Annotated in this window: 60 protein-coding genes and 3 tRNA genes (1 of these 63 running past the window's edge); 35 read left to right on the plus strand and 28 right to left on the minus strand. The window is 51.5% G+C overall.

From position 1 onward, the window contains the following. From BMY01_RS08910 to BMY01_RS08935, 6 genes are all read right to left on the minus strand, one after another. A protein-coding gene (locus BMY01_RS08910) for a hypothetical protein (RefSeq protein WP_074746361.1) crosses the window boundary here: on the minus strand, positions 1-637 show its 5' portion. It extends 74 nt beyond the left edge of the window; the window shows 637 of its 711 coding nt (coding positions 1-637); the start codon lies at positions 635-637; its stop codon lies off the left edge, out of view. Beyond that, the gene (locus BMY01_RS08915; protein ID WP_074746363.1) at positions 624-1,541 is read right to left on the minus strand and encodes a helix-turn-helix domain-containing protein; all 918 of its coding nucleotides are present in this window, start codon (positions 1,539-1,541) and stop codon (positions 624-626) included. Before BMY01_RS08915 ends, BMY01_RS08910 begins: the two co-directional genes overlap by 14 nt. After that, positions 1,538-4,249, minus strand: coding sequence for a DNA methyltransferase (locus BMY01_RS08920; RefSeq protein WP_074746365.1), 2,712 nt, complete (start codon positions 4,247-4,249; stop codon positions 1,538-1,540). Before BMY01_RS08920 ends, BMY01_RS08915 begins: the two co-directional genes overlap by 4 nt. 2 nt (positions 4,250-4,251) lie before the next feature. Then, positions 4,252-4,563, minus strand: a complete 312-nt coding sequence (locus tag BMY01_RS08925) for a hypothetical protein (protein WP_074746367.1) — start codon at positions 4,561-4,563, stop codon at positions 4,252-4,254. Continuing rightward, entirely contained in the window at positions 4,560-5,000 is a 441-nt protein-coding gene (locus BMY01_RS08930) for a phage regulatory CII family protein (RefSeq protein WP_074746369.1), read from the minus strand. The genes BMY01_RS08925 and BMY01_RS08930 overlap by 4 nt, the downstream gene beginning before the upstream one ends. Positions 5,001-5,172: 172 nt before the next feature. Beyond that, entirely contained in the window at positions 5,173-5,418 is a 246-nt protein-coding gene (locus BMY01_RS08935) for a transcriptional regulator (RefSeq protein WP_074746371.1), read from the minus strand. Between the two features lie 71 nt (positions 5,419-5,489). Here BMY01_RS08935 and BMY01_RS08940 point away from each other — a divergent pair, with 71 nt between their 5' ends. The 4 genes from BMY01_RS08940 (at position 5,490) to BMY01_RS17385 (ending at position 7,334) form a co-directional block, all read left to right on the plus strand. Next, positions 5,490-5,954: a hypothetical protein gene (locus BMY01_RS08940; RefSeq protein WP_074746373.1), complete on the plus strand. Its 465-nt coding sequence runs from the start codon at positions 5,490-5,492 to the stop codon at positions 5,952-5,954. A 1-nt stretch (position 5,955) separates the two neighbouring features. After that, a complete protein-coding gene (locus BMY01_RS08945; RefSeq protein ID WP_074746375.1) occupies positions 5,956-6,192 on the plus strand; it encodes a hypothetical protein in 237 nt (78 codons plus the stop codon). Between the two features lie 138 nt (positions 6,193-6,330). After that, complete coding sequence (locus BMY01_RS08950; protein WP_074746377.1) at positions 6,331-6,798, plus strand: hypothetical protein; 468 nt, start codon at positions 6,331-6,333, stop codon at positions 6,796-6,798. A 281-nt stretch (positions 6,799-7,079) separates the two neighbouring features. Further along, positions 7,080-7,334, plus strand: coding sequence for a hypothetical protein (locus tag BMY01_RS17385; RefSeq protein ID WP_139176830.1), 255 nt, complete (start codon positions 7,080-7,082; stop codon positions 7,332-7,334). 255 nt (positions 7,335-7,589) lie between these two features. Here the strand turns inward: BMY01_RS17385 and BMY01_RS08965 are convergent, their stop codons facing one another. Continuing rightward, positions 7,590-7,892, minus strand: coding sequence for a hypothetical protein (locus BMY01_RS08965; protein WP_074746383.1), 303 nt, complete (start codon positions 7,890-7,892; stop codon positions 7,590-7,592). Positions 7,893-8,250: 358 nt separating this feature from the next. Here BMY01_RS08965 and BMY01_RS18615 point away from each other — a divergent pair, with 358 nt between their 5' ends. The 23 genes from BMY01_RS18615 (at position 8,251) to BMY01_RS18780 (ending at position 18,143) form a co-directional block, all read left to right on the plus strand. Further along, positions 8,251-8,373: a hypothetical protein gene (locus tag BMY01_RS18615; RefSeq protein ID WP_302848425.1), complete on the plus strand. Its 123-nt coding sequence runs from the start codon at positions 8,251-8,253 to the stop codon at positions 8,371-8,373. Further along, positions 8,373-8,585 carry a hypothetical protein gene (locus BMY01_RS08970; RefSeq protein WP_074746385.1) on the plus strand — a complete coding sequence of 71 codons (213 nt, stop codon included), beginning with the start codon at positions 8,373-8,375 and terminating at the stop codon, positions 8,583-8,585. The genes BMY01_RS18615 and BMY01_RS08970 overlap by 1 nt, the downstream gene beginning before the upstream one ends. Positions 8,586-9,144: 559 nt before the next feature. After that, on the plus strand, positions 9,145-9,399 hold the full coding sequence (locus BMY01_RS08975; protein ID WP_074746387.1) for a hypothetical protein: 255 nt from the start codon (positions 9,145-9,147) through the stop codon (positions 9,397-9,399). 16 nt (positions 9,400-9,415) lie between these two features. Then, entirely contained in the window at positions 9,416-9,691 is a 276-nt protein-coding gene (locus BMY01_RS08980) for a hypothetical protein (protein WP_074746389.1), read from the plus strand. Then, the gene (locus BMY01_RS08985) at positions 9,688-10,020 is read left to right on the plus strand and encodes a hypothetical protein (RefSeq protein ID WP_074746391.1); all 333 of its coding nucleotides are present in this window, start codon (positions 9,688-9,690) and stop codon (positions 10,018-10,020) included. Before BMY01_RS08980 ends, BMY01_RS08985 begins: the two co-directional genes overlap by 4 nt. A 130-nt stretch (positions 10,021-10,150) precedes the next feature. Continuing rightward, the gene (locus BMY01_RS08990) at positions 10,151-10,801 is read left to right on the plus strand and encodes an AAA family ATPase (RefSeq protein ID WP_074746393.1); all 651 of its coding nucleotides are present in this window, start codon (positions 10,151-10,153) and stop codon (positions 10,799-10,801) included. A gap of 2 nt (positions 10,802-10,803) precedes the next feature. Then, complete coding sequence (locus BMY01_RS08995; protein ID WP_074746395.1) at positions 10,804-11,418, plus strand: hypothetical protein; 615 nt, start codon at positions 10,804-10,806, stop codon at positions 11,416-11,418. Positions 11,419-11,420: 2 nt separating this feature from the next. Then, a complete protein-coding gene (locus BMY01_RS09000) occupies positions 11,421-12,194 on the plus strand; it encodes a type II secretion system protein (RefSeq protein ID WP_074746397.1) in 774 nt (257 codons plus the stop codon). Between the two features lie 150 nt (positions 12,195-12,344). Then, positions 12,345-12,587, plus strand: coding sequence for a hypothetical protein (locus BMY01_RS09005; protein ID WP_175463237.1), 243 nt, complete (start codon positions 12,345-12,347; stop codon positions 12,585-12,587). Beyond that, entirely contained in the window at positions 12,584-12,913 is a 330-nt protein-coding gene (locus BMY01_RS09010; RefSeq protein WP_074746401.1) for a hypothetical protein, read from the plus strand. Before BMY01_RS09005 ends, BMY01_RS09010 begins: the two co-directional genes overlap by 4 nt. Then, the gene (locus tag BMY01_RS09015) at positions 12,910-13,302 is read left to right on the plus strand and encodes a hypothetical protein (protein WP_074746404.1); all 393 of its coding nucleotides are present in this window, start codon (positions 12,910-12,912) and stop codon (positions 13,300-13,302) included. The genes BMY01_RS09010 and BMY01_RS09015 overlap by 4 nt, the downstream gene beginning before the upstream one ends. Then, on the plus strand, positions 13,299-13,610 hold the full coding sequence (locus BMY01_RS09020) for a hypothetical protein (protein WP_074746406.1): 312 nt from the start codon (positions 13,299-13,301) through the stop codon (positions 13,608-13,610). Before BMY01_RS09015 ends, BMY01_RS09020 begins: the two co-directional genes overlap by 4 nt. Next, positions 13,607-13,846 (plus strand): hypothetical protein, encoded by a 240-nt coding sequence (locus tag BMY01_RS09025; protein WP_074746408.1) that lies wholly within the window; start codon positions 13,607-13,609, stop codon positions 13,844-13,846. The genes BMY01_RS09020 and BMY01_RS09025 overlap by 4 nt, the downstream gene beginning before the upstream one ends. Beyond that, positions 13,843-14,046 carry a hypothetical protein gene (locus tag BMY01_RS09030; protein ID WP_074746410.1) on the plus strand — a complete coding sequence of 68 codons (204 nt, stop codon included), beginning with the start codon at positions 13,843-13,845 and terminating at the stop codon, positions 14,044-14,046. The genes BMY01_RS09025 and BMY01_RS09030 overlap by 4 nt, the downstream gene beginning before the upstream one ends. Beyond that, positions 14,043-14,225, plus strand: coding sequence for a hypothetical protein (locus tag BMY01_RS09035; protein WP_074746412.1), 183 nt, complete (start codon positions 14,043-14,045; stop codon positions 14,223-14,225). Before BMY01_RS09030 ends, BMY01_RS09035 begins: the two co-directional genes overlap by 4 nt. A gap of 1 nt (position 14,226) precedes the next feature. Beyond that, positions 14,227-14,673, plus strand: coding sequence for a DUF2591 domain-containing protein (locus BMY01_RS09040; RefSeq protein ID WP_254772678.1), 447 nt, complete (start codon positions 14,227-14,229; stop codon positions 14,671-14,673). Between the two features lie 106 nt (positions 14,674-14,779). Then, complete coding sequence (locus tag BMY01_RS09045) at positions 14,780-15,430, plus strand: AAA family ATPase (protein WP_074746414.1); 651 nt, start codon at positions 14,780-14,782, stop codon at positions 15,428-15,430. 10 nt (positions 15,431-15,440) lie between these two features. Continuing rightward, positions 15,441-15,800: a hypothetical protein gene (locus BMY01_RS09050; protein ID WP_074746416.1), complete on the plus strand. Its 360-nt coding sequence runs from the start codon at positions 15,441-15,443 to the stop codon at positions 15,798-15,800. Beyond that, positions 15,797-15,988, plus strand: a complete 192-nt coding sequence (locus BMY01_RS09055) for a hypothetical protein (RefSeq protein WP_074746418.1) — start codon at positions 15,797-15,799, stop codon at positions 15,986-15,988. Before BMY01_RS09050 ends, BMY01_RS09055 begins: the two co-directional genes overlap by 4 nt. Continuing rightward, the gene (locus BMY01_RS09060; protein WP_074746421.1) at positions 15,985-16,170 is read left to right on the plus strand and encodes a FlaG family protein; all 186 of its coding nucleotides are present in this window, start codon (positions 15,985-15,987) and stop codon (positions 16,168-16,170) included. The genes BMY01_RS09055 and BMY01_RS09060 overlap by 4 nt, the downstream gene beginning before the upstream one ends. A 40-nt stretch (positions 16,171-16,210) precedes the next feature. Beyond that, positions 16,211-16,498: a type II toxin-antitoxin system HicB family antitoxin gene (locus BMY01_RS09065; protein ID WP_074746423.1), complete on the plus strand. Its 288-nt coding sequence runs from the start codon at positions 16,211-16,213 to the stop codon at positions 16,496-16,498. A 39-nt stretch (positions 16,499-16,537) separates the two neighbouring features. Beyond that, on the plus strand, positions 16,538-16,762 hold the full coding sequence (locus BMY01_RS18305; RefSeq protein WP_074746425.1) for a hypothetical protein: 225 nt from the start codon (positions 16,538-16,540) through the stop codon (positions 16,760-16,762). Next, the gene (locus BMY01_RS18780) at positions 16,698-18,143 is read left to right on the plus strand and encodes a recombinase family protein (RefSeq protein WP_368086235.1); all 1,446 of its coding nucleotides are present in this window, start codon (positions 16,698-16,700) and stop codon (positions 18,141-18,143) included. Before BMY01_RS18305 ends, BMY01_RS18780 begins: the two co-directional genes overlap by 65 nt. Here the strand turns inward: BMY01_RS18780 and BMY01_RS09080 are convergent. From BMY01_RS09080 to gltX, 3 genes are all read right to left on the minus strand, one after another. Next, positions 18,103-18,178, minus strand: a tRNA-Glu gene (locus BMY01_RS09080). The genes BMY01_RS18780 and BMY01_RS09080 overlap by 41 nt on opposite strands. Before the next feature lie 59 nt (positions 18,179-18,237). Continuing rightward, positions 18,238-18,313: transfer RNA gene (locus BMY01_RS09085), tRNA-Ala, on the minus strand. A gap of 286 nt (positions 18,314-18,599) precedes the next feature. Next, the gene (gltX, locus tag BMY01_RS09090) at positions 18,600-19,997 is read right to left on the minus strand and encodes a glutamate--tRNA ligase (RefSeq protein ID WP_074746486.1); all 1,398 of its coding nucleotides are present in this window, start codon (positions 19,995-19,997) and stop codon (positions 18,600-18,602) included. 198 nt (positions 19,998-20,195) lie between these two features. Here gltX and BMY01_RS09095 point away from each other — a divergent pair. From BMY01_RS09095 to BMY01_RS09105, 3 genes are all read left to right on the plus strand, one after another. Further along, positions 20,196-20,270 (plus strand) — tRNA-Val (locus BMY01_RS09095). 163 nt (positions 20,271-20,433) lie between these two features. Further along, the gene (locus BMY01_RS09100; RefSeq protein ID WP_074746427.1) at positions 20,434-21,666 is read left to right on the plus strand and encodes a tyrosine-type recombinase/integrase; all 1,233 of its coding nucleotides are present in this window, start codon (positions 20,434-20,436) and stop codon (positions 21,664-21,666) included. A gap of 347 nt (positions 21,667-22,013) precedes the next feature. Then, positions 22,014-23,033, plus strand: coding sequence for a DNA cytosine methyltransferase (locus tag BMY01_RS09105; protein ID WP_074746429.1), 1,020 nt, complete (start codon positions 22,014-22,016; stop codon positions 23,031-23,033). 120 nt (positions 23,034-23,153) lie between these two features. On the opposite strand, the gene BMY01_RS09110 is transcribed toward BMY01_RS09105, so the two are convergent. The 7 genes from BMY01_RS09110 to rpoD form a co-directional block, all read right to left on the minus strand. After that, positions 23,154-24,434 carry a restriction endonuclease gene (locus BMY01_RS09110; protein WP_074746431.1) on the minus strand — a complete coding sequence of 427 codons (1,281 nt, stop codon included), beginning with the start codon at positions 24,432-24,434 and terminating at the stop codon, positions 23,154-23,156. Beyond that, entirely contained in the window at positions 24,434-24,868 is a 435-nt protein-coding gene (locus BMY01_RS09115) for a very short patch repair endonuclease (RefSeq protein ID WP_074746433.1), read from the minus strand. The genes BMY01_RS09110 and BMY01_RS09115 overlap by 1 nt, the downstream gene beginning before the upstream one ends. Before the next feature lie 66 nt (positions 24,869-24,934). Continuing rightward, positions 24,935-26,728 (minus strand): AIPR family protein, encoded by a 1,794-nt coding sequence (locus tag BMY01_RS09120; protein ID WP_074746435.1) that lies wholly within the window; start codon positions 26,726-26,728, stop codon positions 24,935-24,937. After that, the gene (locus BMY01_RS09125) at positions 26,719-27,750 is read right to left on the minus strand and encodes a PD-(D/E)XK motif protein (RefSeq protein ID WP_074746437.1); all 1,032 of its coding nucleotides are present in this window, start codon (positions 27,748-27,750) and stop codon (positions 26,719-26,721) included. The genes BMY01_RS09120 and BMY01_RS09125 overlap by 10 nt, the downstream gene beginning before the upstream one ends. Next, complete coding sequence (locus tag BMY01_RS09130) at positions 27,734-30,649, minus strand: Z1 domain-containing protein (RefSeq protein WP_217638642.1); 2,916 nt, start codon at positions 30,647-30,649, stop codon at positions 27,734-27,736. The genes BMY01_RS09125 and BMY01_RS09130 overlap by 17 nt, the downstream gene beginning before the upstream one ends. A gap of 8 nt (positions 30,650-30,657) precedes the next feature. Then, a complete protein-coding gene (locus BMY01_RS09135) occupies positions 30,658-32,166 on the minus strand; it encodes an ATP-binding protein (RefSeq protein WP_217638643.1) in 1,509 nt (502 codons plus the stop codon). Next, entirely contained in the window at positions 32,156-34,525 is a 2,370-nt protein-coding gene (gene rpoD, locus BMY01_RS09140) for an RNA polymerase sigma factor RpoD (protein WP_081353854.1), read from the minus strand. Before rpoD ends, BMY01_RS09135 begins: the two co-directional genes overlap by 11 nt. A gap of 763 nt (positions 34,526-35,288) precedes the next feature. On the opposite strand from rpoD, the gene BMY01_RS09150 reads away from it, so the two are divergent. The 4 genes from BMY01_RS09150 (at position 35,289) to BMY01_RS09165 (ending at position 37,166) form a co-directional block, all read left to right on the plus strand. Continuing rightward, a complete protein-coding gene (locus tag BMY01_RS09150) occupies positions 35,289-35,618 on the plus strand; it encodes a hypothetical protein (protein ID WP_254772680.1) in 330 nt (109 codons plus the stop codon). 57 nt (positions 35,619-35,675) lie between these two features. After that, the gene (locus BMY01_RS09155; RefSeq protein WP_074746439.1) at positions 35,676-35,969 is read left to right on the plus strand and encodes a hypothetical protein; all 294 of its coding nucleotides are present in this window, start codon (positions 35,676-35,678) and stop codon (positions 35,967-35,969) included. 11 nt (positions 35,970-35,980) lie between these two features. After that, positions 35,981-36,454 (plus strand): thermonuclease family protein, encoded by a 474-nt coding sequence (locus BMY01_RS09160; protein ID WP_074746441.1) that lies wholly within the window; start codon positions 35,981-35,983, stop codon positions 36,452-36,454. A gap of 85 nt (positions 36,455-36,539) precedes the next feature. Next, positions 36,540-37,166 carry a BRCT domain-containing protein gene (locus tag BMY01_RS09165; RefSeq protein ID WP_074746443.1) on the plus strand — a complete coding sequence of 209 codons (627 nt, stop codon included), beginning with the start codon at positions 36,540-36,542 and terminating at the stop codon, positions 37,164-37,166. A gap of 531 nt (positions 37,167-37,697) precedes the next feature. On the opposite strand, the gene BMY01_RS09170 is transcribed toward BMY01_RS09165, so the two are convergent. Then, on the minus strand, positions 37,698-38,204 hold the full coding sequence (locus BMY01_RS09170; RefSeq protein WP_368086236.1) for a MuF-C-terminal domain-containing protein: 507 nt from the start codon (positions 38,202-38,204) through the stop codon (positions 37,698-37,700). Positions 38,205-38,556: 352 nt separating this feature from the next. Continuing rightward, positions 38,557-38,829, minus strand: coding sequence for a hypothetical protein (locus tag BMY01_RS09175; RefSeq protein ID WP_139176832.1), 273 nt, complete (start codon positions 38,827-38,829; stop codon positions 38,557-38,559). A 109-nt stretch (positions 38,830-38,938) separates the two neighbouring features. On the opposite strand from BMY01_RS09175, the gene BMY01_RS09180 reads away from it, so the two are divergent. After that, a complete protein-coding gene (locus tag BMY01_RS09180; RefSeq protein WP_074746449.1) occupies positions 38,939-39,748 on the plus strand; it encodes an OST-HTH/LOTUS domain-containing protein in 810 nt (269 codons plus the stop codon). Positions 39,749-39,827: 79 nt separating this feature from the next. Here BMY01_RS09180 and BMY01_RS09185 read toward each other — a convergent pair whose 3' ends face one another. From BMY01_RS09185 to BMY01_RS09220, 9 genes are all read right to left on the minus strand, one after another. After that, the gene (locus BMY01_RS09185; protein ID WP_081353855.1) at positions 39,828-42,269 is read right to left on the minus strand and encodes a S8 family serine peptidase; all 2,442 of its coding nucleotides are present in this window, start codon (positions 42,267-42,269) and stop codon (positions 39,828-39,830) included. A 462-nt stretch (positions 42,270-42,731) separates the two neighbouring features. Further along, the gene (locus BMY01_RS09190) at positions 42,732-43,301 is read right to left on the minus strand and encodes a terminase small subunit (protein WP_074746453.1); all 570 of its coding nucleotides are present in this window, start codon (positions 43,299-43,301) and stop codon (positions 42,732-42,734) included. Position 43,302: 1 nt separating this feature from the next. Then, positions 43,303-43,821, minus strand: a complete 519-nt coding sequence (locus BMY01_RS09195) for a hypothetical protein (RefSeq protein ID WP_074746455.1) — start codon at positions 43,819-43,821, stop codon at positions 43,303-43,305. Continuing rightward, complete coding sequence (locus tag BMY01_RS09200; protein ID WP_081353856.1) at positions 43,818-46,379, minus strand: DNA-primase RepB domain-containing protein; 2,562 nt, start codon at positions 46,377-46,379, stop codon at positions 43,818-43,820. The genes BMY01_RS09195 and BMY01_RS09200 overlap by 4 nt, the downstream gene beginning before the upstream one ends. A gap of 11 nt (positions 46,380-46,390) precedes the next feature. Further along, positions 46,391-46,633, minus strand: coding sequence for a helix-turn-helix transcriptional regulator (locus tag BMY01_RS09205; protein WP_074746459.1), 243 nt, complete (start codon positions 46,631-46,633; stop codon positions 46,391-46,393). Between the two features lie 239 nt (positions 46,634-46,872). Continuing rightward, positions 46,873-47,466 (minus strand): hypothetical protein, encoded by a 594-nt coding sequence (locus tag BMY01_RS09210; RefSeq protein WP_139176834.1) that lies wholly within the window; start codon positions 47,464-47,466, stop codon positions 46,873-46,875. A gap of 208 nt (positions 47,467-47,674) precedes the next feature. Then, positions 47,675-48,373: a hypothetical protein gene (locus BMY01_RS17025; protein WP_081353857.1), complete on the minus strand. Its 699-nt coding sequence runs from the start codon at positions 48,371-48,373 to the stop codon at positions 47,675-47,677. Between the two features lie 94 nt (positions 48,374-48,467). Further along, positions 48,468-48,839, minus strand: coding sequence for a hypothetical protein (locus BMY01_RS17030; protein WP_081353858.1), 372 nt, complete (start codon positions 48,837-48,839; stop codon positions 48,468-48,470). Between the two features lie 818 nt (positions 48,840-49,657). Next, positions 49,658-49,950, minus strand: a 293-nt coding sequence (locus BMY01_RS09220; RefSeq protein WP_139176836.1) for an EAL domain-containing protein, incomplete at its 5' end; no start/stop codon positions are given.

Raw genomic sequence — 49,950 nt, forward strand, 5'->3', positions numbered from 1 at the left:
CTTTTGCAGCATCCAACGGCTGTTGCTCTTCCAGTTGCGCCTGTTTGTGTTCCAGCAGGAAGGGATGATTGACGTTTCCGGTCAGTTGCAGCACTTGAGCTTTGTTGTCTGGAGAAAGCAATCCAAGCGAGTGCTCAAGGCTCAGTTTCCCTGTGCGCACCGCTTCCGCTATCGGCTCTGCCCTACCCTCCTTGTCATGCCCGAGAGAAACAAACCATTTCGGCTTGATTCGCTTTTCTCTGGCATCAGCAACGATTCGGGTATAGGCATCCTTGAATGCCATCCTGGCGCCGATCTTTTCTCCGTCTGCAAGCAGAGGCCTTGCTGACTGCATCGCCTCACCCATCTGTTCCGTCATTACTACCGTGTCGCCTTCAGGACGGCTCATGATTGCCCATGCTTCATCGGGTCCTGGCATTCCGTCCGCAGCTTGAACACGCTCAACAATGGCCGCCAATGTGAGACGACCAGATATTTCCTGCCTGCACCGCTTGAGCGCCGCCAGAACAGAGTCAAATGGATAGTCTGCCAAGTCATCCGTCATGAGCATGATGGATGCAGGTTTTAGTTCCGTCCCCATGACTTCAGCAGTTGCGGTAAGCGCATTAATCAGGGCTTCCATTTCAGACTGATGCATGTCCGTTCCTCCTCCTGAGCATTGCGATTGCCTCTTGCGCCGCGTTCGCATTGGTGGCCGTGCCGTCCAGTTGCGCGGCTCTGGTTGAAGTCATTGCCTGGCCTGTTGCCCATTGCGTGCGAAGCCCTTCCGCGTCTTTCAGCAAAAGGAAAACAGGGTGGGTTTTTTGAACGTAAAACTTGTCGTTATGGGAAACGAAGAAGGCTGCTACGTAGGGCGCTTCGTTGTAAGGCAGCTTCTGAACAAAGCTCTTGATCGAGGTATTCACCGCAGCGTTGCGGACCGGCTCTACTCCATACCGATTGAAGTAAGCATCGGAGTAGCTTTTCCATGTTGCTCTGCAGACCGCTTGTAATTCTGTGTCAGCAGAAGGAACTTTCTCGCCGGCGGATGCCGGCAGAGATACTGGATTACTCTCTGTATTACTCAATGTATTATTAGAATCTGTATTACTCTCTTTCGCCTTTTCCGAAGAGGGGTCATCGCCTTTTCCGAAGGGGGTCACCGTGTTTTCCGAAGAGGGTCTACGCCTTTTCCGAAGAGGGGTATGCGTATTTTCCGAAGAGGTAGTCGCCTTTTCCGAAGGGGTCACACCTCCGGCTAACAAACGTCCGGTTTCCGTCATCCAGATTTGACGGCCTACAATCTGCTTTCCCTCCCGTATCAGATCCACGCGCACCAAATCCTTGGCAGCAAGGCCGCTGATGAGTTCTGATACTCTCGATTTTGATAGGCCGAAGAACTCGGAAAAATGATCGTTACTTGCGTAACAGCCCCTATCTGAAGATTCAAGGCTGTTGATTTCCACGAGCATCACCTTTTCGGTGATTGATAAACTTCTATCCAGCCAGATAGCTGCCGGTATCCAAACCCCTTGGAAGTTTCTTTTTGTGTCTGTACTCACGCGCAAACCTCCTCTTGCTCGAAAGCGAACAGATCAGGCATAGCCATTTGGCGAGCCATCGCTTCGCAGTAAGCCGCGCCGTCAAGGAAATAGCGCGAGTTCAGTTCAATCCCGATCGCTTTTCTTTTCAACTTGATTGCACGGTACGGGACCGTCATCAGGCCGCCGAAAGGATCCATTACTGTTTCTCCGGGCATGGAAAGCTGCTCTATTGCCCGGTCAACAATGTCGAATTGAAGTGGACAGAGATGCCCCTCTTTCCCGGCCGCGGACTGAGCCCCGTTCAAGGTCAGCATCCTGGTAATGTCCGTCCATACATCGGGATGCCATGATTGAGGCTGTAGAAGCATAAAATCGGATGGAAGCGTGCCTTTTGCTTCCATTGCCTCTCCGATCTTTACGTGATGCTCAAAGTCGTAGACGTTATGCAGGGAGTAGTCGCGGAACATCTTGAAGATTCGCTCATGAGGCAGCCCTTCAAGCTCTTCCGGAGTCAGCAACCGATTGCCAGATGAGCGGGTGAAGCCGTGGGCGTCAATCTGCCACCGCGCACGGCTGTATCCTGTTCCTGGCACAATGGGGCGCCTGTCTCTCGGCTCGAACGGCACACGAGTCCCATCTTCCGCGACGACGAGAGGCTTGCTCTTCTTAACTTTCTCATCTGCGTAACTGTCACTGGTATCAGTGGGAGGTTTGCGGAAAAGGAGCAGGTATTCAGGAACACCGCACCCCATCTTGGTCGCGTCCTTGCACTGCTCAGTCCAGCCAAGGCGGTATGTCTGGTTGTTCTCCCGCACAACATCGGTAACGATGGTTTTCATTCCCATGTGGCCGAATCCGTGCTTCTCAAAGCAATCAGCGGTTTTGGAATGGAAGCGGTACAAGGTCTGGAAACCGAGGCCTGTGAGTCCGCCAGGCACAATCCGGTCTTTGACGTGGATTGCAGCTATGCGTCCAGGCTTAAGCACCCGGAATAGCTCCGGCACCAGATAATCCATCTGCCGGAAGAAGTGATCGTTGTTATCGGAATGCCCAAAATCGGCATAATTCGGGCTGTATTCGTATTGAGTTGAAAACGGTATCGAGGTGACAATCAGATCGACGCTGTTTTCTTTCATGTTGCGCGTCTCGATCACGCAATCGTTGTTGATGAGGGTGTAGCCGTCACCCTTCACCTCCACTCTCTCAACACCCAATGTTCGAGTCAGAGACTCGGCCATGGCTGCATTTGAGAGTCCGTACTTCCGGATAATCTCTCCCATGATTCGCACCTGTTCGTTATGTTGTTTCCACTTGCGTTCGAGCTGCCGGCGAACCTCGCGCTCTGCTTCTGTGTAGATCAGGTCTATGCGTACTCGATGCTTCTGCAAAAAGCGCTGTAGCCTGTGTATGCTTTGGATCAGGTCATTGAACTTGAACCCGATACCAAGGTAGATTGCCCAGTGGCAATGACGCTGCAGATTGCAGCCGCTGCCGAGCATTGAAGGTTTTCCGGCCAGTTCCGGCAGGAAACCGTTTGAGAAATTGAATACGGCTTGCTCTCGGGAATCGAGGTCTTGCGAACCGTAAACAGAGACAATGCCGGGGATAGATTTTTCGATCGCGTGACGCTCTGCCTCGAGGTCGTGCCAGATGATTCGATGAGCAAGAGGATCTTCTTTGCGCAGATCAAGCATTTTCGTGATGCGCGCATTCAGACTCTCCCGCTTTTCCCTCGAGGCCTCGACCACGCCTATGGCGGCTTCCTTGAACATTCGGCCTTGGCCATCCATATCCACGCCAGCATTGGTGTGATCAGAAGGAATCACATGCCAGCGGATGTCCAATTCAGGAAGAACGTATCCTTCATCAGAGAAGCCAAGATCGCTTGGTCTGTTGACGAATAACCCCCAGGATGCAACCCACATCCAGAATTCCTGTTCCTTGTGGGGATGAATAGTGAGCTGATCGGCTTTCTCGCTGTTTCGCTTGAAATAGCGAGTCTTCGCCTGCGATACGTCCATAATCCCCAGGAATGCGGAGTACGCCAGCAGCTCTATGTAATCGTTTGGGCTAGGCGTGGCAGTGGCAACGTAGCGATACTTCACGCCGTCTGAACGAATGCGATCGTTCATGGTTTTGTAGTCACCAGCGAACAATCCCATGAACTCTCTGAATGTCTTGGTGCCACCAAACCCGCGCAGACAAGAGGCCTCGTCCAGGCTGGCTACAGAGAAGAGGCGGGGTTCGAGCTTTCCGTCCCGAACCGTTTCGTAGTTGGTGAGATAGATGCCGGCAGGATCAGCGGCTTCCTCGATTCGGCGAATGAAGCTGAGTTGAGGAATCCGGGAAGGATTGCCCGCTTGCCATTGCTTTAGCTCCGCACGCTGCGCATCGGTAATATCGGGATGATCGCCAGTGGCCAATACATGGGCGTCATTGATGAATTCCTGGCGGACATTTAGGGGCAAAGTAATAAGTCCCATACCCCCGGCTTTCTCCTGGGTGATTCGCACCACCTCGATCTGGATCATGCTTTTGCCAAGGCCGAAGGCTGCAAAACAAGCGCGCCGGCCACCACGAACCATCCATTTCACAATGGCTTTCTGGTGCGGCTTAAGGAGAGGGTTTATCTCGCTATCGTCTATCTCGAATCCGGATGATTCGGCGAGCTGCACTTTCTGCCGGAGAAAACCCAGGTAATCCTCGTTATCCGGCAAATCCCGCATGTTCACTGCAGCTTCTCCACGGGCTTCAAAGGGTGAATATTCACCCCGGTTACCGAGCATTTACGCGTCCCTTCCAACCTCTCCAGCCTCTTTGCCGCTACAAGCCCATTCACTCGGGCAGATACGGTGCTGAGCTCGATGTCGCCGTAATTCCGTCTGTGTATGCTCTGTATTTCCTTCAAGCTGATATTTCCGCCTAGCCATCCGTGATAGCGTTCAACGATCTCGCAGATGCGGTCTGATTGAGTCTTGAGTGTCTTGACCGGGAGGCCGTGATAAGCGGCAATGGAAGTGTCTTGCATAGCGGTCTTCATCTCACCATCCCCTCTATCCGGCTGACCAGTTCAGCGATTGCCGCCATGTGTTCGTGTGCCTTATTGCGAATCACGGCCATTTCCTTTTCGCACACACCGCCATCTGCCAGCGCGCGCTGCATTTCGCTGAGGAATCCGGACTCAGCCGTGTTCATCTGAATTACGAGATCGAGGATTTCCGTGTCTGAAGCCCCTTCATGCCGAACAACGGGGATGCAGATCATGCCTCTCTGTGCCGCGAGGTACTTGGCAATCTCATCGGTATTGGTGAATGTCTGGATTTGCTCCAACTCCTCAGCGGTCGTGTGATGCGTGCCGAGATTGGGATTGATCTTGCTTTGTAGCGTATTGGGGTTTTTCCCCATACGTGCCGCGAGTGCTGCGACACCTCCCGGATATGCGTGTACTGCCCTGTAAAGTACGTCTTTGATGCTCATCTGACGAAACCCTCTTTAAATCGTCGTTTTTTTCTTTTGTTGTCTGACTGAAAATGCAACTGTCAAAAAAAGAACTAAAAAATGATCTTTAACAACCTTTGTTACCTAAAAGACCCCTCCCCGAAGGGAGGGACAAAACCGGCCGAAAGGAGTAAAGCGCCGGGGATGGAAGTTAAGCGACCGATCTTGGCTTTGGTTTGGGGCGCAGTTCCGGCCAAATCAAATGCCAATCATTGGGACGGAGGTCTTTTCTGGTTACTTTTCCGCTCGTGGCCTCTTCAATCAAAACGCACCTTTCGGGCGAAACAGAAGCTCCTCCGGAGGAAAGTTGAGATAAATATGACAGGGAGACATCTAGGCGCTCTGCCAAGTAGGTCGCATTGCCGCGTTTATGCTTGACGTAGTCTTTAAGTTTCATGGAAGGGAATTTAGCAAATACTTAACTAATAGTCAAGTGTTTACTTGTTAATTTTTTACTAAACTTCACGGATGGACGAAAGAAATAAAAACGAGGAGATCCGGCGCGAAAAACTAAAGCGGCTGATAGAGGATCAAGGCGGGCACGCGAAGTTTGTAGAAAAACATAACCTCACCCAAAGCCAAGCCAGCTATCTCTCACAAATAGCGAACGGTTATTCGTTTGGAGAAAAATCGGCAGAGAAGTGGCGTATTCGGCTCAAACTGCCGATAGGATTTTTTGATGTTGCCGCACTAACTTCGAAAGAACCTGAGCAGGAAGGGCCGCTTACAGACGAACAAAAGAGAATGATTCATCTCATGGGGCGCATGAATCAGGGATCGAGAGACGCTCTACTAAAAATCGCTTCCTTGCTTCCAGCAGACGAGAAGATGGTAGGAGGGAGACGCATCGGCGGAGAGCGCCGCCAGCGTGAAAACACGATAAAACAAGAGCGACGTCATAATCTGCTAACCAAAACAACAGGAGGAGAATAAGATGGATCGTCCCTTTTCGCTTGCACCTGATTCAATCTCACATGACACAATCGAGGCTTTGAGGGCCCTCTTGAAAGATGCGGAGAAAGGTGAGGTTATCGGTCTGGCGTTTGCCGTGATGTATAAAGGTCGTGATTACATCGTAAATACGGCCGGCGAGGCCCACCGGAGCCCGACCTTCGCACGTGGTATGGTGCAAGCCTTGGATGATCACTTAATGCATATGGTGCACGAATAAGGAACAACTCGATTTATCAACGCTCCAATAAAATAACTATAATGAACTCTGATGGATGGAAATCTCATGTGCCCCCACGGCGCATACCGCCCCCGGCGCCACCAAAGCCAGCGCCACCGCCCCACAAGTGAGAGATAGATGGAAAAGACACGAGATGAACTGCTAGGTGAAATTCGATACGCGATCCGGCTCGCGGAACGAACGGCTCGCCTGTATCGCAGAGTTCAGACATTTAGTTCATTCTGCGCCATTATGGGAGGTAGCGCGGCCTTGGCGGGGGTATCCGACATATTGCCTCAAGGTGCTTTGGCCTGGGGCTCCATGATTGCAGCATCCTTTGGCGCAATGCTGCTATCCGTTCGACCAGGTGATAAAGCTGCCCAGAATGAGGCCGATATAAAGCGATTCCAGCTTCTAATGTCTCGATCCAGTCATCTTCAAGATGAAGAACTTGCGGCTAGTCTGGAAGAAACGAGGGTCGGCGTTGCTCCCGAAATAGAACTTCTACGGAACGTTGCGTATAACGATGTGGTATCTGAACGGAATCGTGAAGATGCCGCCCTGCCTCTGACCTTGCCTCAAAAATTGCTTCGTGCTGTTGCCTGAAGCATTGGACCTCTCCTCTCTCACTCACGTTGTCGGCCAGCTAAACCAAATCCAAAGATACACGGAAGATTTGCACGAGGTAGAAAACCGCAGGGCTTTAAAGGCCAGAGCGGAGGAGATACGGGCTATTGCGTTTGCCTTGAGCGAACTTCTTATCAAGGGCTTTAATGAGGATGAGCGTCTAAGGAAGCGGATAACCGAGCTTGAGAAAGAGCTGGAGAAAAAAGAAATCCCTCCATGTTAAGATTTGATTTCCACATCAACCATAACAAGAGGGATTCATGGAAACGCTGCAAGACGCAACCGTAAAAATATGTGAACTCAAGGGCGAGAATCTTGCTCTCTGCTCCTTGTTGGCCTGCCTGGTAAAAGCTTTGCCATCACACGTTCAACAATCTTTGCCAAGTGCATTCGAGAAAGAACTAGAAACCGCACGAGTGGTGTGTATGAACTCAGTTGTTTCAGAACATGTTTCCGTTGGTCTGGAGCGCATGGCAGACGCGATTCATTCTTTGTTGACCAGCCAGACCCGATAGCGGCCCTGTAAAAGTCACTTCTTTCCATTCAACCTCCTCCAAAACAAACCCGCCCCGAGCGGGTTTTTTGTTGTTCATAACGTGTAAAATTAACTCATGCTCAGCAGGATAAAAAAGTGGTATGAAGGGAAATATTTTCCTTATGAAAACCCACCCGATGCGGGAGTTTTTATTATTGGAGGGTTTTATCATCGTCACTGGACCGCACGAGTCGCGCGTATGCTGGTCGAGTTCTACCTTGAGCATTGGAAGTGGCTATGGACGATTGCCGCTGGCACAACCGTTGGTTTGCTCAATCTTATTTTCTGCAAGTTTTCTTAATTCTGTCGGCGTCAATAAATCCTCCTGGATTGCCATCCCCAGATAGACGCCAATCACAAAAGCAACAATCCCCCACTGAATCGGTTGTCCGCAGTAATACTGCCGGAAGCAATATGCCAGCAGAGCTATGCCGATTAACGTACCAATCAGCATTGCAATAAATTCCCTCTTTTTATAATCCGCTCCACCAAATCGGGAAGTGGCCTGTGGTATTGGGTTAACTTTTTTCTCGTTCAAATCAGCATCCCTCTTTGTGGCATTCGTTTCTCAGCAGCGTTAGGAGTATTGTAGCAAAATAATTTAGTATATGCTTGACTTATGCTTAAGCGTTTGCTAAAGTTCTCCCATACGCAACACGAACAAATGAAAGGTCGGCAGTAAATCGTAAGCGTGTGCCGATAACGAATTCTGCGGTTGGCCGGGGAGAGTACCTCCTTAATAGATGTGGCGCGGTTAGCCTCGCGCATGGTTGCCCAGGATCGTTTCACTGATCTTCCCGCGCTGTTGCTGTGGATCAGTGAGGCGCAAAACCGGCCCGGCTGTAATAGACATTCCGGCAAATATTGGGAATCGGCAATTTAATAAGGAGAAGGAAATGGAGATATACGGACTGATTATCGGGCTTGTGATCGTTGTGCCGCTGTTTGCTCGGGTGTGGATGGCTGATGAGCCTGACACAGAGGAGCAAGCCAAGACGCTATTGGGGGCGCTGGACTGATGAGCATTGTTGCAGCAGTGAAAGAAGCGATTGATGCAGGGCTCGGAGACTTCTGGATGCTGAACCTTCCAGAAGAAATGAAGAATGCGTATTACGCCGGATTTAAAGAGCGCAGCAGGGAAGACAAGGACGAGCACAGAGATTTCATTGTTATGAAAGCAGCGGCCCGGACTTTGAAAGAAAAAGGAGTAAGAGGTCTCTGCTTTTATTAACCATTTCCGCCTAGAGATAGGCGGCTTCGTAAAAGGCTTTTTGCGGCTTCGCGCTTAGGTAACGTCCGGTTTGCCAAGCGAAGCTATCGGAACCAGAGAGCCTTTTACGAAGAGCGCTGCGGCGTGGTGAGAACACGCACTGTATCAGACCTTTTCAAAGCCGGGTCGGTGTCGTGGAAAACACTTGTGGGATACAGGCTATGTGCCAGCAATCTGGTTCAAATCCAGACAGTGCTCGCCGATTTATGAGCGTGATCATGCCAGCTAGCAAGTGGGGGATGGGCGCCCATCACGCTCACCAGTTAATTACAGGAGTGGAAGATGACGGATGACGTAATTGATTACCTGCGAGGGGTGTATGAATTTCTCAAGAGCACTTGTCCTAATGGTTTCGCCGAGGAAGCTTTCCCCTTACCTCCATCTCCTACGAGAGCGCAGGAGCTATTACTACACGCTATCGAAAGTGACGCACATTGAAAGCGCTCAACGATTGCACGACAAAATCAGGCGCATAGATAGGCAGATGAATGATTTAGTGCGATAGGCGCAGGAGTGAAACATGGGATCGATAGACACGCCCCGTCGCTGGGAAGGATGGGTTGCAAAGGAGCTAACCGTGAAGCACCCACGCCGTCAGCTTATGACTGATAAGGAGCGTCTTGATTGGCTTCAGGAATACGGCAAGTACCGATACAAGGACTGTGATAAGGCGCATGTAGTCATTGACTGCATGGGACAGAAAACACAGTCACGGAGAAGCCTTCGGGATGCGATAGACCTTGCCGCAGCCAAGTTCTACGCGGCGAATGAATGAAGAAGGAGAAGTGTGAATGAACAAACATCCAGTAGCAGACGGATTTCAGAAAAAGAACGTGGTGATGAAGAAAGGAATTCCTGTTTTTGAAGGATATGCAGCGACAGGAAGGATTGGCGACGTTCAATTCTCGATTGTGTGCCCAAATAGGCAATCGTGTGACGAGATTTGGGGGCTCCTTGAAATGAATGAAGGGCTGGATCATAACAATGTTCCAAAAGTTGTTCTCTGTCGCGCATCCGACATTGAGATGGATGTGACAGCCGTCGCGTTAAGGGAGACGGGTAAGTGAGTAACGAATTCAACCTGGAACGAGCGAAGGCCGGAGAGCCGGTGGAGTTTAGGACGGCAAACGGGTATGTAAAAGTGCAGTTCGTTGGTATGCATGGCCCAGACGCAGTCATCTATTGGCAGTACGGATACACGCCAGTTGATCCTCAAGAACTTCGCATAGCCCCCAAGAAGGTGAATGTGCGGTATCGAGTGGCGGTAATGAAAAATAACCAGGGCGATTTCTACACCATCGTCGCAAATCATGACGACGAGGCCGAATTAATAAAGGGATGGACGAATTTCAAGCGGTGGCTAAGTGACTGGCAAGAAGTCGAAGTAACCGAATAACCCTCCCCCGTCCCGTCTCGGGTAATAGCCGGGAAATATTTAAGGTCAGCAATGGATGATTCAGGGATTCAATACTGGCAGCAATTAGGACAGCAAGAGCAAGAAACTTTCGAACTTAAGGAGCAAGAACATGAGCGTAGCAACATTCATTCTCGGGGAGTCCGGTACTGGCAAGAGCGCAAGCCTTCGCAATTTCGATCCGTCAGAGACACTGCTTATCCAGATCAAACCAAAGCCTCTTCCTTTTAAGGCGTCCGGCTGGAAACGGCATTCGAAAGACGCGCCTGGAAACATCGTAGTTGGCGCCACCTCAGATCTGGTTGTTGCGTATCTCCAAAAGACTCAGCGCGACATCATCATTATTGATGACTTCCAGTATCTGATGGCTGGTGAATTCTTCGACCGGGCATATGAGAAGGGGTACGACAAGTTCACCGAGATAGCGCGTCACGCTTATGACGTGCTGGCGACCGCCACCACCCTGCCCGATCACAAGCGCGTCTACATGCTGTGTCATACCGACACAGACATGAACGGCAAGATTAAGGCAAAGACCATAGGTCGGATGCTGGATGAAAAGCTGACTGTTGAAGGCCTGGTATCCATCGTCTTGCGCACCGCAGTGATCAACGGGCAATACCTCTTTACCACCAAGAACAGCGGCAACGACACAACCAAATCCCCCATGGGAATGTTTGACGATGAGCATATCGAGAATGACCTGAAGCTCGTCGATGAAGCAATTTGCGCTTATTACGATTTGACAACCATAGGAGCATGAGCATGAGAAGTTACGACCTGAATCCAGAAGCTGCCAAGCAAGCCGAGCAAAGCCGCATCACTGAAACCGGCAAATACTCTGGAACGTTTACCCGCGCCGAAGCAGTGGAAAGTGAAAAAGGAACCGAAGGGATTGAGTTCACCTTTAAAGCGGAAGACGGCAGCGAGGCCGGTTTTCTTACGCTGTGGACGTATAACACGGAAGGCAAGGAATTGTTCGGCTTCAAGGTATTGAATGCTCTCATGACCTGCATGCGCGTGAAGCAGATCAAGCCAGCCCAGGCGACGATTGAAAAATGGGTTGATGGCAACAAGCAGAAAGTCAACGCAACCATATTCCCGGATCTGATGAACAAGCCAATCGGTGTTCTGCTGCAGAAGGAATTCTACGAGAAGCGAGACGGCTCTACCGGTTCGAAATTGAATCTCACCGGATGCTACGAAACATCCACGCAGATGACGGCAAGCGAAATCCTTGGTAAGGCAACCAAGGCAGAAAGACTTACGGGGATGGTGGCAAACCTGCGCGACAAGGCCGCTCCAGCAGCCCCCGTTACTCGCGCCGCGGTTGCGGCGGGTAATGGATTTGACGACATGGACGACGATATTCCGTTCTGATCATGAGCCACTGGTACGAGCGAGACGGAACCCCGAGATACACCATCGTCGGGAAGAACGGAAAAGAGCGTGACACGACGCTCAAGGACGCGCGACAGCTTGCGCTGGTACCGAGCGTAACCACCGTTCTTGATGTACTCAACAAGTCAGCGTTGACGGAATGGAAAGTGAAGCAAGGCATCCTTGCCGCGCTGACACTACCACGCCTCTCCGGAGAGACGGATGAATCCTATCTCGCTCGTGTCCTGGATGACTCAAAGCAACAGGCCATCCAAGCCGCTGAAGAGGGAACAAGGATCCACGATGCAATTGAGGCAAGTTTTAAAGGACTGCCTGTAACTCTGGCATACATGGGGCACGTCAAGTCAGTCAGAGAAAAGCTTTACGAGGCATTTCCAAATGTTAACGACTGGATAGCAGAAACAGCTTTCGCGTCTCCTCTTGGATACGGCGGCAAGGTCGATTTGCATAGTCCATCGGCCGGAATTGTTGTTGATCACAAATCGAAAGACATGGCTCCGTGGGAAGAAAAGCGGCTTGCATATGATCAGGATTGGCAGCTTTCCGCTTATCACAGAGGGCTGAATTTAAGGCCAAACGTGTGCGCAAACATCTTTGTATCCCGCACACACCCCGGTTACGTGGAAATCCATGTCTGGACGCAAGAAGAAATTGCGCGGGCATGGAATGTATTCGAATGCGCCCTTGCTACCTGGAAATGTATCAAGGGATATGACTCAAGCTGGATAGAACAAAAGGAGATATGTGTTCCATGAGCAAAGAAGATAACGGCGGACCGGCGTTTCCCCCGGTTCACGACCCTAAGACTCACCCAAGTGGTATGACGCTCAGAGATTACTTCGCGGCAAAGGCTTTGCCAGCTTTGATAGCGCGGCAAGATGATTGCTCCCCGTTAGAGGTTGCGTATGACGCTACCTGTTCGCAGACACAATGCTGGAGGCTCGCAAGTAATGACCTACTACATGTCGGTATCACAAATCCTCATAACCGTCGTTGCAATATTCAGTCTCTTCTCCTGGATGCAAGAGCGTGACGAACGTGCGCAGGAGGTAAGCGAGCTGCATCAAACACTGGCCGCAGCGAAAGCCGAATGCAGCCCAATTATCGACCTATCTATGCCGATTGACTGGGAGTGGATCGAATCATGATGCCCGTTCATATCGTCCGGCCAATCGGTAAACACGAGCGCATCCCGGCCTACTCTACAGACGAGTTACTCCGTGGCGTGTGTCACCTGACAATTGTTCCTGACCTAGCCGCGTTGAGGGCTGCAAGCCTCAAAGGGTATCAAAACGAAGGCGGACAGAAAGGCGTCCAGACAAAACAAGCCAGAAGCCGCGCCAAGTTCGAACTGAACAAGCGGGATATTTACGCAATGCTGGCTGAGAAACGCTGCTTCGGATCGATTGCCCGGAATTTCTGTATCGGCACAAGGCAGTTAAGGAAATACCTGAAGGAGGAGGAAAGCAAGTGAATATACCAGATGGATGGAAATTAGTGCCGGAAGAACCGACGCCGCATATGTTGGTTCAAGGCGTTATGTCCGATGAAGGGGTGTCATACCCGGGCGGCGTTTACCGTGCAATGCTAGCAGCCGCCCCTACACCAGCGCAGGAGGATGAGCCGGTGGCGTATGTGCCTATTCACCCTGAAATCGGGCCTTTGTTTGGGGCGACTCAGCAGCATCGGAGTGCGTTACATGAAACTGCGAGAAGCTTGCCAGTGATGCCACTCTACACCCACCCAGCCAACGACAAACTAAGGAAGGCGGCGGAGGAGACAATCGCTTTTCTGTTGCAGAACGCATACCCGGAGGATTTGACTGTAATCAAAAACCTACGCGCCGCGCTGGAGGGGAAGTGAACCAACTCTCCACCCTGGCGCTGCTGATGGGCAAGCCTGCCAAGTTCTATGAGGGAAAATGTACTCCGTATGAAGCGGGCCTTCTAGGTGGCGCAATCAGCCGGGAGCGGAAGCTAAAGCGTCTCGAAGAGATACGCCCGAAGATGCTAGAAATGCTCAGGAACTACCGGACATACACAGACATGGCGCGAGAAATTGGCGTATCGAAAGTGACTATCCAAGTCTACATCAAGGGCGATCCTGAGTTTAAGCGCCTCGCATCACTCTATGTAAAGGTCGGGGGCTATCGTGGACGGAGAGCGAGATGACAGACCGCAAGCACAACCACTACTACCGGCTCTGCCCCTACCCTCACATCGACGTTTACCGAGTGTTGGAACTGTTCGAGGTAACTGATCCAGCGCTACAGCACATCATCAAGAAAGCGCTTTGTGCCGGACAACGCGGAGCCAAAGACTTCCGGAAAGACCTAGAGGAGATTGTCGATACCGGTAACCGTAGGATTGAGATGCTGGATGAGGATGTGGAGGCAGGGCAAGGATGAAATACCTCGCCTCCCCTCCCGGAGAATGGCTGCATCCGGAAGATCACCTGCCACCGAAGGGATCATCGATCCGCATGCTGACCGAATATGGCAGGGATATAACAGGCGTATGGGGTCCGGGCATGGCCGCATGGATGCCGCACCCCAAACTGAGCAAGGATATGAAGGAACGACTAAGGAATGAAGGGAGGTTGAGATGAAGATAAAACTTGCTGTAATCGTTTCAGATTTTGGAGCGGCCGCAAATTGCGGTGGAAATGTTGAGTTCAGGACTCGTGTTTTCGATTTGCCCGATGAGGTGGTCCAGCACATCCAACAAAGCAAGAACAAGTGGACGAATGTCTCTCTGGCAATTCACGAGGAACCGAAGGAAGACTGAGATGAAGATCAAGGTAGCGGAATTGGAAGGCGCGAAGCTGGATTATTGGGTGGCGAAGGCTGAAGGACACATCCTAAAGAGGTCCTTGCGCGACGGTTGGCAGGAGGTGAGAACAAACGACGATGCGCAATTCTTCTTGGGTTTTCATCCATCCAATCCAAATGACAAGAATGAATATTGGTACGAAGATTTTTACTCTCCGTCCACATCTTGGTCACAAGGCGGGCCGATTCATGAAAGAGAAGGCATAAACATCTGGCAGAGCGGCGACAGAAAATCGTGGGACGCATCGGCAAGGTGGTGGCAAACGTCTCAGTTCAATCTGAACGGACCAACACCGCTTATCGCCGCCATGCGATGCTTCGTTGCCTCCAAGTTCGGGGAAGAGGTTGAGGAGTTAGTTACATCAATTCACATTGATTTATACATCGAAGTAATGGCGTTTTGATGGATAGATGATGGCTTCTTAACATCATTTCGCCAGTATCACTACATCAACATTACATCATCTTAATGTAGCAAGTACATCAAAAAAACATAAAAGGACAATCAAAATGATATTGACAGTAGGCAATACAAAAGGTGGGGTCGGCAAGACAACACTTGCGCTTAACATCGCTATCGCCAGAGCTCTAGCCGGTAAAAATGTATGGCTGATCGATGCGGATATTCAGGACACAGCCAAGACCGCAATTGCCGCTCGAGCCGAAGAAGGGATTGAGCCGACCATAGCATTCGCCAAGTATCCAGAAGCAAACATATTGCGCGACCAGGTTCGCCATCAAGCCGAGCGGTTTGATGATGTCGTGATTGATGTGGGAGGGCGCGATACCAGCGCATTGCGTGCCGCCATATTTCTCTCTGATGTGCTCCTGGTGCCGTTCGAGCCGCGCACCTTTGAAGTGTGGGCTATGGCTGACATAGCAAAGATCATCGCTGAGGCGCGGGTTATGCGGGATGGACTCGTTGCTTACGCTGTTGTGAACTGTGGAGATAACTCAGTGAAGAGTACCGATAACAAGGATGCAGCAGAGGCTGTTGCTGAGTTCCCCGAACTGTCTTTGCTTCCAACCATCATCCATAACCGCAAATGCTTTGCGAATGAAGGTGGCAAGGGGATGTCCGCGCTGGAAGCCAAGCGTAAGGACAAGAAGGCGATCGACGAGCTGAATGGCCTTATGGCGCATTTGTATCCAGTATCTTGATGGAGGGAATATGAAAGAATCACAAGAATGCTGGTCAACAGACGAGGAAAATTTTCGCTATGACTGCCTCGACGACTTACTTGATTCAAACGATGACTTGGAGGTTGGGGGCGTGGTGTATGTGGGCAACGCGAAGCATCCGAAGCCTGAGCAATTATGCGATGCAGACGACATCATCGACAGAATCAGCGACAACGCATGGGACATCGGCGGTGAGTATGCCGAAGATTATCCAAACGTTACACGAGAAGCTCATCAGGAATTGGATGACTTTATCAAGTCATGGATCATGAAACATTGTCCACCAAACTTTTATCAAGTTTTTGATGTGCGCGAGCACGTTTTAACAGAAGAGGATTTGAAGAAATGAAAATACCAGACGGATGGAAACTTGTTCCGATTGAACCGACTGAGGAAATGATTAAGGAAATGTGCGATGGCTACGGGGAGGGATTCCTTTTTGTCGGCAAGGGAGCGTCTCTCGGAGACGGCATGAAATTGGCGTACGCGCAAGGACTCGCGGCCGCCCCAACATTCCCGGCGGAAGATCAGAAGTGACACAACTGCGATATGTTGTAAAGAAACCCTCTGGTTCGCATTATGCGAGTGTGATTGACAGCGAAACAGGAAAGGTTATCAAGCGATACAGGGTTACTCAAGTCATACGAGGCATTGACGGTTGGGGCATGGCGGATATGCATCGTGATGCTTTGAATAAAGCCGCTCTGGAGACGAAGTGACGCATCCTCGATACCATCATTTGTACATCATCTTTACATCATGGCGATAGGCAAGAGACCAAAGATAGTAGACGACGATGCCGCGTTTCAGAAGTTCGTGGAGCGCGCTCCTGGGGCTGCTCCGAAAGAACCGGACCGGCCCAAAGAGGTTAATCAACCTGAGCAGCCAAAGAAAAAGCCGCGGAAGGGAAAGCAGCCGATCACTATAACTATCGCCCCGGAACTGCTCCGAAAAGTTGACTCAGCAGCAGACGCGCAGGGCATGTCTCGCGCTGCTTATATCGCGATGGCTTTGAGCTATGCCGTACATCACGGGATTTTTAAATAAGAGATATGGTGTGATCAACCTGAATCCAGGAATTGACGAATGAAGCAAAAGCGACTGACAATAACGAGCATTGGCGCGCCGGATATTGGCCTTGCCGTTGAGTTCGCGCTCCCTTTGCTTTTAAAGTTCCATGACAAGAAACAGCGTAACGCGGTGCGCCCTGTATTGCAGGTCATCGAAGGACAGATCGGACATCTCGATAGATGCTCAGCGCCGGGAGTTGCAGCAACTGGCGAAAGCCAAGGGTTATCTAATAACCGCTGAATTCGTTGATGCCGTCGAAAGTGGTAAAGATGATAATCGCCCTGGGTTCCAGAATCTTTTAAGAGAAATCAAATCAAAAGAACGGCAATGGTCTGTCGTTCTTATGCTGGATACTTCACGCCTCGCTCGCAATCAGTATATTGCTCATGCATTCAAGCATGAATGCGCGAAACGCGGCGTCACCGTAATCTTTTCTAAAACCCCTGAACTGGATGGTGTCTCGGGCATTATTCTGCCCGCTGTGTTGCACGCAATGGACGAGGTGCATAGTTTCATGTCCAGAGAAAAAGGGCTCGCTGGAATGGCTGAAAACGTGCGCCAAGGGTATCGGGCCGGAGGCCGTGCGCCGATAGGCTATAAACTCGAATTCATTCCAACGGGCGCAATAAGGGATGGGGAGCCCGTGACAAAATCCAGGCTTGTTCCATCCGACCTTGCGCCCAAGGTGAGGGAGTACTTAAAACGGAGAGCCGCGGGCGGCAGAAGATTATCTCTAGCACGTGAGCTAGGACTGGAACTCAACAGCAGTTCCATCAATGGTCTTGAATGGAATGCGCTGACATATGCCGGCCATACAGTGTGGAACGTCCATAATGAAAAAAGCGCGGACGGATATGTAGGCGGCGTCAAAAGGCGCCCTCGGGAAGAGTGGGTAATTCAGAAAAACACTCACGAAGCACTGATAACCGATGCAGAGGCCGAGACAATCCTAGAAAAACTGAATTCCGGCAGGGTGACGAATTACAAGACGAAGGCGAAACACTTGTTGACCGGGATCCTTGTTACGCCGGATGGGGAGTTATGGCATGGCAACGCACACCGATATAGAGCGGGAAGCAAAAACGTTAATGCAGAGCAGATTGATTCTCAAGTATTGGAACACATTTCTCGTGATCTTCAGTCTCCCGCTTTTGTTAAAGCGCTGACAGAAAGCGCGCGCCACTCGGCGCAGCTGACAGACGATGATGTGGAAGGCGAGGAAGTGCGCAGCGAAATAAAAAAACTTGATGCGAAAATAAATAAATTATCTGAGTTGCTTTCCGAAACAACGGCAACTGAAGTGTTAATTCAGAAAATTGAGGAATTCGCCAACAGGCGGGATTCACTGTGTGAACAGCTGACTCAACTTGACGCCGTGCGTAAGCAATCAAAAGCGCTGCGCGAAATACGCGAGTTGGACGTCAAGGCAATGCTGGAGTCTGTTTCAGAAAACCTGCCAGACCTTGACCGAGATTCCCTAAAGGATTTGCTGCGCGGCATAGTTGACCGCATTACGCTCGATCACCAAACCCTAGCTTGTTGTATCCATTACAAAATCAAGCTGAATTTGGGGGAATTGGTGGCGTCCCCAGGGGGATTCGAACCCCCGTACTCACCGTGAAAGGGTGATGTCCTAGGCCTCTAGACGATGGGGACCAGAGGACTTTGAAATGCTTAAAAGCCGTTTGCCGTCAGTTTGTGATATTGCCATAAACTGGTGGAGGTAAGCGGGATCGAACCGCTGACCTCTTGCATGCCATGCAAGCGCTCTCCCAGCTGAGCTATACCCCCGGCAAAAGAAGGCGAATTATACTGACCACTATTTTTCCCGTCAATGTACAGGTAGAAGTATATCATCCTCATCATCCCCTGGCAGATCACTCTGCGAACAATTGACCTTTCGCCTTGCTTGTCCTGGCCACTCTTCCTCCCGCTCGCCCTGAGTCCCTTCACCCCTTCGGCAGGCTCAGGGCATGCTTGTCGAAGGTGAGAGCGGAAAGGGGAACGGGGCAGGATAGGTTCGTGGAATATTCCCCACGTTAGTCCTGGTTAAGCTGAAACTGCCATATATTAGTTATTAGTTGGAAAAGTACTCAAGCTGCTTGTCCATCCTCCTCAGCGTTTCCTCCCTGCCCAGCAGTTCCAGCACCGCATTGATCGCCGGAGTCTGTGCCTCTCCTGTAACCATGACGCGTAATGGCATTGCCACCTTCGGCATCTTCACGCCGTGTGCCGTAGCGCTGGCCTTGATTGCGTCGTTGATGGCATGGCTTTCCCATTCGACCGTGGCGAGTTTTGTCTGCAAATCGAGAATTGGAACTTTAGCCTCAGCGGTGAAATACTGCGCTCTCAATTCCTCCACCGGCTCCAGCGGACGGAAGAAATAAACGGCCGCATCCGCCAGTTCCGCAATGGTATTAACGCGCTCCTTGAGCAGATTCATAACCTTGCGCAAATCGGGAACTCCTTTGCCCGTAACGTCACAGCCATCCGCCGCGAGAAAAGGTTTTACCAATTCCGCCAGCCGCTCGTTATCTGCCGTTTTCAGGTATTGCTGGTTGAGCCATTGCAACTTTTCCGGATTGAACTTCGCTGGTGAGCGATTGATATTGGATAAATCGAACCACTCCACCAACTGCTCCCGGCTGAATATTTCCTCATCACCATGTGACCAGCCCAGCCGGGCCAGATAATTCACCAACGCCTCTGGCAGGTAACCATCTTCACGGTATTGCATTACCGACACCGCGCCATGCCGCTTCGATAAACGCTCGCCATCCGGGCCGAGAATCATCGGCACATGCGCATATTGCGGCAAAGGTGCACCCAAGGCCTTCAATATATTGATCTGGCGCGGCGTATTGTTCACGTGATCATCGCCCCGAATCACATGCGTGATGTTCATATCGAGATCGTCAATCACTACGCCAAAGTTATAAGTCGGCACCCCATCCCCGCGCAGCAGCACGAGATCATCCAGCTCACTGTTGGCAACGGTGATTTCACCCTTAATCAGGTCCTTGAATGTTACCTCCCCATCCAGCGGATTTTTCAACCGCACGACGGGCTTCACACCGGCAGGAGGCTCCTCCTTGGAATCGCGCCAGCGACCATCATAGCGCGGCTTCAACCCCGCTGCGCGCTGCTGCTCCCGCATTGCATCCAGCTCTTCCCTGCTGCAATAGCAGTAATAGGCACGGCCCGTGCGCAATAACTGCTCCGCTACTTCATGGTAGCGCGCCAGCCGCTGCATCTGGTAAAACGGCCCCTCGTCGTAGTCCAGCCCCAGCCACGCCATACCATCCAGAATCGCTTGAGTCGATTGAGCAGTGGAACGTTCCAGATCCGTATCCTCAATCCGAAGAACGAATTTACCGCCATGCTTGCGGGCATAGGCCCAGGAAAACAGCGCCGTGCGAGCACCGCCAATGTGAAGATAGCCTGTGGGACTGGGAGCGAAACGAGTGCGAATCATGGGTGAGGCGCCGATTACAGGAATCAGCTCGACAGTTGTGGAAACCCGCCATTTTACAAGAATGTAAGTAAGTCGTGCCTTAACATTCCTGCAGCCCGTATGCGCAATTTGCATAAGTGGATGCGTTGACCAGAATCATCGATTTATGCTCTAATTGCGCCACTCTCAAGCGTTATCAGTTCAGGATAACGTCAAAATGGGCGGTTAACTCAGCGGTAGAGTGCCACCTTCACACGGTGGAAGCCACTGGTTCGATCCCAGTACCGCCCACCAAAAGATAGTCCAGCAAAATCCAAACACATCCAATATATTAAATAAATACAACGATCTTTGCTTTTAATTTGTCCAGAGAACTCCATAGATATTCACTACAAACTTAGCCAGAAAGGGGGTATAGTTGGGGGTATTCCTGCCTGAATGCAAAAGGATACCCCCAATGCCCCTTACAGATACTGCGATTCGAACTGCGAAGCCTCGTAACAAGCCATACAAGATGGCTGACGAGAAGGGAATGTTTCTTTACATAACCCCTGCTGGGGGCAAATTATGGCGTTTAAAGTACCGCGTTGATGGCAAAGAAAAATTGCTATCGTTAGGTGCCTATCCTGACGTCGGTTTAAAGGATGCTCGCGCCCGTCGTGATGAAGCACGCAAGCTACATGCACAAGGAGTTGATCCTGGCGCAAATCGCAGAGCGCAGAAGACAGCAAGAGTGGAGCGCGCTGGAAACAGCTTCGAAGTTATTGCACGGGAATGGCATTCCAAATACCAGGCAGGATGGTCAGACAGTCACTCTGATCGAACCCTTAAACGTCTCCAGAGAGACGTGTTTCCATGGATGGGGGCCCGCCCAGTGGCAGAGATCATCGCACCGGAAATTCTGGCTGTGCTGCGGCGTATTGAAGGACGTGGAACGTTGGATACGGCACACCGCGCCCACCAGAATTGCAGCCAAGTGTTCCGTTATGCAATTGCTACTGGCCGCGCCGAACGCGATCCTACTCCGGACTTGCGTGGCGCCCTGCCCCCGGCAAAAGGAGGTCATTTTGCCGCCATTACTGAACCGCTTGAGGTTGGTGCCCTATTACGCGCCATAGACGCGTTCAAAGGTACATTTATCGTGCAATGCGCCTTGAAACTGGCCCCTATGCTGTTCGTTCGCCCGGGTGAACTTCGGCAGGCACGCTGGCGAGAATTTGACTTGGACAAAGCTGAATGGAAGTTCTGGGTCACCAAGACCAAAAATGATCACATTGTTCCACTTGCATCACAAGCCGTGAACATCCTGCGCGAATTGCAGCCCCTCACGGGTCATACTGAATTTGTCTTTCCTGGTGCACGTAGTAATGAGAGGGCGATGAGTGATGGGGCAGTTAATGCGGCTTTAAGACGCATGGGGTATGACACGCAAGATGAGATGACAGGCCACGGATTTAGGGCGATGGCACGAACAATCCTTCATCAGGAAATGGGCATTGCACCGGAAATAATCGAGCACCAACTAGCTCATCGCGTTCCTGACACTTTGGGTACGGCTTACAACCGTACGAAATTCCTAAAAGAACGCAGAATGATGATGCAGCAGTGGGCTGACTATCTTGATAAGTTGAAGGCTGGAGCCTCCGTGATACCCATAATCCAGGGAACCAGGACTCTCAATTATCTCTGACGCTGATGTCATAAATTCTAATGGCATGAGTGAAAGGTTAATCGAACAGGTGGCGAAACCCAATCCTAAAAGTACGATAGACTCATCTCAAATTGTGGGAGTCGATCCCGACGTACCCATGATCGCATTCAGTGTGAGGGCGTTTTTCGCATTTAATCTTTAAATTATTGTAACTGAATTATTTTCTAATTCCACAACGTGGAGCTACCACGCTTGTTCTTGCATGCTCTCCTCATCGATCGGAAATTAGACCAATTGGCGGTTTCCAAGAAAGGCGTGAATTACAACAATTTTCTTGTTGAAGACAGTGATATTATTCGTCCCAGGGTGCGGGAGAAGTAAAAACAATGACGGAACGATCGACAACTTTTGTGGATCTCTTTTGCGGGGCTGGTTTGGGTGCTAGGGGAGCCGTGCGAGGAGGAGGAACTCCCTTGCTAGGAGTGGACTCATGGTTTTTAGCCACCAAAACATATAAAGCGAACTTTCCTCAAGCAGAAGTCATCACCGAGTACATAGAGAAGATGAGCGCCGAGCAGATTGGCAAGTGCTACAAGCCTGATGTTCTGCTCACATCCCCAGAATGCACTTCACACTCGATCGCTCGTGGTGCTAAACCGGCCCTGGAAAGCAGCAGAGAAACTGCCATTGGTATCATTCCGTGGATTGAATCAATGAAGCCGCGATGGGTGATCATTGAAAATGTTAACCGGATGAAAAAGTGGAATCGCCATAATGAACTGGTCAAAGCCATTGAAGACTCTGGATACACGGTTAGCGATCTCAACTTAAACGCGGCTGATTTTGGAACCCCTCAGGCGCGCAAGAGAATGTTTTTGGTTTGTGACAGGGAGGGCTCTGTCGTAAGTAGGAGTGATCTTCTCCGGATGACTAAAGTCCAGCCTATTATTAGCGCCGCGAGCATCATCGACTGGAATGCCGATTATCCGGCTGGAAAACTTTATCGCCCGACTAGAGCCAAGGCCACTATCGAACGAGCAGAGCGGGCCATGGCGAATTTGGGGCGAAATGTGCCATTCATAATCGTTTATTATGGTTCCGATTACGCTGGTGGTTGGCAGAGCCTCGATGCACCGCTCCGCACTGTGACTACTATTGACCGGTTTGGTTTGGTTACATGGAAAAGTAACGAGCCCTATTTGCGTATGCTTCAACCTACCGAACTGTTGAGGGCTATGGGAGGAGGGAAGGAACATTTACTCCCTTACGGTAGTAGACGTGAAAAAGTAAGACTATGTGGAAATGGGGTGTGTTCGGAGGTCATGACAATAATCTTTCGATGGATAAGGGCGATACAGCATCAAGCACCGACTTCGCTGGCGGCGCCCCCAGCTTGTCTGGCTTAGAGTACATCCCAGTGTGCTTAGAGCAATAGCAACTTTTTATTCATCCTCTTGAGAGGAAACCAAGTACGACCAAGATCTGCAGAGGGCATCTGTAGAGCAAATGGAAAAAAAAGGATGGTACTATAGGGATGGCTCATCTGGGCCAATCCGCAAAGGCAACGTGTCATCATTAGCAATTTTGCAGCCTTGTACCTCCCGCTCCCATCCATTACTCCGTTCATTCCGGGCGGAATTATCGACTTCTAAAAAGGTATCAAGCCATTGTGATACTAGGGTGGGCGAGCTATACCCCGCCTCACGCAGCAAGCGCACGATATCCATCGCTACCACGAAAATCACCGGATGACCATCATCGACCACTTCCTGGTAGGCTTGGCGATCAATAAACGCTGTCGTTACGAGGACACCGAACTCCCTATGCTTGATCCGGCTGATAAGGCGAGAGACTTCACGTACGCCCACTGAATTCGCCGATCCATAGCACTTTGCCTCGAGTGCAAAGGCTGCCTCTATTGAGGCTGCCCCGCGGCCCAGTTGAAGCATTCCAACACCATCCCGCCCGCCGTCCCGCCAAGGGCGAGTAAGATCAAGCTTGGTCACCTTCCCGAGAAGGAGTTTCGCAAGTGCACCAGCACATGCTTCAAACCCAAAAGCATTATTTTTGTACCGATCCTTAATAACACGGATTAGATCCATATCATTGTCGTTTGCTGGCAACTGTTCGGCTTTTGTTCTAATCAAATGAGTCCTGGGTGCTTCAAGGGGCTTCGCCACACCGTTTTCAACCCAGGCCCGCCACTCTACCGGAGCCTGAACACTGCTGGGCACACCTGAACCCGTAGCATGAACCCAGTCACGGCTTATTACGGCGACATCAAGAATCGTAAAAACAGCACGATAATTCTGGAATCGTTCGGCATTGGCCGTTTTCCACACTGCCACTAAATCCTCAGTCGGTGGCATTGCAGGATGCCCAGGCACAGCCAACCCTCTAAAACGAAAAGATCGACCAGGACTTTCTGAGGTAAAGATGAGGATAGGGGGAACTTCTTTGCGGCGGCCACTGTGTGCAAGTTCAAAAATATTTTTCAATAGCAGATTCCCGAACCGCGGAGTGTCATGCAACTGCTGACCCGGCTGACGGTTGTCCCCATAGTAGACAAACCGGCCGGAAACAGAATCAAGTTCATCGGGCCAATCTAGTTCTGCAAGATTCGAGGTGAGTACAAGTAGGGTGGGTCGGTCTCGGGTGCCTCGGTAACGGAAACCCCCTTGCCGGCTAACACCAACGAGCCGCACCAATGGATCCGACATTCCTCCTTTGTCGGTCTTGAAACCCTTATAAACAGCATCAACGATAAGGTCGATTGTAATGAGCTCTTTGCCTGAATAAACAGTCATTATTTTTCTCTTTGCGTTCCCGAAAGGCGGCTTGCTATCACCTCCTCCACCTTACGGGCGCACAGCTCAGCCGAAATATCGATATCATGCTCCCAGAAACGGAGCACCTCCCATCCCGCCGTAGTGAGGGCGTCGTTCGTCTCCATATCGCGCTCTACATTTCGCCCCAATTTGGCCTGCCAAAATGTTCGGTTCCCCTGGGGGATCGCGCTATGGAGTGGACACTGGTGCCAGAAGCAGCCGTCAACGAAAACCGCCAACTGCGCTCGCTTAAACACTAGGTCAGGTTTGGCGCGCCCAATGCGCTGATAGAGACGGTACCTCAGACCTATAGCCCATAGGGCTCGCCTCAATTTCAACTCCGGGGATGTATTCTTACCACGTATACGAGACATCAACTCGCTGCGCTTTCTAGGAGACATCACGTCGCCCATTTTGACTCCTGGTTTTGTTCGAACTGCCCCAGACCTGATCAAAAGCAACAACTGGCAGTATTCTTGTCAGCGCAACTCGGGGATATCCTCGCGGATCGCAGAATATGAAGCCAATCGAACGGCATCCCAGCATTCGGGTTTTTTAGCCCACTCTGAGACCATCTTCCCATTTGACGATCTGTGCAGAACTGCATTGACCTCTGGAGCCCATAAATGCAGCTGGTTTCTGAGAGCAGGCGAAATATCCTGTTTGAGCCAAATTTTCTCGAAATCGATTCTGTCGCCGACACGATCGGCAAGCAGCGCAACAACGTAGGTCACAACATTTCCCTGGAATGCCGGAAACATCGGACGAATAAGCGCGTGGGCTTTCTTGAAAAGAATGGCCTTGGCGATTATTCCTTTGTACGTGACAACGTCGGGAAGGGGAACTGAGAGCTGCCCCTCAGGGGCCCTAAGGTCATCCATGAATCGCTCGAAGTTTTTTTGCGAGCCCAGGCTAACAAGATTAGGTTTTCGATCCCATGCATTCAGGTATTTCGCTAGGTCTGTCTTGGAAATTTTTCTGGAAGGTGGAGTGACGACCTCCTTCAGGCGCTTCAAGCGTGCAGGTGTAGTGCCCTCTCGCGCCAACATTGTGCTATAACTGCCGGCAGCCCGCTCATAAAACCAGCGACCCACCCCGTCGGGGCAATACGTCGACAGCGCGAGCTTCTCCATCTCAATATGAAACGAGTTATTAGCCGATAGATCCGACTGTTTCACAGAATTCTGGCTATTGGCATACTTGGAGATTTCAGAGATTAACACCTCCTCGTTCACGGCTTCTTGCGAACGCAGGACAATTACCTTGGCTGGGACTCGCACACGTCGCAGATCAATCTCAGGTAACCTCTTCTTTGTGAAGTATATGGAAGCGGTTGTCTGTCCGCCGTTGACAATTTGCATGCCTCTTAGCCAAAGAATACCTGGCCCCCCATCAGAAGTCTTTCCAAGATGAGCCTCGTCAGCTACGAGGACGATACCATTATTGTAAGCCATGAACCTCTCTGGATCATCTCGTAAGGTGTCTCGAATCCCCTTGTTGACCTTGCCAGTCACGCTCAGGAACGACCGAACGTTAGCCTCAAGGAGGCGGGCACCATATTTCTCATAGATGAAGCGTAACGCGTCCCCAGGAATGACAGTAAGAGCGTAGTCGTAATCCGTCAGTTCGCCGGGGACGTAAACACAAGGTAGCGCCCCACCACATACTTCATCAAAATTTACCACGAGCTCGTCGCGGGGCTTGCCCTCCGACCAGTGGCGGTGCAGCCGCTCTATATCCATAACCTCAAGTTTCACCGTCTTGCCGCTCACCTCTCGAGCTTTGAAGTTTTTTGCTTTAGCCTGTCTGTCGGTAAGTACGTAGATTCTGATCTGGTCGAGATTGTTGTAGCATCCCTGGATTGTTAGCGCGAGCGCGTATGCATCGTTGGACTGGTCCATGGTTTCAGCCAACTTGCCCTCAGAACACTTCGCTAGGAAGCGAAGGCATTGTTCGGCTGCGGTCTTGGTCTCAGAGTCCCCTATTGGAAGGACCTTGTCCACGCCATCGTAGAGGCTGACGAACAGATCAAGCTGATCGGTATCCTCAGAGACAGCAAAACCGCTGAGAAGCAAGTTGGCATTCCCAACCTTGGCTGAGTAGTGGCATACCTCTGGTTCGAAGGTCATGCCGATCTCGAACATGTGCTGCATCACGATCTCGGCAAATACTGACGCTGGGTATGGATATACTCCTTCTGGCGCCCCTAAACGGTGTCCGATTTCTGCCTGAACCTCGGCTTGAGTCTGCGCCAGGAAATCGTCTAATTCCATGGTTGAGTCACTCCAAGTTGTAACAGTGCATCCCCAATTTCCACATCACTAGTGGAAATCATGTCTAGATCAACTTCGTAACGAGCCTTTCTGATGCCACTGGCGACATTTGCCCGAGTCAGGCGTGGAAAATCCTCGCATACGCGCAGGATCCTTATCCTCTCAAGGAGGAATTTACGCGTGTAACGCTCGGCGGCCCCGGCTAGAAAGCCCCCGGAAATTAAACAACTATCGAAGGCCACTAGCGCAGCAGGCTCGCTGCTCATTTGCTTACGTATCTCACTCACCTGTTGAGGGAGCGTTCTTCCTGAGGAGGACAACACAAGTCGAATTCCTGCAAGAAACAGAGGCCACACCAACGAATCATCTAATTGATCAAGGGAGCCAATTAGTGCAATAAAGCAGCCTGAAGACAGCGTACTTTTTACCTCGATTGCCCCTGTTCCAATTCTGAAGTCCTGTACTCCGTCGAGCGGTCCTTCCCATGCATGGACAGCACCTAGGGCGGGAATCCCGGCGGAGATGAGGGTACGTAATAATTCTAGTTCACCGAAGAGGCCGACCTCTGCCTCGGCACTGAGGACTCCGTCTCCCTCTCGATGCATAAAATCCTGCCATGCATGGATTCGGGCTAGAAGGATTTGAAACAATCTCTTATTGTTCCCACTCCGGTGCTCCCAGAGCATCGTTACAATATCGTCAGCCATGGTTGCGAATAGATCGAGGCTACCAGCGCTCTGACGGCGAAGTGCAATCCAGAGCCAATCTTCCAGATCATCCCCGAGGTGAACCTTGGAAACAAGAAATCCGCGACCCTGAGGTAACTGGTGCTCTCGCGGGACATGTATAGAAGCGAACCCGACGAGTAGAGTCTCTTCGTTACTTGGAAAGCGCCGACCTGCAAGTAATGGACAAGGCCCTCCGTATGCGACGGGAATGGTGCGCCAGCCCTCCGGCCCAAGAATGCCGCTGAGCGCACGCCAAGCCGCGAGAAGTTCATCTTTCTTACTCAGCAGCGCCATATTCCTGTTCCCATAAAACATTATTGACCTTGTACTGAACTTTAAAACCGGAGTTGCTTCCGGGAAAACTAACTCCAAAAGCGATTATGGGCGGAGTATCGGGAGGAAAAATGGGAGGAGTGTGGTCAGGCTCCGGATCAGCAAGTTTAGGATCAAGGGCATATAGAAGTAGTAGACCCCGGTCAGGCCGTGCTGCCACCCCGTTCGCCCCGAAGCCTCGAATTGTTCGAACAGCTAGCCCATTTGGGAGCTCCGGTTCCTTGTTTTCCTTGTGTCGCGCTGGATCAGCGTGCCATGATTGACGCGTTGCCGTTAGAGCAGCTTCCCAAGCAGCTTCATCGAGATCAATGGCTTCGTCCCTGGGGGAGATAAGGCGCCCAATAGAGTATCGATTCTCGGATGAGCTGCTATTGACGCGCTTAAGCATGTTTACCTTGATCCCGTCACAAATCTCTTCTGCTGTGCCCTCTCCTCCGCCGATTAAAGCGATTGTCCATCTTATAAGCTCACCGGCGATTGCCATCGATTGCACGAACTCAGCGATTAACACACTGTTGACTTTGTATGCTTCCGGATGCGTTCTATACGCCATCAGGAAATCCACTATGCACTCCACCGCCACGTCATGCCAGAGGAAACCCTTCCATTCTTGACGAGAATGCGCCCGTATCCGAACAGGATTAACCTCCGGGTTGTTTAGGCTACAAAGCAGTCGTCTTGTCACCCGAAAATTGTGCTCTAGAATCGAAGGATCGCGATAAAGAGATACGGTCTCGAGCAGCTGCCCGCTAAATGAAAGCATCAGGTTTCTCGCGGCCCGCATCTTAAGGCGGGACGTCACCATCAGCACCGAGTGGGATTGGACCTTGAGGCCATAGTCCCGCGGCGTGGCCCCGCTTGCAGCCATCAGATCAAACTCTTCCCGCAGTTCTTCGGCGGCGTCGGTAATATGACCAAACCAATCGGAAAGTTCGGTTGTCGTATAAGAACGGCACAGGTCGAGATAGTCGGGCCGATAGCCAAACCAACGACCCATCTGCATGAGAGTGTCATACATTCTGGAAGCTCGTAGAAAGTAGCTAACGCAGAGACCGTTGAGCGTGAGACCTCGCGAGAGCTTGTCCCCCCCGATGGCAATTACCTTGAGGCCAGAGCCGTCGTGCTCGTCATAATCCAACGCATCCTTCGCAGTACCATTGATCATCCTAATTTCGATATCAGAAATTGCATCGGGCAATACAGCAAGAATCTTGTCCCAAGAGGGTATTAGGAATGACGTTTGATTAGGTTGGGCCTTTCGTATAGCTGTTCCATTTGGGATAAAGTCCGTCTCCCACAGTGATTTCATTCGTATAAGAGTTTGTTCGTGGTCAATGGATCTAAGGATCCTTTGACGCATGTGTTCAATCTGCGCCACGACCTGTCTGTGAACCTCCCTCTGAACAGAATTGAAGCGAGTGACATGCACGAGCATTGAGCAGTGCTCACTTTCATGACCTCGTACACGTCGCGCCGCGCAGGCAAGCACGAATGCATCGATAGCCTCGACAAGCGATGGTGGCAAGCTCGCGAAGCCGTTGTACAGCGGTTGGTGACCATTTCTGTGTTTTATCGGCATCCATCCACTCCGACCATCCTCGGAAGCATGGTCCCTAATGTGGCGTACAAGAGGCAGTCCACCCTGACGACCCTCGGGGGACAATAATCCAAATATCTGTGCTGGACCAATGTAATTCGAAGGTGCTGCGAGATTGATAATGAACGAGGAAGGAAAGAGATCGGGCCCTTCCTCGCGTGTCTCCCCCCGCTCATGTATAAAAATGTTTGCGAATGGGGTTGCGGTGTAACCTATATAAGCCGCCCTTGAGAATGAATGCAGGAGTCTCCGGATCAGTCTGTTGATTGTCGTCGGGGAATGCTCTTCATCTGGGTTCCCGTCGGCATCAAAAACCTGTTCTTGGGTATCTACAGAAGCATGATCTGCCTCATCATCAATAATCAACAATGGAAGCTTGGTTACAATTTTTTGCACTCTGGGCAGCCCATCATCGAAACCTTCCAGGCCATCTGTCCTCGGTAGATTTGTGTCAGCCGCGTGATTCTGAACCCACTTAAGCAACTCCCGAAGAACTGTTTTGTTTTTCTTTACGACAAAGAGCCAGGGACGCTCTTCGGGAGAAATCGCTAAATGGCGGGCAATCCTTGTGCTGAAGTCCCCGGCATTGGATCGGTTTGTCGCACAGTTGGGATAAATATTCTTGTCGCTGTCTATTTCACCCACCCCAATTACGCTTGCGGTTTCGCGGTCTGCCAATGTCTTGTACCCGAGAAATCCTTCCTCCAGCCGTATCTGAGTCTGGGATCGTAGGTTGTTATGCAGGCCGGCGAGCACGATAATAATCTTATAGCCCGCATCCGCCGCCTTACAGATAAGCCCCGTGTAGCTTCCAGTCTTGCCGGATTGCACATGGCCGACAACGAGTCCGCGGCGATCCCAATGCCCTTCTCGCGTGGGATCTTCCAATAATTCCAGAATGCTGTCGGTTGACTTGTTCAAAGCCTCTACGGCTTTCCACGAAAGCTTCCTTTCGAGCCACTCGCGATAGCGCTGCCAGTAACGCCAATCCTGTTTTCTCGACGAATTCAGCCAGGGGACATGCCCGACATCGCTCCTAAGGGTAGTGTTTTGCCCGATCCATAGGCTAAACCGACGGATAAGCTCATCCGTTACAGCGTCACGATGCAGATCTTCTCCCCAAGACGGCTTCATCGCTACGACCATGTCGATCTTCGCAGCGATGAGTGCCGGAGTAATGGCGCACCTGTCCTCCTCATCCAGCAGTAGTTCTTGAACAAACTTGACTACCTTCTGCTTTATTTCCTCTGCTGTTATTTTCAATTTTTTGCTCACTCCTCACCGGAGGCCAGCTCTTCAGGGAGGCTCGCCACTAGGTCCGGATGGTTGTTAAAAGGTTCTGTGTGGAGCAACTGCTCACGTGCAAGCGCGGGAGACAGCCCCTTCCGCAGTATCATGTTCCTATATACAACTGATAGGATTGCGCAGACGGCCGAAGGCGGCTCACCTGTAAAGCCCGTTCGCGGCGTTTCACGTGCCTCTGTTGTATCTAGCCAGATCCGTTGTACGGGAAGCGTCTCTTCAAGGATGCGGAGCATAGCTCGTACTTGGGGGGCAAGAAGTCCAGCATCGTCGAGGACCGATCGTACTGCGGGATGGTCGGTTTCTATCCGATAGCGTATGCCACCTTTGAAGTGCTCCGCTCGCCAAGCCTGCACAAGAGGTTCGCTGCTCCCTGTCCTCACTATTTGCCCCCTGTGGGCAAAAACTCGGCGCGCTCTCTCCCGGGAATCCTCGGCGAGCCGAGTCAGGCGCTCCCTGATCGATACAGGTGGCTTGGCTGTGGATTTTCGGACGTCAATCTTCCAGTCGGCGTCGGCCGTATTGTGAATATCAAGCCTGATTCGGGCCAGCCGGTAGGCCTCCTCCTTTGTCCAAGAGCGTCCCCGCCCGAGACCCAACCAGCTACCTGCAACGAGAAGTCGCTCATTCCTGTAAACATAAAAGCCTTGGTGAGCTGTCCAGCCATCGGGTCCACCTGCCGAATTGTAGTCGCGTTCATCTAGCCGATCCTTGTGTGGCAACACGTGACATCGCACCGTCACCTGCCCTCCGTCCGCATCGATACGCTCCAAAGGAGAAGACCAAGTAGCTGTGTGTCTAGTGAGAAATGGATCCCAGGGTTGGACAGAGCGACCGTTAATCGTCAGATGAAGCTGCGGCTGGGTCCCGTGGAGGAAGCGGTGGAAGACCATGGCAAGATGCCGCTCGACTGTGTCGACCAGATCCAGAAAATCTTGCTTACAGAAGCCCAGCGTAACGATCCTGTCGAGTTCTTCCCAAAGCACGAGAGTCCCACGATCAACCAAATTTAACGGGGCTATCAGGCTCTCCGAACCGTACGCGGGTCCCTCAAGGAGATGCCATCCGTCATCCTTGCTTGCTGCGAGCACGTCTAGATCCCACCGTAGGCAACTGGTCCGACCCGCCTTGCGGCTAGCGACAGTTAATCTTCGGCATTGAGAAAAAGAAGCTGTTTTTAGTCCCAAGCCAAACCGACCAAGGTCTTGGGCAGCTCGTTTGTCGCGCGGATTTCTCTCGCCTAGGCGCATCGCAAGGCTGAGCTCCTCCTCATCCATTCCGCTACCGTCGTCCAGTACGGCGATCGTGCTCCTGGTTTCCCTCCACGAGAAAAAAACTTCGACGTTGCACGCACCCGCTGTAATACTGTTGTCGATAACGTCCGCGAGGGCTGTGGCTGTAGAATAACCCAGGCCACGCAGAGATTCGATCATCGGCCCAGCTTTCGGGGGTAAATGGCGCGACTTGCTAGGGTTCATGGTCACACTCCAGGAAACTTCGCAAACGTTCAGCGCGCGAGGGATGACGCAGAAGGCGCAGGGCCTTCGCCTCGATCTGACGGATACGTTCACGAGTGACATCGAATTGCTCGCCAATCTCTTCCAGCGTGTAGTCCGTAGTTAATTCGATTCCAAAACGCAGGCGCAGCACTTTGGCTTCACGAGGCGGCAGTGAATCCAAGGTCTCTTTGGTTACATCCCTCAAGATGGTAAAAATCGCAGCATCCGCTGGCGACATGGTTGCAGAATCCTCGATGAAATCGCCGAGATAGGAGTCTTCATCGTCCCCAATAAGCGTTTCAAGGGAGATCGGCTCTTCCGAAATCTTCAGGATCTTGCGAATCTTCTCTTCCGGCATTTCCATTCTCTGCGCAAGCAAAGCGGGTTTGGGTTCCTGTCCGGTTTCCTGCAGGATCTGACGCGAAATTCGGTTCATCTTGTTTATCGTCTCGATCATATGCACTGGAATGCGAATAGTGCGCGCCTGATCAGCGATGGAGCGGGTAATGGCTTGGCGAATCCACCAAGTGGCGTAGGTGGAAAATTTGTAGCCACGTCGATAATCGAATTTATCCACCGCTTTCATGAGACCGATATTGCCTTCCTGAATAAGATCCAGGAACTGCAATCCAAAATTGGTGTATTTCTTGGCTATGGAAACCACCAGCCGCAAGTTTGCCTCAGTCATTTCACGCTTTGCCCGACGCACCTTGGCCTCACCTGTTGATATCCGGCGATTGATCTCTTTGAGCTCCTTCAAGGGTATACCGACCCTTTTTTGCAGCGTCACCAAGTTTTGCTGCTGCTCCACGATCGTCGGCTGATATTGTTCCAGTGCTTGACTATACGGCTTGGCCAGTGCGATCTCCTGCGTGATCCAATCTAGATTGCTCTCATTTCCTGTAAAGGTCTTGATAAAGTGATTAAGTGGCATTCCCGCCTTGGTTACGCATAATTCCCTAACCTTTCGTTCATAGCTGCGCATTTCATCCACGAGGCATCGCTGGCTATCGCAGAGTCTTTCCACCATCTTCGCCGAGAAGTCGAGGGCCATGAGTTCAGCTGAAATTTTATCCTGGATGTCTTTGTACGCTTTGTTACCGGACCCTCTTTTCAGTGCCTTCTTCATGTCGAGATAAGCGTTCTGGATCACTGCAAAACGGTCCAGAGCAGTTGCCTTTGACCGAAACATTTTGTCACTGGACCCCACGACGTCACCCCCTTCATCGAAATGTGCGGCGTCAAGCTCCAGCTCGAAAAGTTCATTAGAAATTTCTTCCTCTGCGATAACTTGTGTCTCTTTGTCAAATAGGCCATCTACCAGATCATCCGCCGTCGCATCCTGGACTACCTCGGTCGCTAATTCGAGAATTTCTGCGATGCTGGGGGGGGAGGCAGAAAGTGCCTGTATAATCTGCTTCAGGCCATCCTCGATGCGCTTCGCGATTTTGATTTCCTCCTCGCGCGAGAGCAATTTAATTGAACCGATATCCTTTTGATAGAGTTGAACGTTATCCCGATATGTTCGCTGGGTGAGAAAGGATATTGCTTCTTCCGCCATACGCTCCCATTCCTCACCGACGAGAGTGGATTCACCGGGGTGTAATGACCAATCTGCCTCGTCGATTGCGATTCCCAAGTCCCCTAGGGCGAATAACAGCCGCATCTCAGACTCTGGGTCGACTTCTCCGTCGTCTCCAAGGACTAACTCTGTTATCCGCCAGCGCGGCACACTCCCATCCCGCATCCCCACAAAAAGGATATCCTGTACCGCAAAACGATCATCCTCGCTCAAAGCAATTTTGCGCGACCGATCTCGCTGAAAATTAGGCAGGTCGATATCTATGTCCGACCAATCCTCCGATGTGTCTATCGGGATATGCGCCGAGATATTGCTCTGGAGAGCCGACACCAGGGTTAGGCACTCTCCATCAGACGGTGGGGGGGTTGAATCCTCGACAGCCTGCCAGCAAGATAGATCCCAGCGATCCTCATCAGCGCTTACTTCATAATTTGCCCGTTGCGATTCCGCTAAAGGATATTTTTTGTGCTGTTCCTCAGCTGAATATTGAGCAAGCGCTCGTTCCTGGTGCTCTGTCAAGATGAGAGCAAGCCCAACAAAGCCAGAACCTATGGCAATTGAGAGCGCGTCATTGCCTTCGTCGTCGCGTTCTCGCACGTCGGCGCCAGCCTCGAGGAGAATTTTGCATATTTCGACATGGCCCTTTGACACGGCCAAGGTGAGGGGAGATCTGCCCTTATCATCCTTGGAATTGACGTTCTCTCCGCGCCGGATGTGAAGCTTCACAGCAGGCAGATCTCCGGCTAGCACGGACATCTTGAGGAGTCGGTTTAGCTGCCCCCTGAATAATTCGGATTGCCCGCTCAAAACACGCCCCCTAAGCGCGTGGTGCTACCGTTGAGTTTGTACGCACTAAGGACAGTCGGCAATATCGTTAGATTTCGAAGAGCGCGAAAGAGAACCTCTGAATTAATTTCAAACATTGTGAACAGGGTACATAAACGCTGGTCGCGAATTTTACTGAACTCAGCAGTATTTGCTACTGTACCGAGGTACACCAGAGGATCAGCGTGGGTATTGAGGCCTACGAGGGGAATTCGACAGAGTGAATTTATCTTAAATATAAACTCGGTCTTAACGCTAGCCGATTTGGTTTTCGCACTCAAACGGTCGTTTTTCGAAGAACTGTAAAAAAGGGTCAAGTGAATCCACTTCTGGCCAAAAATCTTTCCTAAAACTATCTCTTGAAATCCCCTCTCCGAAAAGCTTTACTCAAGTTGAGTTTCAGGAGGGAAATTAATAATGAAATGATCTACAGCAATGGGTCATGAAATTCACCCCCCACGCCCCACTTTCCCCGTTGCATAAAATCTGGCGCACCCCGTGCTTGAGAAATAAGCACTCGCTCCCCTACGGTGTACCTCAGTCCAATAGCCCTGGCACGGCAAGTCAATAATAATTACGCCACGCAAACGGCAGTGTTTGATGCCGCAATCTCAAGAGGGAAGGTGTCGTGACAATAACGAAATTCATAGCGGTTACTATCTTTTCAATCATGCTTACAAGCTGCTCAGTATTCATGGCAGCCAAACAGCCCGATAAGAAGAATGTGGAGCTATTTGCATTAGGAACGCCGCGAAGCATGTTGCTGGCGGAATTCGGGCCACCGACAGTTAGCGAAGTAAGAGACGGAAAGAAATATGAGATCTACAAATTCGTCCAGGGCTACTCTGCTGGAGCTAAAGCTGGCCGGGCAGTATTTCATGGGGCCGCAGACGTACTGACACTGGGGCTATGGGAAGTGGTGGGAACACCTGCAGAAGGTGTATTTAGCGGCGATGAGATGGCGTATGAAGTAAGCTACGACAGCGACAACCGGGTGGATCAGGTTATTGCCCTTAAGAAATGAGGAATATTTCTGTAAAGATACGCCTCTGCTAATCAAGACAATAAGAAAGAGAATGACATGAAAGTCATCGTCCCTGCCCTGCTCGGTTTCCTGCTTTCCGGTATTACACAGGCCGAGCCGCCGCATCTTCGGGACCGGCAAACAGGAAAGTATCTAGGCAACTTGAGTGCCAATCCATACGATGCGGACTCGGTTAACAATCCCTATGGCCGCTACGGAAGCGAGTACAGCCAGGACAGCATCAATAACCCCTACGGCCAATACGGCAGCCCCTACAGCAACGATAGCGCGAACAATCCTTACGCGACCAATCCGCCAACGATTTACGGCAATGACGGGTACGACAACTAAGAAACCTCTTCATGCTTACCGCCGTCTTCCTTGCCACCGTTATTGGGATTTCTGACGGCGACACCCTTACCGTTCTAAAGCCCAACAAGCAGCAGGTCAAAATCAGGCTGGCGGGAATTGAAGCGCCAGAGCGCCGACAACCATTCGGGATGCTTTCAAAGCAGTCTCTTTCTGATCTTTGCTTTGGCGCAGAAGCCGAAGTAAGACCACTAGTCAAGGACCGCAACCGCCGTGTAGTGGCGCAGGTGAAGTGTGAGGGCATTGACGCGAACGCTGCGCAGGTCTACGGCGGCATGGCGTGGGTATATCGTAAAAACGCCAAAGACCAGAGTCTTTACATCCTACAGTACGATGCCTGGATAGCAAGACGAGGCCTATGGTCTGACCCTTCCCCTATTCCCCCCTGGGAATTCCGGAACTATCGAAGGAAGGATGTGCGGAAGTTCGAGCAGGATGAGACAAGATGGTATTACGCCCGTGGCTAGGCGCCGGAACAATCAACGGCGGGGATTAGTGGGGAGATGGCGTGGCAGAACTGCTATAAACCCTAAAATACTGTGAGGGAGAACTGTGAGTACGATCAAAGATACTGAAGACCCGCGTCCATTGCATATTCATGCAGACCGTCCCATAGAACGGGATATTACGCAGTTGGCGGGTATATGCGAAATTTGCCTCCAGGACGGCCGCCTTGGCCAGGAAGAGGTGGATGGAATTCTCATGTGGCTGGATAACCACCGCCTGTGTCTCGACACTTGGCCGGCCAGCGTTCTTTATGACCGGCTTCGTATGCTGCTCGCGGAGAGTGCTCTCGATTCGGACGAGCGAAGTGAATTGCTAAGTCTCATTATGAGAATAGCCAGACCGCGGTTAACTGACCTGTGGGTTAAGCCATCTTCCCTGCCCGTCAACGACCCTCTTCCTGACATCATCTTCGAGAACCGCAGTTTCTGCTTTACCGGTGTCTTTGGCTTCGGTCCGCGTGCCGCTTGCCGGGCAGCCGTTATAGAACGAGGTGGTACAACAGTCAACAACATTACAAAGAAGCTCCACTACCTCGTCATTGGCAATGTTGGTTCTGAGATTTGGAAACATACAAGCTTTGCTCTCAAGATAGCCCGGGCGGTCAGCTACAGAGACTCAGGAACTCCCCTGGTAATTGTTCCTGAGTCCCATTGGGAACTCCATATCAACTAGCAGTTAATTGGTCCCCGGATTGGCACTGCTAGGCCTCACTCGCGGCCTCCCCGCCCCCCGTTAAGAGTCCGGATAATCTGTTAGATAGGCGCCCGCTTGATCCGCTTGGGTTTCCAGGACCATTCCGAGAGTTAGTTTTCGGCGTTGTGATCCGCTTGTATCGGAAGAGCTGAGATGGAATGCGGAGGGATCGCGAAGGTGATCGGTGCCAGATTACAATCGCGCGTCAAGGGTTGCGTTGACAAGAGAACGCCGCGAATGGACGCGGAGTGTTCTCAAGCAAATCGCGGCCTTTGCGTTTGTCATACATCCTGAATGCCCGTCGGGCTTGACCTCGACCTTGACAATGGCAGTCCTATCGGCCAATCTAGGATTAACGCCAGCGTCGCCAGTAGGTGTCCGATCTAAATCGGAAGAAGCCCTGGTCACCACAGCACTTGGCGCTGGCGTTACTATTTCCTACGCCTCGAGTGTATAAGCTGGATGGCAGAGGGGGAAAAGAAGGGGTTGCTGTTACGATACTTGACTAAATCAGCATCCCGATATATCTTTCCTTTCAAGCTCCGCGCTTGGGCCAGACTGGACAATCGAAGTACAGAACGTGCCAGATCGCGGGGCTTTTTGCTTTGTCGTAGTACCGTAGCAACCCCCATTACGGCTCTCCCCATCAATCCATCTGCGAAACGGAATTTTCCCGCCGCCCTTGTCATAAGCATTTACCAGCAGGTTTACCGTTACTCCTTTTTTATCCGCTGCCGGATCAATAATCATCACAATCGGCTCGCCATTAAGCTGTTCGGGTGCGAAGAACACAAGCCTCCCCGGCACGGTGGCAGAATCGAACACCAGTGCAGGGGCATCCATCCATGCCGGGACCTTCTTCCAGTGCTCGGCGGACAGATTTCCTTGTCCATCCCTCGGGTTACTTTGCTCTCTTCCAAACGGACAGGCCCGCTTCCGTATCCCAACATATCCAGCACATCGGACCTGTCTACAGCCACCACGCCTATATAGTTGGGGGCCCCACCATTGAACAATTCATCAATGCGCTTCTCGTAGGCTGATCGAGTTCTTGCTGTGCGTGTAAACGCTCCGGGATTGCGCAAATGGTCCGTGCCAGATACACTCGCCGCGTCAAGGGTCGCCTTGGCTTGTGGCCGGAGCGTATTGTTCGCTCCCATGTTCCTAAGCCAAGTGCGGCCTTTGCGTCTTTCCCCCGTGCCTTCCACGAACGGCTTCAGGGACAGGGATGGCGCTCTTAATGAAGCCGTCCATCCTTCGCATGGTGTCAAGTAGCGCTTCTCCGCCGCACTGCATGGTGCGCTCGGGTTGCAGGTTACAAGTTCTTCTGGATGTTCTTCAGGGCTTGAAGCGGTCTGGAAATTGTAGATCAGAGTATCGACGATGTGATCTGTGCGGTCGCAGCGGCGAGGACAGGGGGAAGCAGTGTGGGAGAAAGCAGCCGATTTACATCGCTACCACCTTTTGGTACATTGATCGGCAAGCTCTTGCGTACAGCTTCTTCTAGCTGATGGAGGATTGAACCATCCCGCCCGGTACGATCTGATGCCGGGGCGACCGTAACTTCGGGAGTACGGCGTGGCAATTTCAGCCCTTGTATCGTAATCCACGCAAGGGCTTTTTCATGGTCTGAAGCAATCAATTTCTCCCGCGGCACCACCTCCCTATTATTTCGGCAGAGAAAGCATATTCACGGTGCGCCAGATCAGCCAGTCGACAGTCAAAGCGACGGGAGAACGCAGTTATCGCGTATGAAGGAACTGAGCGACGAAGTACTTCGCAAGATTGGTCGCAATGTGCTGCTGTTCCAGCAGATTGAAAGATTGCTGAAATTCGTCGTTACCAATCACCGTGCAGACGGCACCACAATTGATTTCGTGGAACGCCACCAGAAGCGGGCGGGAAAAATCCAGGCACGAACGATGGGGGAACTGATCAAGCAGTACGGTGGCGAGGTCTCTCATGCAGGTGAGCTCACAAAGGAGCAGAAAGAGGTAACGCAAGCATGGATGTCGTACACTTTCACAATTGCTAGCAACAACGACTTCATGGAGTCCCAGCGTTCCGATCTGGAACTGATGGTGCGTGAGCGTAATGACCTGGTCCATCACTTTCTGCCTCGATGGCATCCAGACTCGCTCGAACATATGACTGCGGCTTCCGCCTACCTCGATCAACAGTACGAAAAAGTGCTGCCGATGTTCGAGCACCTCAAGTCAGTCGCAAAATCCATGCAACAGGCCCAGGAGACGCTGGCAGCTTTTCTGGCCTCGAACGAGGGCGAGCGTCTGCTGGAGTTGGATTGGCTACAAAATAGTCCACTCGTGGCCTTATTGAGAGAGGTGGCAACACAAAAAGCTCGTCCTGATGGTTGGACCAATCTTGCGGATGCAGGCCGGCTTGCACGTATCCATGAGTCGGATGAGGGGGCACACATGAAGGAGCGATACGGGCACTCGACTCTCAAACGGCTACTGATCGCCTCGGAACTTTTCGATGTATTGGATGAGTCCTTGCCGAATGGAGGATTCAGAACTCTCTACCGGGTAAAGGTGCATTGAAGCATTAATACCTAAGCAGGCGCTAAAGTGAAGGCATTAGACGCGCAAGTCAACACGCCAGGAATGTTTCGAATAATTTTTAACAAATATAGCCGACCCATACCTGGATGAAATGTGTTGCCTCATTGCCATCTTTATCCCGTACTTTCAAGGTAATCGTATGAGGAACAGTCTCAGGGTTGCAAGGTACAGCAGGTCCGCTGAGCGCTTTGGTTAGCGTTCTTCCCATCCCGAGAAATCCATCAACATCTGAGTACCATAACAGGGCCGAGTCGGGCAATGGTCCCTCCTGGGGGTCAGTGCCTTCACCCTGGAACGTGATATCCATGCCCGGGCCGAACATAGTACCTGTCGCGGGTGCAAGAATACGAGCCGTAGGATGGCCTGCTGCTGCCTGAACCGTCAACAAAATGCTTGCCTGCCCGCTTTGACCCGATGAATCTGTGGCCGTGAGGGTGATAGTGTGGGTTCCAATGTTCAAGGGTGTTTGTATTTCCCGCCCCGATCCAAGCGTACCATTGAGGCTTGAGGTCCAGATTAAATTTGCAGGCGGAATCAATTCGTCCCAATCAAATCCGTAGCCACGGAAGTTGATCGTCTGATCGGCAAAAAATGTTGCGCCATCGTTCGGCAGGATAATACTCGCGACAGGAACCTGGTTGATGACTGTTACAGCAATTGGGGCAGCAGCGGTTATGCCACCATATTGATCGTCAGCGGTAGCTGAGATTATATGAGGTCCCATACTCGGGACCGGGCCTTCGCAACTGGTTACGTATCCTGTAGTCCGGCAGAGCTCCCCATCCCGATCGGAGGTGAAAACCACAGTACCGAAAAAATCATTACTCCGTTCGGGATCCACTACCTTCGCATGCAGATATATATTCCGGTTATAGGGAATGGTGGTTCCATCACGGGGAATATCGATTGTAATAGACGGTGGCATATTTCGGCGGACACGCTCGACCGCACGGAACGCATCGATATAGCCTCGTACTTTCGGATCGGGGCTGGGGTTCGCGGTTTCCTTCAGGTACTCCTCAACCCGGAACCAGGGCAGCGAAGGATCAAGTGCCTTCATCAGCGCAACGACACCGGAAACGAACGGGGTAGCCGCGCTTGTGCCGTGGAAACAACATATCGCATCCATCCCTTGCAATCCCACCCGTCCTGGAATCACTGTCGAGGCAATTCCGCTGGGCGCCCAGATATCAACGGAGGACCCATAATTAAACAAGTTATAGCCCTCCCGATTGATTGCACCCACGCAGATTACGGTGGACGTCTCGCAGGGGATACGGTCATCATCATCAAGGCTGACCCCCTCGTTTCCCGAGTTGGCGACGACGATGGTCCCGCTGCTCGCCGCGAAGAGGGCCGCGCTTTCCATAGCAGCGTAAATATCGTTGGGTGGAATGCCGCATATCCAGTCCCACACATCACATCCACCGGAAATGCTGATATTGACAACGTGTGCCCCGTTAATGGTCGCGGACCTGATGGCATCGGCCATCATGTAGGCGGTCGCATCTATACGTATGAGCATGGGCCAGGCAATCTGACTGCCAGTGCCCGCACCACCAAACCGGTTGGCATGCAGCGCCGTGGCAACGGCGGCGACTTCCTGCCCGTGCCAAGGCGCACTTGGCGAGGGGCCGTCCGCGCTGCCGTCGAAATCAATCAAATCCATCTGAAGCGGGCGGGAGGGGAAAAAATCGGGTTGGGCGTTGATGGGTCTTCCGGCGGCGTCCACGTCGAACCCGCTATCCACGATCGCTACAATGGGTGGAGTCCAGACACCGGGCGAGGGGACTCCCTTATAGCTAAGGTAGCGCCAGGCGTGAATGACGCCTATCGAGAGGCCCTGATCACCGGGCATATTCGGATCGTCATCTTCGGTCATCCACCACCAGCGTTCGGCATCCAGAAAGCCACCGGCACCATCGGGATGCTCCTCCACTCTCTGGTGGTGCAGCAAGATATTAGGACTGATCGTCAGTCCATTACGCATCTTTTCCCGTGCCAACAGGGCTCCTAATCGGGCCGCATCTTCGGATGAAAACACATGCAATCCCTGGGAGCCTCCCCGCTCCATGTAGGTAGCGAGATCGTTGAGCCCCGATCGCTGCGGGTCGATTCTGATCAGATACCATCCACTCGAGGGCTGCTCGGGATTTCGCGCCGCAACTTCCGGCAGCAGGAATGGTTTCCCGTCGCGCAATACTGTCCCACCGTAGGCTGCCAGGAAGGATTGCAATTCTTGGGGATTCCTTGGCCGGTAAATCACCTCGTTCACGACGAACTCATCCTTTCTACCGGTAGGTCCCACGAGCACCGCTACCTTACGGGGCGGTCCCCCATTAAGCCCTGGTAGCTCAGATTGAGACGGGACTATTGATGGATCAACAAGATAGCGGTATGGCTCCCGGTGGATACCACGCAGGTGGGCGCAAGAGGCCAGAATGAGGAACGACAGGATAATCCATATCGTGCGCGGTTTTGAGGGGACTATGAAGTTCATGATATGAAATTCGTGATGAAATCGGACGGCCGACCAGGTGCTGTAAATGCAGTTGTCGGGTACCGATCACCAATAAGTCTAGGTGATCAGAGTAGCGCGACACGGCAACAACTCAGCAGCCTGCTGATGCAATGCCTTCCACTAGCTGCACGTTCGTTATGTCCAGGGCTCGATGAGATTTCGCTTATTTTGGGTATCTATTACTCCACTCCCTTCCTCTACCAAGTTACTCAAGACATGAGAGGGCACTTCCTGCTATAAAAGTAGCTAAAAATCAGAGTAAATCAAAAAATATTAGAAGTCCCATAACTCATACCTATAGCACTTTTACAAATCACCTTCCTTTTTACGCCCGGTTTGCTATTCGGCAATGTTGGTGCAGCCACAGTCACCTTGCTTGGGTTAGTGGCACCCTGCCCTACTGGTTTCGAAGTCAGGCCGCGGCTGTTAAAAAAAGACAAGTCAGGTTTCTCTGGCGTTTCTGTGGCCGGAGAACGGCACCACTTCGCCGTCCGACGAGACAAAGACCACCTTCATCTTGCGAAGTGGCTGTTTGAGTGCGCTCTCCTTGCGAAAGAGTCCCATGTGCCTGAACAGCCGCTCCTGGGCACTGTTCTTGTCCCATAACCTTATCCTGCACGTCCTCCCTGTCACCTTGCCATCCGTAATGGTCTGACCGACTTCGATGGTTGAGATAGCAGCAGCCGTGGCATCGTCCATTTCATGGATGGCTTTCGGTGATCCATCCCTGTTGAAGAGTTTCCGAATGTCCGAGAACGCGACTGCTGCGGCCTCCCGCACGATATTCTCGGTGGTCAGTTCACACCGTTTGGCGACCTCCCTTTGCTTCTGCTCGATGGCTTCCTGAACCTTAACATTACTTAACAATCGAGAGGCCGCTGCTTCTGCCGAATTCCCCCGGGCGTCATAGCCGGCACGGATATACGCTGCTGTAGCGTTAAAATCAACGCAATACTCAACCACGAATCGCTGCTGCTTGGGTGTAAGTGCGAGTGTTTGCAATTTTTTCATCTCAGCACGGCTCGGCCAAGCCCTCGCTTGCTCTCATGAGATAGTAATTTCGCATGCTCTCGTCGGTGTTGCACTGCTCAAGCACATGAATGGAGGTTTCATTGGTTTCTCCGATCTGACTCAGCCATCGCCGCAGTAAAGCTTCATCTTTTTTCCCCAACGGAGCCGCAGGAGTTTGGCGCACTGCCTCAAAGGGAATCGCCGCTATTGCCCCAGCTTCGCCTCTCAACGCCTGAGACCGGGTCGCAGCTGGGTAAAACGAGACCTCCTTGATGGTACCGTCCGGATAATAAAACCGCCACCAGTATGAGGAAGCATCCGCGCAAGCCATATTCGCTCCAACGGCAGTTATGTCTTGTCCTCTAAGCACCTCCAGAATTTCTGTTTTGTTTTCGCGGATAACGGGAAGCCAGCGGGCGGCTGAACCTTCGTAGCCGAAATAATGCAGTCCTCCCCCAAGTTTAATAAAGAGGCTCAGCCCCTCCCTGGCGGCTGCTTCGATAATCTCTGTGGCACTCACACCTCACCCCCAACTATCTTCTTGTTGCCGGTGACACTTTTCGTTATCGACCTGGATAAAGGTGGTAAAGGTGGTGATTCGGTCACAACGACTCGCCACCCATTGTGTCCTTCGGCTTTATCCTTTTGAAATTCCATCCCGTTGATGATGCGATTGACGTTTTTCCGCAATAAGCACCCGAGCTTCACGTGATTGATCTCTCCACGTTCTTCAATTGGAAACTCACACATTGCGTCGCGAAGATCAGGATAGTTTCTTCCAGCCATCTCTATAGCCTTGCGCACCGTTGTCGGTCGCGATCCGAATGCTTTTTGCCATTCGATCATCAGCGCTCCAAGTAACTCGGCATCGGGATCGTGCCTGACCTGCTCGAGCAATGCCGTGGCTGGATCAGGCTGCCCCAGCCATATGAGCGGATGGCGGCAATAATCCGACCATGAGCCGCCGAACGTAACGATATTTTCAACACGCGCACGTGGCGAGCCTGCCTTGTGCCACGCCAGGATGATGCTCAGCACAGCCGCGACATACCTTCCCCGGTTCTGTCGCACCTTGTCGACAGGCGAACTTTTGTAATTCAGGGTGGCAGGAGTTGAGCAGCGCGGATCGAGGTGAATCGTTACGATCCGCCGCAGCAGATCACTTACAGGTCCGACGTTATTCCCTGAACCCAGAAACAAGGTGCGCGTGCTTACCGTTGCTGTTTTGCTCGCCCCCAAAATGCGATCGGTAATCTGCTCGGCTGTTAATACCCGCTTGATGATTCCGTGCGGCGTCCAGTCGGTGGCCATGTCATCAAACTCGATAACGGCAGGTCCGGATAGAAGCAGGGAAAGCATTACCTTGGTGGCTTCCTCGGATGTAGTGGGGTAGCTCACTTTTGTGTTTCTTCCAGGCCCTGCGAAAGCGCCAATCAGCTCGCACAGATAGGTTTTTCCACTGCCATACACCGGAGCCTGGACGTGGAATCCCGGCGCATAGGGAAGCGAGGACCGTACTACAGCCGTGAAAATGGCTGATAAACCCGCAGCCCTATCCGTGTCGCTGACGAAATGAAATTCTTCGAGGAGGTCTTCAAGCAATGCCAGCGCCGCTGCCGCCTCCTCACTCGTCGGCTCTGGTATGACAAATTGACGGGGATCGAACACTCCGAAGCGCTGAGACGTCTTGTCATATCCTGCCTTTGTAATGAGTTCCCCGTCAGATTCGCGAAAATAGGGTTGCCTTATTACGCCGCCAAGCGAAGGCAGATGCTTAAACTCCTGGGCGTCATAGAGTATGGAAACATGCCGCTGGGGTGGATCGCAGCGAACCCAGCCATCTGAACGTCGGTCGTATTTCTCCCATATTGCGGCAATCGACAGTTCCCTCGCCAGCGCCTGAGGGCTGGTTGGAACAATTGAAGGATCACCGGTGGTCGGATCGGTTGAGATCGAAACAATCAGTCCGCCAGACTGAAAATGGCGTCCCCGGGCTGCCAGTTCTTTTTCAGCTGCATCCACTACGCGATGCAGGTCGCCCGGAACCACCCGAATGACGGGCTTATGCCGTGCCTCTATGTTCGGAATCTCAAGCTTTGCCAGCAAATCCTTGATGTGATATCTCTCCCCATGGGAATGCTGGCAACAAAAGCCTCCCAGCTGATAAAGATCGTCTGGCTCGAAATAGGCAGCACCGGTATCCAGTGCGTCAGTGTGCTCTTCTACCCATGGACAGGTGATGTCATGCTTGCCAGAACCCAGGGGAGTCTTATAAAGTCCTCGCGCCTTGAGCGCTGCCACCACCGGGTTCTCCACAGCCTGTGGCACCAATACATCATGAGCGTCATCATCCCATTCGCTTCGCTTAACAGAGCGGGTTTTGGAATGCCTCGGCCGCCTTCCTGGCGCCCGCTCCAGTTCCAGGCGAGCAAGGATTTCCTGGGAGGTGTAGCGCTTCTCAGGGCGCCATTCAGTGAGACGGCAATGGAATGGCTCTCCCAGATTATCCTTATGTTTTGGCTTGCCATTGATTGCGACCGGAAGACGTGCCCAGCGGCTCAATGGACCAGCCGCGCCGGGATCACACAGGCCAGCATCGATCACTGCAGTCAGCAACCGTACCGCTTCTGCCGCATCGCTTATCGGATTGGCAAGAATGATTCCTCCCTGGTAGTTCCCTGGACTCGTCTCAATCAGCCAGGATAATTCGAAACTACCCAATCGCTCGAACGGGACCTTCGTCCCGATGTCGTCGAGCATCAGGAAATGGCAGGCTGCAAAGCGATCCTTGCGTGCCTTGAATGAGTCATCGTCGCCGGGAAAGAAACTCGAACACCCGATGTAGTTGTTATGGTTGGCAGAAAGATTCGGAATGCCCTGGGTTGCAGGGGTTGCCGTCCATCCTCCAAGAGTGGGATCTCCCGGTTTTGAACAAACGGCCGCGAATGCACCTGGGGGTATCTGCTGAAACACGCTGGCGATAAATTCGGTGTTTGTAATCGGGAATTCACCACCTTTACCACCTTTACCACCTTTGCCTGGGTCGCTGGCGAAAACTGTCAACATTTGACGTGTCATGGTTGCGCCCCTCAAGCAAGAGTCTTGCGGGCAGCTTCCAGCTTTAATACTAAAGCTCGGATTTCATCATCGGTTTTCCCGGCCGCGCGTGCCGCATTGATTGCTTCTACTTCGCTTTCGAGCCATCCTACCGATCTTGGACCCAGTTTAATTGGCTTTGGAAATAAGCCCTTGGAAATACGGGCATATCTCGTGGAACGCCGCTCTCCTGTGCTGCTGTCTACAACAGGGCCGCGTAGAATCTTATTCCTCATCTTCGAACCTCCTTAAGCAGTAATGAACTTGCCAAGGCGAATCATGACTGGGCGATTTGGGCGAAAAAATATCGCGACAAGTCTGTTCAAGGAGAGATTTTTAATTTAAAAACAGGGGATTAGTACGAGCGGAATGCTGACGGAATGAAGGCTGCGATGAATGACTGAAGTAAAAATAGCAGTAAATACAAGGCTTTAACGCGGATAAAATTGGGCGAAAAAATTCCGCCCAACTTTTTTTAAAATTTCATGTGTTTTTTAATGGTTTCAGCACAACGACCGCGCCCGATGTCCTGCCTGGCGATTTGTTGCGCGTACCAGGTATCAGGCTTATTAGGGATCTTCTTTTTAAGGGCGCGATAAGCTTTCTGCCAGCTTTCATACCTTGCCTCCGTTTTCAGTTTGCCGGCTTCCCGCCTGGTCTGGTTGGGCGTATGACGCTCGTCTGCCGTGATAGAGGCATCTACCAATTGACAGATCATCTCCTCATCCAGAGAGTACGAGCCGTTGCCATAGGTAATGAAATCCATCAGCGGAATTCTGTTGCTTCCTGCAACCAGCATTAATTCGCCGCTACTCTGTAGACAGAGCTTCTGGCGGCGTTTCTTTCCGGTGGCCATGCCAATAGCCCAGAGCTCGATGTCTACACGCTCATTGCTGATCCGTAATCCAAGATTTGTCGCGATAAATTTACGCACAGCATCGATACTGCTGCGCCAGCGCTTCATGCGATCAGAACTGACCTGGATGCGTCCGATATCGTCACGCTTGTCACATGAAATAAAAGCCCGTCCCGGGCTGCCATCGAGAGCTGGATAAATCACGACAGGCATCAGACACCTCTCCTCGCACCCATCGCATTCAATGGTCTTCGTTGATCTTGCTGGCTTCAGGAGACCACTTGATATCAGCGCCTTAAACTCATGAGGAGGCCAATCTTGCACTTCGTCCCAAAAAAAGAAGGCGCCTTCCCGCGGATCGGCATAGCCTACTCGATCCAGCACAACCTGAAGCGAGTCGAGGTCCCTGGTCAAATCAGGATTAGCGGGCACGTGGTTCAATACCGGAATCGACCAGCATCTGGCGTATGATGGCGTCGATCCCTTCATGCTTTAGCGAACAGGAGTTCGGCGGGGTAATATCGAAACTGCGGGTTCTGGTTTTTCGTGATTTCGCATCACCGGTGTAGTCCACCACGATCCCTGCCTGGGTAATGGTAATTTGTGACGGGGGAATGTTCCTGCATAATTGATCCCTGAATTCATAAATGGCGTTGGGATTTTTATCAGGATTCACCTCGAGTGTGAGGCGCTTTCTCTTGCCATCGATCCCCAATCGAAGCTTCCTGATCACCACATTTTCAATGCCTGAGTCAGGTGAGAAGAGGAAAGGAGGGCTACTATCTTGCAGTGGAGAAAGATCATACACACGCTGGTCTTCAACAAATTCGCCGAGCTCCAGCCCAAGAATGGCATCCGCAAATAGGGCTCGAACATCCTTCCTGGTGTCCCTGCTGCCTTTCATGTACAGGCTGATCTTTCCTTCTTCGTGCGAATAGACAAAAATGATTTCAAAGGCGGGATGACGTGCTGATCGCCTTAATCCGTCTTCCTCCCATTCGATGCAGGTGTCAGCATAGTCTTCGGGATAGGCAAAGAAATAATCCAGGTTTCCGCGCCGGTAATGTTCCACAGTGCAATTCCTGCCTCGCCCTTCCTTGTTGTGGAAATAATGGCTCAAGGCTTTTTCAAGGGCTTGAATGCTCTCTCCATCTACCCGTGCAGGCGCGCGATTGATGGTGCGACATTCATTCCAATGACTGCTATTAATAGAGTCAGCACGATAAAAGGCACTGGCGCGCCCAATACTCCGGTCGTTCAAGGAAGACCCAGAAGACTTTTTCGTGGAAACCTTCCTTCTGGCTCAGTATTTCGGCAATATTTCCCCCCTGGCGCCGAGCTTCATCGATGATCGCCTTGATTCCGCCTTCACACGCCAGGGCATCTATTTCTTTAAAGTCCCGCTCCGTTTTTCTCTGCAGAGCATCCGGTAGTGATAGCCAAGCCTTGTAAATGAGTTCTATCTTGGCTTCAGGTACCCCGGAAAAATCGTGTTCGGTCAACACGCCTGCTTTGTCGAAATACTGCTTTAGCATTGCATTTGGCACATGACGAAAAAATGATTTTGGCGAGTAGTGACGGCCCATGTTATCCCTCCATGAAAAATCTGAATTAAGGGGAAGAAATTGTCGCCACCCTTCGGATCGAAACACTTTCAGGACGCCCTCCAGAAGATCGCCAGACGATTTATGAGTTCTGCCAAATAGGGACAGGACGGGCAGGAGAGGGCGCCTAGGGGAAGCGGCTACCTCCCGGGATAGTACTACACTTTATTGGACTAAGCTATTGAATACGCGAACGTATTACTTAGATAATACGCGAACGTATTATTTATTCAAAATGCAATACGAATGCGTATTATTGAAGTGGGTGTGATACAAGAACCTCGCTCAACCTCCTAAGGGTGAGGATTGTGGCCAGCGGGCAGAGAGATAAGCTATAGACAAACCGTCAAAGAAGGATTGTGCTGAAAAAGTAAGAAATTACATTTGGTGCAGCTAGAGCAAGGAAGCAAGGTATGCATCAACTAAACGTTGGGGTTTTGGGGGTATGATTGGGGGTATGAAAAAATATAAAAATATTTTTAATTTTAAATAACAATATCTTATTTATATTATTTGGTTGCAGTACCGCCACCAGAAGATAGTCCGGCAAGGCTGAAGACATCCAGTAATTTTGGCGGATATGAGCCAGCTGCGCCCGTCTTCCTCGCCAAAACTCTCCGTTCAGTTTGCAACTAGTCGATAGTTATCAGCATCGCCTCAATGGATGAAACATTAATGGGAATGGGCGACAATCAAAACCAGGTTACGCTTGCCGTCTTCAGCAAATCCAATAGATCCGGTAACCCCCTTTAAAAACCGGCCCTCACCCATAAAGGGTTAACGAATGATAGCGCGAGCGTCTAAACAACCGGATTCCTGGTTTTTACCCAAGCCTCAAAATCATTCGGCATCATGGGCCTTGCATACAGATAACCTTGGCTTTCATCGCATTGAACGCTTCGCAGATACTCCGCTTGGCCTTCTGTCTCTACACCTTCAACTATCACGCGTAAACCAAGGCTGCGCCCCATCGCTACAATAGCGCAAATAATAGCTTGGGCATCAGTGTCCTCGGGGAGATCACGAACGAAGCTTTGATCTATTTTTAGCCGGTCGATGGCAAATTGCCGCAAATAGGACAAACTGGAATAGC

This window comes from Nitrosospira multiformis, assembly GCF_900110185.1.
Classification (GTDB): Bacteria; Pseudomonadota; Gammaproteobacteria; order Burkholderiales; family Nitrosomonadaceae; genus Nitrosospira; species Nitrosospira multiformis_A.

Bases quoted from the DNA above. Each gene is read 5' to 3' on its own strand.
- BMY01_RS09120 (WP_074746435.1), bottom strand. From the start codon at position 26,728: ATGGAATTAGACGATTTCCTGGCGCAGACTCAAGCCGAGGTTCAGGCA.
- BMY01_RS08975 (WP_074746387.1), top strand. From the start codon at position 9,145: ATGGGATCGATAGACACGCCCCGTCGCTGGGAAGGATGGGTTGCAAAG.
- BMY01_RS09040 (WP_254772678.1), top strand. From the start codon at position 14,227: ATGAAGATCAAGGTAGCGGAATTGGAAGGCGCGAAGCTGGATTATTGG.
- BMY01_RS09190 (WP_074746453.1), bottom strand. From the start codon at position 43,301: ATGAAAAAATTGCAAACACTCGCACTTACACCCAAGCAGCAGCGATTC.
- BMY01_RS08940 (WP_074746373.1), top strand. From the start codon at position 5,490: ATGGACGAAAGAAATAAAAACGAGGAGATCCGGCGCGAAAAACTAAAG.
- BMY01_RS09160 (WP_074746441.1), top strand. From the start codon at position 35,981: ATGCTTACCGCCGTCTTCCTTGCCACCGTTATTGGGATTTCTGACGGC.
- BMY01_RS08970 (WP_074746385.1), top strand. From the start codon at position 8,373: ATGAGCATTGTTGCAGCAGTGAAAGAAGCGATTGATGCAGGGCTCGGA.
- BMY01_RS09000 (WP_074746397.1), top strand. From the start codon at position 11,421: ATGAGCCACTGGTACGAGCGAGACGGAACCCCGAGATACACCATCGTC.
- BMY01_RS09115 (WP_074746433.1), bottom strand. From the start codon at position 24,868: ATGGGCGACGTGATGTCTCCTAGAAAGCGCAGCGAGTTGATGTCTCGT.
- BMY01_RS08920 (WP_074746365.1), bottom strand. From the start codon at position 4,249: ATGCGGGATTTGCCGGATAACGAGGATTACCTGGGTTTTCTCCGGCAG.
- BMY01_RS09155 (WP_074746439.1), top strand. From the start codon at position 35,676: ATGAAAGTCATCGTCCCTGCCCTGCTCGGTTTCCTGCTTTCCGGTATT.
- BMY01_RS08990 (WP_074746393.1), top strand. From the start codon at position 10,151: ATGAGCGTAGCAACATTCATTCTCGGGGAGTCCGGTACTGGCAAGAGC.
- BMY01_RS09055 (WP_074746418.1), top strand. From the start codon at position 15,797: ATGAAAATACCAGACGGATGGAAACTTGTTCCGATTGAACCGACTGAG.
- BMY01_RS18305 (WP_074746425.1), top strand. From the start codon at position 16,538: ATGAAGCAAAAGCGACTGACAATAACGAGCATTGGCGCGCCGGATATT.
- BMY01_RS09125 (WP_074746437.1), bottom strand. From the start codon at position 27,750: ATGGCGCTGCTGAGTAAGAAAGATGAACTTCTCGCGGCTTGGCGTGCG.
- BMY01_RS08945 (WP_074746375.1), top strand. From the start codon at position 5,956: ATGGATCGTCCCTTTTCGCTTGCACCTGATTCAATCTCACATGACACA.
- BMY01_RS09185 (WP_081353855.1), bottom strand. From the start codon at position 42,269: ATGAACTTCATAGTCCCCTCAAAACCGCGCACGATATGGATTATCCTG.
- gltX (WP_074746486.1), bottom strand. From the start codon at position 19,997: ATGATTCGCACTCGTTTCGCTCCCAGTCCCACAGGCTATCTTCACATT.
- BMY01_RS09050 (WP_074746416.1), top strand. From the start codon at position 15,441: ATGAAAGAATCACAAGAATGCTGGTCAACAGACGAGGAAAATTTTCGC.
- BMY01_RS08980 (WP_074746389.1), top strand. From the start codon at position 9,416: ATGAACAAACATCCAGTAGCAGACGGATTTCAGAAAAAGAACGTGGTG.
- BMY01_RS09150 (WP_254772680.1), top strand. From the start codon at position 35,289: ATGGCAGCCAAACAGCCCGATAAGAAGAATGTGGAGCTATTTGCATTA.
- BMY01_RS08925 (WP_074746367.1), bottom strand. From the start codon at position 4,563: ATGAAGACCGCTATGCAAGACACTTCCATTGCCGCTTATCACGGCCTC.
- BMY01_RS09065 (WP_074746423.1), top strand. From the start codon at position 16,211: ATGGCGATAGGCAAGAGACCAAAGATAGTAGACGACGATGCCGCGTTT.
- BMY01_RS09205 (WP_074746459.1), bottom strand. From the start codon at position 46,633: ATGAGGAATAAGATTCTACGCGGCCCTGTTGTAGACAGCAGCACAGGA.
- rpoD (WP_081353854.1), bottom strand. From the start codon at position 34,525: ATGTCCGTGCTAGCCGGAGATCTGCCTGCTGTGAAGCTTCACATCCGG.
- BMY01_RS09010 (WP_074746401.1), top strand. From the start codon at position 12,584: ATGATGCCCGTTCATATCGTCCGGCCAATCGGTAAACACGAGCGCATC.
- BMY01_RS17030 (WP_081353858.1), bottom strand. From the start codon at position 48,839: ATGGGCCGTCACTACTCGCCAAAATCATTTTTTCGTCATGTGCCAAAT.
- BMY01_RS09110 (WP_074746431.1), bottom strand. From the start codon at position 24,434: ATGACTGTTTATTCAGGCAAAGAGCTCATTACAATCGACCTTATCGTT.
- BMY01_RS08930 (WP_074746369.1), bottom strand. From the start codon at position 5,000: ATGAGCATCAAAGACGTACTTTACAGGGCAGTACACGCATATCCGGGA.
- BMY01_RS18615 (WP_302848425.1), top strand. From the start codon at position 8,251: ATGGAGATATACGGACTGATTATCGGGCTTGTGATCGTTGTGCCGCTG.
- BMY01_RS09035 (WP_074746412.1), top strand. From the start codon at position 14,043: ATGAAGATAAAACTTGCTGTAATCGTTTCAGATTTTGGAGCGGCCGCA.
- BMY01_RS09105 (WP_074746429.1), top strand. From the start codon at position 22,014: ATGACGGAACGATCGACAACTTTTGTGGATCTCTTTTGCGGGGCTGGT.
- BMY01_RS09180 (WP_074746449.1), top strand. From the start codon at position 38,939: ATGAAGGAACTGAGCGACGAAGTACTTCGCAAGATTGGTCGCAATGTG.
- BMY01_RS09100 (WP_074746427.1), top strand. From the start codon at position 20,434: ATGCCCCTTACAGATACTGCGATTCGAACTGCGAAGCCTCGTAACAAG.
- BMY01_RS09045 (WP_074746414.1), top strand. From the start codon at position 14,780: ATGATATTGACAGTAGGCAATACAAAAGGTGGGGTCGGCAAGACAACA.
- BMY01_RS09025 (WP_074746408.1), top strand. From the start codon at position 13,607: ATGACAGACCGCAAGCACAACCACTACTACCGGCTCTGCCCCTACCCT.
- BMY01_RS09210 (WP_139176834.1), bottom strand. From the start codon at position 47,466: ATGCCTGTCGTGATTTATCCAGCTCTCGATGGCAGCCCGGGACGGGCT.
- BMY01_RS09135 (WP_217638643.1), bottom strand. From the start codon at position 32,166: ATGAACCCTAGCAAGTCGCGCCATTTACCCCCGAAAGCTGGGCCGATG.
- BMY01_RS09030 (WP_074746410.1), top strand. From the start codon at position 13,843: ATGAAATACCTCGCCTCCCCTCCCGGAGAATGGCTGCATCCGGAAGAT.
- BMY01_RS08950 (WP_074746377.1), top strand. From the start codon at position 6,331: ATGGAAAAGACACGAGATGAACTGCTAGGTGAAATTCGATACGCGATC.
- BMY01_RS17385 (WP_139176830.1), top strand. From the start codon at position 7,080: ATGGAAACGCTGCAAGACGCAACCGTAAAAATATGTGAACTCAAGGGC.
- BMY01_RS08995 (WP_074746395.1), top strand. From the start codon at position 10,804: ATGAGAAGTTACGACCTGAATCCAGAAGCTGCCAAGCAAGCCGAGCAA.
- BMY01_RS09005 (WP_175463237.1), top strand. From the start codon at position 12,345: ATGACGCTACCTGTTCGCAGACACAATGCTGGAGGCTCGCAAGTAATG.
- BMY01_RS08935 (WP_074746371.1), bottom strand. From the start codon at position 5,418: ATGAAACTTAAAGACTACGTCAAGCATAAACGCGGCAATGCGACCTAC.
- BMY01_RS09200 (WP_081353856.1), bottom strand. From the start codon at position 46,379: ATGACACGTCAAATGTTGACAGTTTTCGCCAGCGACCCAGGCAAAGGT.